General features: G+C 68.2%; 55 protein-coding genes (2 of these 55 cut by a window edge). 17 read left to right on the top strand and 38 right to left on the bottom strand.

Features of this window, described 5'->3' with window-relative positions; genetic code table 11:
• The 9 genes from BLT64_RS10925 to hutI all read right to left on the bottom strand — a co-directional run.
• Positions 1 to 412, bottom strand: the 5' portion of a protein-coding gene (locus tag BLT64_RS10925) for an amino acid ABC transporter permease (protein ID WP_011747063.1). 251 nt of this gene lie to the left of the window's left edge; the window shows 412 of its 663 coding nt (coding positions 1–412); it begins with the start codon at positions 410 to 412; the stop codon falls past the left edge of the window.
• A complete protein-coding gene (locus tag BLT64_RS10920) occupies positions 412 to 1,059 on the bottom strand; it encodes an amino acid ABC transporter permease (protein WP_011747062.1) in 648 nt (215 codons plus the stop codon). The genes BLT64_RS10925 and BLT64_RS10920 overlap by 1 nt, the downstream gene beginning before the upstream one ends.
• Before the next feature lie 57 nt (positions 1,060 to 1,116).
• Positions 1,117 to 1,935, bottom strand: coding sequence for a transporter substrate-binding domain-containing protein (locus tag BLT64_RS10915; protein WP_011747061.1), 819 nt, complete (start codon positions 1,933 to 1,935; stop codon positions 1,117 to 1,119).
• Between the two features lie 64 nt (positions 1,936 to 1,999).
• Positions 2,000 to 3,664, bottom strand: a complete 1,665-nt coding sequence (gene hutU, locus BLT64_RS10910) for a urocanate hydratase (protein ID WP_011747060.1) — start codon at positions 3,662 to 3,664, stop codon at positions 2,000 to 2,002.
• 12 nt (positions 3,665 to 3,676) lie between these two features.
• Positions 3,677 to 4,831 carry an acyl-CoA dehydrogenase family protein gene (locus BLT64_RS10905; RefSeq protein ID WP_011747059.1) on the bottom strand — a complete coding sequence of 385 codons (1,155 nt, stop codon included), beginning with the start codon at positions 4,829 to 4,831 and terminating at the stop codon, positions 3,677 to 3,679.
• Entirely contained in the window at positions 4,828 to 5,976 is a 1,149-nt protein-coding gene (locus BLT64_RS10900) for a CaiB/BaiF CoA transferase family protein (RefSeq protein WP_011747058.1), read from the bottom strand. Before BLT64_RS10900 ends, BLT64_RS10905 begins: the two co-directional genes overlap by 4 nt.
• Positions 5,973 to 6,764 carry an N-formylglutamate deformylase gene (hutG, locus tag BLT64_RS10895; protein ID WP_011747057.1) on the bottom strand — a complete coding sequence of 264 codons (792 nt, stop codon included), beginning with the start codon at positions 6,762 to 6,764 and terminating at the stop codon, positions 5,973 to 5,975. Before hutG ends, BLT64_RS10900 begins: the two co-directional genes overlap by 4 nt.
• On the bottom strand, positions 6,761 to 8,326 hold the full coding sequence (gene hutH / locus BLT64_RS10890; protein ID WP_175474408.1) for a histidine ammonia-lyase: 1,566 nt from the start codon (positions 8,324 to 8,326) through the stop codon (positions 6,761 to 6,763). Before hutH ends, hutG begins: the two co-directional genes overlap by 4 nt.
• Positions 8,295 to 9,497, bottom strand: coding sequence for an imidazolonepropionase (hutI, locus tag BLT64_RS10885; protein ID WP_011747055.1), 1,203 nt, complete (start codon positions 9,495 to 9,497; stop codon positions 8,295 to 8,297). Before hutI ends, hutH begins: the two co-directional genes overlap by 32 nt.
• A 96-nt stretch (positions 9,498 to 9,593) precedes the next feature.
• Between hutI and BLT64_RS10880 the strand changes: the two genes are divergently transcribed.
• The 4 genes from BLT64_RS10880 to BLT64_RS10865 all read left to right on the top strand — a co-directional run bounded on the left by BLT64_RS10880 (position 9,594) and on the right by BLT64_RS10865 (position 13,532).
• Entirely contained in the window at positions 9,594 to 10,955 is a 1,362-nt protein-coding gene (locus BLT64_RS10880; RefSeq protein ID WP_011747054.1) for a formimidoylglutamate deiminase, read from the top strand.
• Positions 10,952 to 11,653 (top strand): histidine utilization transcriptional repressor HutC, encoded by a 702-nt coding sequence (hutC, locus tag BLT64_RS10875; protein WP_011747053.1) that lies wholly within the window; start codon positions 10,952 to 10,954, stop codon positions 11,651 to 11,653. Before BLT64_RS10880 ends, hutC begins: the two co-directional genes overlap by 4 nt.
• A 68-nt stretch (positions 11,654 to 11,721) precedes the next feature.
• Entirely contained in the window at positions 11,722 to 12,510 is a 789-nt protein-coding gene (locus BLT64_RS10870) for an inositol monophosphatase family protein (RefSeq protein ID WP_011747052.1), read from the top strand.
• A 62-nt stretch (positions 12,511 to 12,572) separates the two neighbouring features.
• Positions 12,573 to 13,532, top strand: a complete 960-nt coding sequence (locus BLT64_RS10865; RefSeq protein WP_011747051.1) for a DMT family transporter — start codon at positions 12,573 to 12,575, stop codon at positions 13,530 to 13,532.
• Here the strand turns inward: BLT64_RS10865 and BLT64_RS10860 are convergent.
• The gene (locus BLT64_RS10860; protein ID WP_128492980.1) at positions 13,486 to 15,639 is read right to left on the bottom strand and encodes a lytic transglycosylase domain-containing protein; all 2,154 of its coding nucleotides are present in this window, start codon (positions 15,637 to 15,639) and stop codon (positions 13,486 to 13,488) included. The genes BLT64_RS10865 and BLT64_RS10860 overlap by 47 nt on opposite strands.
• 103 nt (positions 15,640 to 15,742) lie before the next feature.
• On the opposite strand from BLT64_RS10860, the gene dapA reads away from it, so the two are divergent.
• A complete protein-coding gene (dapA, locus tag BLT64_RS10855; protein ID WP_011747049.1) occupies positions 15,743 to 16,618 on the top strand; it encodes a 4-hydroxy-tetrahydrodipicolinate synthase in 876 nt (291 codons plus the stop codon).
• Between the two features lie 50 nt (positions 16,619 to 16,668).
• Here the strand turns inward: dapA and BLT64_RS10850 are convergent, their stop codons facing one another.
• Genes BLT64_RS10850 through BLT64_RS10820 form a run of 7 tightly spaced genes read right to left on the bottom strand, consistent with a single transcriptional unit; the run spans position 16,669 to position 22,877 of the window.
• Positions 16,669 to 16,941 (bottom strand): hypothetical protein, encoded by a 273-nt coding sequence (locus BLT64_RS10850; protein ID WP_011747048.1) that lies wholly within the window; start codon positions 16,939 to 16,941, stop codon positions 16,669 to 16,671.
• 6 nt (positions 16,942 to 16,947) lie between these two features.
• Positions 16,948 to 17,331, bottom strand: coding sequence for a Na+/H+ antiporter subunit G (locus BLT64_RS10845; RefSeq protein WP_011747047.1), 384 nt, complete (start codon positions 17,329 to 17,331; stop codon positions 16,948 to 16,950).
• Between the two features lie 9 nt (positions 17,332 to 17,340).
• A complete protein-coding gene (locus tag BLT64_RS10840; RefSeq protein WP_011747046.1) occupies positions 17,341 to 17,610 on the bottom strand; it encodes a K+/H+ antiporter subunit F in 270 nt (89 codons plus the stop codon).
• A complete protein-coding gene (locus tag BLT64_RS10835) occupies positions 17,607 to 18,098 on the bottom strand; it encodes a Na+/H+ antiporter subunit E (protein WP_011747045.1) in 492 nt (163 codons plus the stop codon). Before BLT64_RS10835 ends, BLT64_RS10840 begins: the two co-directional genes overlap by 4 nt.
• A complete protein-coding gene (locus BLT64_RS10830; protein ID WP_011747044.1) occupies positions 18,095 to 19,687 on the bottom strand; it encodes a monovalent cation/H+ antiporter subunit D in 1,593 nt (530 codons plus the stop codon). Before BLT64_RS10830 ends, BLT64_RS10835 begins: the two co-directional genes overlap by 4 nt.
• Positions 19,684 to 20,037, bottom strand: coding sequence for a Na+/H+ antiporter subunit C (locus BLT64_RS10825; RefSeq protein ID WP_011747043.1), 354 nt, complete (start codon positions 20,035 to 20,037; stop codon positions 19,684 to 19,686). The genes BLT64_RS10830 and BLT64_RS10825 overlap by 4 nt, the downstream gene beginning before the upstream one ends.
• Complete coding sequence (locus BLT64_RS10820) at positions 20,037 to 22,877, bottom strand: monovalent cation/H+ antiporter subunit A (RefSeq protein ID WP_011747042.1); 2,841 nt, start codon at positions 22,875 to 22,877, stop codon at positions 20,037 to 20,039. The genes BLT64_RS10825 and BLT64_RS10820 overlap by 1 nt, the downstream gene beginning before the upstream one ends.
• A gap of 124 nt (positions 22,878 to 23,001) precedes the next feature.
• Between BLT64_RS10820 and ruvC the strand changes: the two genes are divergently transcribed.
• From ruvC to BLT64_RS10795, 5 genes are read left to right on the top strand one after another with little or no spacing between them, the layout of a single operon-like run.
• Positions 23,002 to 23,496 (top strand): crossover junction endodeoxyribonuclease RuvC, encoded by a 495-nt coding sequence (ruvC, locus tag BLT64_RS10815; RefSeq protein ID WP_011747041.1) that lies wholly within the window; start codon positions 23,002 to 23,004, stop codon positions 23,494 to 23,496.
• Between the two features lie 10 nt (positions 23,497 to 23,506).
• Entirely contained in the window at positions 23,507 to 24,178 is a 672-nt protein-coding gene (ruvA, locus tag BLT64_RS10810) for a Holliday junction branch migration protein RuvA (protein WP_011747040.1), read from the top strand.
• A 5-nt stretch (positions 24,179 to 24,183) separates the two neighbouring features.
• Complete coding sequence (gene htpX / locus BLT64_RS10805) at positions 24,184 to 25,062, top strand: zinc metalloprotease HtpX (RefSeq protein WP_011747039.1); 879 nt, start codon at positions 24,184 to 24,186, stop codon at positions 25,060 to 25,062.
• Positions 25,059 to 26,084, top strand: coding sequence for a Holliday junction branch migration DNA helicase RuvB (gene ruvB, locus BLT64_RS10800; protein WP_011747038.1), 1,026 nt, complete (start codon positions 25,059 to 25,061; stop codon positions 26,082 to 26,084). The genes htpX and ruvB overlap by 4 nt, the downstream gene beginning before the upstream one ends.
• The gene (locus BLT64_RS10795) at positions 26,077 to 26,487 is read left to right on the top strand and encodes a PaaI family thioesterase (RefSeq protein ID WP_011747037.1); all 411 of its coding nucleotides are present in this window, start codon (positions 26,077 to 26,079) and stop codon (positions 26,485 to 26,487) included. Before ruvB ends, BLT64_RS10795 begins: the two co-directional genes overlap by 8 nt.
• Before the next feature lie 36 nt (positions 26,488 to 26,523).
• Here the strand turns inward: BLT64_RS10795 and BLT64_RS10790 are convergent, their stop codons facing one another.
• The 12 genes from BLT64_RS10790 to BLT64_RS10735 all read right to left on the bottom strand — a co-directional run bounded on the left by BLT64_RS10790 (position 26,524) and on the right by BLT64_RS10735 (position 37,803).
• Positions 26,524 to 26,841, bottom strand: coding sequence for a chorismate mutase (locus tag BLT64_RS10790; protein ID WP_011747036.1), 318 nt, complete (start codon positions 26,839 to 26,841; stop codon positions 26,524 to 26,526).
• A gap of 328 nt (positions 26,842 to 27,169) precedes the next feature.
• Positions 27,170 to 29,065, bottom strand: a complete 1,896-nt coding sequence (gene ftsH / locus BLT64_RS10785; RefSeq protein ID WP_011747035.1) for an ATP-dependent zinc metalloprotease FtsH — start codon at positions 29,063 to 29,065, stop codon at positions 27,170 to 27,172.
• Positions 29,066 to 29,125: 60 nt separating this feature from the next.
• Complete coding sequence (tilS, locus tag BLT64_RS10780) at positions 29,126 to 30,355, bottom strand: tRNA lysidine(34) synthetase TilS (protein ID WP_011747034.1); 1,230 nt, start codon at positions 30,353 to 30,355, stop codon at positions 29,126 to 29,128.
• Positions 30,345 to 31,271: a tetratricopeptide repeat protein gene (locus BLT64_RS10775; protein WP_041529770.1), complete on the bottom strand. Its 927-nt coding sequence runs from the start codon at positions 31,269 to 31,271 to the stop codon at positions 30,345 to 30,347. Before BLT64_RS10775 ends, tilS begins: the two co-directional genes overlap by 11 nt.
• Entirely contained in the window at positions 31,271 to 31,780 is a 510-nt protein-coding gene (gene pal, locus BLT64_RS10770; protein WP_041529769.1) for a peptidoglycan-associated lipoprotein Pal, read from the bottom strand. The genes BLT64_RS10775 and pal overlap by 1 nt, the downstream gene beginning before the upstream one ends.
• Before the next feature lie 22 nt (positions 31,781 to 31,802).
• The gene (tolB, locus tag BLT64_RS10765) at positions 31,803 to 33,131 is read right to left on the bottom strand and encodes a Tol-Pal system beta propeller repeat protein TolB (RefSeq protein WP_041529768.1); all 1,329 of its coding nucleotides are present in this window, start codon (positions 33,129 to 33,131) and stop codon (positions 31,803 to 31,805) included.
• Between the two features lie 58 nt (positions 33,132 to 33,189).
• A complete protein-coding gene (gene tolA / locus BLT64_RS10760) occupies positions 33,190 to 34,734 on the bottom strand; it encodes a cell envelope integrity protein TolA (RefSeq protein ID WP_011747030.1) in 1,545 nt (514 codons plus the stop codon).
• Between the two features lie 3 nt (positions 34,735 to 34,737).
• Positions 34,738 to 35,202, bottom strand: a complete 465-nt coding sequence (locus tag BLT64_RS10755; RefSeq protein WP_011747029.1) for an ExbD/TolR family protein — start codon at positions 35,200 to 35,202, stop codon at positions 34,738 to 34,740.
• Position 35,203: 1 nt separating this feature from the next.
• The gene (gene tolQ / locus BLT64_RS10750) at positions 35,204 to 35,899 is read right to left on the bottom strand and encodes a protein TolQ (RefSeq protein ID WP_011747028.1); all 696 of its coding nucleotides are present in this window, start codon (positions 35,897 to 35,899) and stop codon (positions 35,204 to 35,206) included.
• 101 nt (positions 35,900 to 36,000) lie between these two features.
• Positions 36,001 to 36,405 (bottom strand): tol-pal system-associated acyl-CoA thioesterase, encoded by a 405-nt coding sequence (ybgC, locus tag BLT64_RS10745; protein ID WP_011747027.1) that lies wholly within the window; start codon positions 36,403 to 36,405, stop codon positions 36,001 to 36,003.
• Positions 36,406 to 36,484: 79 nt separating this feature from the next.
• On the bottom strand, positions 36,485 to 37,069 hold the full coding sequence (locus tag BLT64_RS10740) for a hypothetical protein (RefSeq protein ID WP_011747026.1): 585 nt from the start codon (positions 37,067 to 37,069) through the stop codon (positions 36,485 to 36,487).
• A gap of 53 nt (positions 37,070 to 37,122) precedes the next feature.
• Positions 37,123 to 37,803: a GntR family transcriptional regulator gene (locus BLT64_RS10735; RefSeq protein ID WP_011747025.1), complete on the bottom strand. Its 681-nt coding sequence runs from the start codon at positions 37,801 to 37,803 to the stop codon at positions 37,123 to 37,125.
• Positions 37,804 to 37,939: 136 nt separating this feature from the next.
• Between BLT64_RS10735 and BLT64_RS10730 the strand changes: the two genes are divergently transcribed.
• The 3 genes from BLT64_RS10730 to BLT64_RS10720 are packed head-to-tail and all read left to right on the top strand — an operon-like array spanning position 37,940 to position 40,784.
• Positions 37,940 to 38,638 (top strand): aspartate/glutamate racemase family protein, encoded by a 699-nt coding sequence (locus BLT64_RS10730; protein ID WP_041530085.1) that lies wholly within the window; start codon positions 37,940 to 37,942, stop codon positions 38,636 to 38,638.
• A 28-nt stretch (positions 38,639 to 38,666) separates the two neighbouring features.
• Positions 38,667 to 40,019, top strand: coding sequence for an NCS1 family transporter (locus BLT64_RS10725; RefSeq protein ID WP_011747023.1), 1,353 nt, complete (start codon positions 38,667 to 38,669; stop codon positions 40,017 to 40,019).
• 3 nt (positions 40,020 to 40,022) lie between these two features.
• Entirely contained in the window at positions 40,023 to 40,784 is a 762-nt protein-coding gene (locus BLT64_RS10720; RefSeq protein ID WP_011747022.1) for an aspartate/glutamate racemase family protein, read from the top strand.
• Between the two features lie 127 nt (positions 40,785 to 40,911).
• Here the strand turns inward: BLT64_RS10720 and BLT64_RS10715 are convergent, their stop codons facing one another.
• From BLT64_RS10715 to BLT64_RS10705, 3 genes are read right to left on the bottom strand one after another with little or no spacing between them, the layout of a single operon-like run.
• Positions 40,912 to 41,622 (bottom strand): sulfite exporter TauE/SafE family protein, encoded by a 711-nt coding sequence (locus BLT64_RS10715; protein ID WP_011747021.1) that lies wholly within the window; start codon positions 41,620 to 41,622, stop codon positions 40,912 to 40,914.
• Entirely contained in the window at positions 41,619 to 43,016 is a 1,398-nt protein-coding gene (locus tag BLT64_RS10710) for an amidohydrolase family protein (protein ID WP_011747020.1), read from the bottom strand. Before BLT64_RS10710 ends, BLT64_RS10715 begins: the two co-directional genes overlap by 4 nt.
• The gene (locus BLT64_RS10705) at positions 43,016 to 44,347 is read right to left on the bottom strand and encodes a uracil-xanthine permease family protein (protein WP_011747019.1); all 1,332 of its coding nucleotides are present in this window, start codon (positions 44,345 to 44,347) and stop codon (positions 43,016 to 43,018) included. The genes BLT64_RS10710 and BLT64_RS10705 overlap by 1 nt, the downstream gene beginning before the upstream one ends.
• A 133-nt stretch (positions 44,348 to 44,480) precedes the next feature.
• Here BLT64_RS10705 and BLT64_RS10700 point away from each other — a divergent pair, with 133 nt between their 5' ends.
• Positions 44,481 to 45,470, top strand: a complete 990-nt coding sequence (locus BLT64_RS10700; protein ID WP_041529767.1) for a substrate-binding domain-containing protein — start codon at positions 44,481 to 44,483, stop codon at positions 45,468 to 45,470.
• 115 nt (positions 45,471 to 45,585) lie between these two features.
• Here the strand turns inward: BLT64_RS10700 and BLT64_RS10695 are convergent, their stop codons facing one another.
• The 4 genes from BLT64_RS10695 to BLT64_RS10680 are packed head-to-tail and all read right to left on the bottom strand — an operon-like array spanning position 45,586 to position 49,551.
• Positions 45,586 to 46,866 (bottom strand): F390 synthetase-related protein, encoded by a 1,281-nt coding sequence (locus BLT64_RS10695; RefSeq protein WP_011747017.1) that lies wholly within the window; start codon positions 46,864 to 46,866, stop codon positions 45,586 to 45,588.
• A complete protein-coding gene (locus BLT64_RS10690; protein ID WP_011747016.1) occupies positions 46,863 to 47,645 on the bottom strand; it encodes an MBL fold metallo-hydrolase in 783 nt (260 codons plus the stop codon). The genes BLT64_RS10695 and BLT64_RS10690 overlap by 4 nt, the downstream gene beginning before the upstream one ends.
• Positions 47,633 to 48,565 (bottom strand): NAD-dependent epimerase/dehydratase family protein, encoded by a 933-nt coding sequence (locus BLT64_RS10685; RefSeq protein ID WP_011747015.1) that lies wholly within the window; start codon positions 48,563 to 48,565, stop codon positions 47,633 to 47,635. Before BLT64_RS10685 ends, BLT64_RS10690 begins: the two co-directional genes overlap by 13 nt.
• Complete coding sequence (locus BLT64_RS10680; RefSeq protein ID WP_011747014.1) at positions 48,565 to 49,551, bottom strand: 3-oxoacyl-[acyl-carrier-protein] synthase III C-terminal domain-containing protein; 987 nt, start codon at positions 49,549 to 49,551, stop codon at positions 48,565 to 48,567. Before BLT64_RS10680 ends, BLT64_RS10685 begins: the two co-directional genes overlap by 1 nt.
• 91 nt (positions 49,552 to 49,642) lie before the next feature.
• Between BLT64_RS10680 and BLT64_RS10675 the strand changes: the two genes are divergently transcribed.
• Both BLT64_RS10675 and BLT64_RS10670 read left to right on the top strand, forming a co-directional pair.
• Positions 49,643 to 50,233 carry a TetR/AcrR family transcriptional regulator gene (locus tag BLT64_RS10675; protein ID WP_011747013.1) on the top strand — a complete coding sequence of 197 codons (591 nt, stop codon included), beginning with the start codon at positions 49,643 to 49,645 and terminating at the stop codon, positions 50,231 to 50,233.
• Complete coding sequence (locus BLT64_RS10670; RefSeq protein WP_011747012.1) at positions 50,230 to 51,303, top strand: sulfotransferase; 1,074 nt, start codon at positions 50,230 to 50,232, stop codon at positions 51,301 to 51,303. Before BLT64_RS10675 ends, BLT64_RS10670 begins: the two co-directional genes overlap by 4 nt.
• A gap of 138 nt (positions 51,304 to 51,441) precedes the next feature.
• Here the strand turns inward: BLT64_RS10670 and BLT64_RS10665 are convergent, their stop codons facing one another.
• Together BLT64_RS10665 and BLT64_RS10660 are read right to left on the bottom strand one after the other, a co-directional pair.
• On the bottom strand, positions 51,442 to 52,905 hold the full coding sequence (locus BLT64_RS10665) for an alanine/glycine:cation symporter family protein (RefSeq protein ID WP_011747011.1): 1,464 nt from the start codon (positions 52,903 to 52,905) through the stop codon (positions 51,442 to 51,444).
• 211 nt (positions 52,906 to 53,116) lie between these two features.
• A complete protein-coding gene (locus BLT64_RS10660) occupies positions 53,117 to 54,601 on the bottom strand; it encodes an inorganic phosphate transporter (RefSeq protein ID WP_011747010.1) in 1,485 nt (494 codons plus the stop codon).
• A 304-nt stretch (positions 54,602 to 54,905) separates the two neighbouring features.
• Between BLT64_RS10660 and BLT64_RS10655 the strand changes: the two genes are divergently transcribed.
• Positions 54,906 to 55,479 carry the 5' portion of a TAXI family TRAP transporter solute-binding subunit gene (locus BLT64_RS10655; protein WP_011747009.1) on the top strand. Its footprint extends 428 nt past the window's final position, so the window shows 574 of its 1,002 coding nt (coding positions 1–574); the start codon lies at positions 54,906 to 54,908; its stop codon lies off the right edge, out of view.

Genomic DNA, 55,479 nt, shown 5'->3' with positions numbered 1-55,479 from the left:
GGGGCAGCAGGACGCGGCGCACGATGGTGGGCTCGGCCATGCCGATGGCGCGGGCGGCCTCGATCTGGCCATGCGGCACGGCGCGAAAGCCCGAGCGGAAGATCTCGGCGAAATAGGGGCTGCCATAGATGGTCAGGCCCAGAAGCCCCGCCGGCAGCGCATCCAGCCGCAGCCCGATCAGCGGCCCGCCGTAATACAGCACGAAAAGCTGCACCAGGAAGGGCGTGCCGCGGATCACCTCGATATAGGCCTGGATGATCCAGCCCAGCCAGCGCGGCCCATAGCGCTGGATCAGCGCGATCATCAGGCCCAGCGCCATGCCGAAGATCGTGCCCAGGATCCAGCACAGCACGGTGACGCCGAACCCCCTCAGCAGGGCGGGGCCGTATTGTTCAAGGATGCTCCATTCCATCAGACGGCCGTCCTGTGTTCGAGATAGCGTCCCAGCGCCGCAAGGCACAGGTTGATCGCCAGGTAGATGCAGGCGGCGGCGAGATAGACCTCCAGCGGGCGGAAGGTGGTCGCGGCCTGCGCCTGGCTGGCGCGGGTCAGCTCGAGGATGCCCACGACCGAGACCAGCGAGCTGGCCTTGACCAGCAGGATCAGCTCGTTGACCAGCGCCGGCAGCGACATGGTGAAAGCCTGCGGCAGGATCACCCGCGTCCAGGTGTCGCGCGGGGTCATGCCGATGGCCACGGCGGCCTCGGCCTGTCCCCTGGGCAGCGCCGCGATGGCGCCGCGCCAGATCTCCGAGATATAGGCGCTGGCGCAGATGCCGACCGTCACCACCGCCGCGAAGATGGCGGGCACGTCGATGCCGATCACCGGCAGCGTGTAATAGAACACCAGCAACTGCACCAGCAGCGGCACGCCGCGCAGGAAGCTGACCCAGATCGCCGCGAAGCCGCGCAACGGCGCATAGGGTGAAAGCCGCGCGGCACAGACCAGCGTGCCGATCACCAGCCCCAGCGCGATGCCGAGGCCCGAAATCAGCAGCGTATAGCGTGCCGCCCAGAAAAGCGGCTCGAAGCTTTGAAGGAAGACCGGGATCGAAAACATGCGCGCCTCGCCTTGGCCCTTGGGGAACGGGCGGGGAAGGCCCCGCCCGCCAGCGACTTAGTTGGCCGGGACTTCGCGGGGCAGTTCGGTATGGCTGCCCAGCCATTTCTCCTGGATCGCCTTGACGCGGCCGTCGTCGGTCATCTTCAGCAGCGCGTCGTTGATGGCCTTGGCAAAGCTTTCGCTGCCTTCTTCCTTGCGCAGCACCCAGGCAAAATAGGTCGGCTGGCCGAACTGGGCCGGCTCGAACAGCGCGAAGGTCTCAGCGCGGTTCTTGACCAGATAGGTCAGGTTCGGCAGCGAGCCCGCCACCGCGTCCAGCCGGCCGGCGGCCAGGTCGGCATAGGCTTCGTCCGTGGTGCCGTATTCCTTGACGTTCACGCCGCCCAGGCTTTCGCCATAGGCTTGAAGCTGGCGGAACTGCGCGGTGCCCTGCTGGACGCCGACGGTCTTGCCCTTGATGTCCTCGGGCTTCGTCAGCTCGGTATTCGCGGCCGCGCGGACCAGCGAGACGGTGGCATCGGCGATCGGCAGGGTGAAGGTATAGCGCTCCAGCCGTTCGGGGGTGATCGTCACCGGGGCGATCACGATGTCGAACTTGCCGACCTCGAGGCCCGGCAGTTCGGCGGTCCAAGGAATGTCCTGATAGACCGGCTCGACGCCGATCTCTTTCGACACCTCGTCGAACAGATCCTTGGTCATGCCCTCATAGGTGCCGTTGTTCAGCATGTCGAAGGGGGCATAGTGCATGTCGGTCGCGGTGACGATCTTGCCGGCGGCCTTGATGTCGTCGAGTTGGTCGGCCGAAGCCGCCGAACCGAGCGCAAGCGCGGAAAGCCCGAACAGGGCGGCCTTGAGGCTGGTCTGGAAAGTCATGTCTGTCTCCTAGTTGGACGGTGAAGGGGCGCGGCCCGGTGCGTTGCGACGCCGCGCCTATGGATCAGAGAATGGCGGACAGATTCAACCCGTGCTCCCGCGCGCAGTCCAGTGCGATCTGATAGCCCGCGTCCGCGTGCCGCATGACGCCGGTGGCGGGGTCGTTCCACAACACGCGCGCCAGCCGCGCATCGGCATCTTCGGACCCGTCGCAGCAGATCACCATGCCGGAATGCTGCGAAAAGCCCATGCCGACGCCGCCGCCATGGTGCAGCGACACCCAGGTCGCGCCCGAGGCGGTATTGAGCAGCGCATTCAGCAGCGGCCAGTCGGAAACCGCGTCCGAGCCGTCCTGCATCGCCTCGGTCTCGCGGTTGGGCGAGGCGACCGAGCCCGAGTCGAGATGGTCGCGGCCGATGACGATGGGCGCCTTCAGCTCGCCATTGCGCACCATCTCGTTGAAGGCGAGGCCCAGCTTGTGGCGGATGCCAAGGCCGACCCAGCAGATCCGCGCCGGCAGGCCCTGGAAGCTGATACGCTCGCGCGCCATGTCCAGCCAGTTGTGCAGATGCGGGTCGTCCACCAGCTCTTTCACCTTCTGGTCGGTCTTGTAGATGTCTTCGGGGTCGCCCGACAGCGCCGCCCAGCGGAACGGACCGATGCCCTTGCAGAACAGCGGCCGGATATACGCCGGCACGAAGCCCGGGAAGGCGAAGGCGCGCTCGAAACCCTCTTCCAGCGCCATCTGGCGGATGTTGTTGCCGTAATCGACGGTCGGGATGCCCTGGTCGCTGAAGGCCACCATCGCCTCGACCTGCTTGCGCATGGATGCGCGGGCGGCGCGTTCGACGGCCTTGGGGTCGGTTTCCTGGCGCGCGCGCCATTCGGCGACGGTCCAGCCCTGCGGCAGATAGCCATGCACCGGGTCGTGGGCCGAGGTCTGGTCGGTCACGATGTCGGGACGCACGCCGCGCTTGACCAGTTCCGGGAACACGTCGGCGGCATTGCCGATCAGCGCCACCGATTTCGCCTCGCCGGCCTTGGTCCAGCGGTCGATCATCTCCAGCGCCTCGTCGAGGCTGTGGGTCTTTTCGTCGACATAGCGGGTGCGCAGGCGGAAATCGGCGCGCGTCTCGTCGCATTCGACGGCAAGGCAGCAGGCGCCGGCCATGACGGCTGCCAGCGGTTGCGCGCCGCCCATGCCGCCAAGCCCGCCGGTCAGGATCCACTTGCCTTTCAAGTCACCGCCGTAATGCTGGCGCCCGGCCTCGACGAAGGTCTCGTAGGTGCCCTGAACGATGCCCTGCGACCCGATATAGATCCACGAGCCGGCGGTCATCTGGCCATACATGGCCAGGCCCTTCTTATCCAGTTCGTTGAAATGGTCCCAGTTCGCCCAATGCGGCACCAGGTTCGAGTTGGCGATCAGCACCCGCGGGGCATCCTTGTGGGTCTTGAACACGCCGACCGGCTTGCCGGATTGCACCAGCAGGGTCTCGTCGGTCTCCAGCTTGCGCAGCGCGTCGACGATCAGGTCGAAATCCTTCCAGGTGCGGGCGGCACGGCCGATGCCGCCATAGACCACCAGCTCATGCGGGTTCTCGGCCACGTCGGGATGCAGGTTGTTCATCAGCATCCGCATCGGCGCCTCGGTCAGCCAGCTTTTCGCGGTGATCTCGGTGCCGGTCGGCGGGAAAATGTCGCGGGTGTTGTGACGGGGATTGTCCATGATGCTCTCCGTTCAGGCCAGCATGTTGCCGGAAATGATGATGCGTTGGATTTCCGAGGAGCCCTCGTAGATGCGCATGATGCGCAGGTCGCGGGCGATCCTCTCGATGGGGAAGTCGCGGGTATAGCCATAGCCGCCATGCAGTTGCAGCGCGGTGTCGGCGATCCTGCCCGCCGCCTCGCTGGCCGCGAGCTTGGCCATGCTGGAGGCAAGCGAAAAGCGCCCGCCGCCATGATGCGCCGCCTGCCTCTGCCGCGCCGCGTCCTGCGACAGAAGCAGCGCCTGGCGGAAGGCCACGCCCATGTCGGCGATCATCCAGCGGATGCCCTGCCGGTCGGTGAGCCGCTCGCCGCCGATCACGCGGTCCCTGGCATAGGCGATGGCCGATTTCATCGCCGCCTCGGCAAGGCCCAGGCATTGCGCGGCAACCTCGATGCGGCCGTTGTCCAGGACCTGCATGGCGGTGCGGAAGCCCCTGCCCTCTTCGCCCAGCAGGGCATCCTCGGGCAGATGGCAATCGAGGTTCAGGGTGAACACATGCCCGCCCTTCAGCCCCATGGTCTTTTCCGGCGCGCCCGGCTCCAGCCCCGGCGTGCCTTTCGGCAGGATGAAGGCGGAAATGCCGCGATGCGCCTTGTCCGGGTCGGTCACGGCATAGACGACGATGAAATCCGCCACCCCGCCGTTCGAGATGAAGCATTTCGCGCCCTTGAGGTGCCAGCCGCCATCCGTCCGGCGGGCGCGGGTCTTCATGTCGGCGGGGTCCGAGCCGGCGGTGGGCTCGGTCAGGGCGAATGCCCCCAGCGCCTCTCCGGCGGCGGCTTTCGGCAACCATTCCTGCTTTTGCGCCTCGGTCCCGCCCAACAGGATCGAATCGCTCGCCAGGTAATGCGCCGTCAGCGCCGAGGCGGTCGAGCCGCATGCCCCCGCCACGATCGCCACCGCCCGCAGCAGCGCCGGGGCCGAGATGCCGCTGCCGCCATATTCCTCGGGCAGGTTCGCGCCCAACATCCCCGCCTCGCCCAGCACGGCCAGCTGGTCGTGGACGAAGGCCGAGGTCTCGTCGGTTTCCGCCGCCTTTGGCGCGATCCGCTCGGCGCAGATGCGCTCCAGCACGTCGCAGAACAGCCGTTCCTCCTCGGCCAGCATGTGCCAGTCGTCGCTCATGCGGTCTCCTCCAATCCGAATTCGCGCAGGATGGCGGCGCGGTCGCCGCCAAGGCGCGGGGCCGAGGTCTCGGCCACGGGTTTCTCTCCGTCGAAGCGCACCGGCTGGCCGATGGTCGGTGCCAGCCCCAGCACCGGATGCGGCAGACGGCTGACCAGCCCGCGCGTCAGGGCGTGCTCGTTGCTTGCCGCCTGGGCGATGTCCCAGATCGGCGCGGCGGGCAGACCAGCCCCGGCAAGCGCGGCGACGGCCTCTTCGGTGGTCAGCCCGCGCGACCAGCCTTCGATCAGTCGCTTGAGCTCGGGCTCATGCGCGGTGCGGCTTTCGTCGCTGGCAAAGCGCGGATCGTCCGCAGCATCCGGCGCGCCGATCAGCGTGGCCAGCGCGGCGAATTGCTTGCCGTTCAGCACCGCGATCACCACCTGCCCGTCCCGCGTCGCAAAGCAGCCGAAGGGGGTGGACAAGGGATGGCGGTTGCCCACCCGCTGCGGCAGCGCCCCGGCATAGAAATGCAGCGCATGGCTGGTGGTCAGCATCGAAAACAGCGCGTCATACATGGCGACGTCCAGCGTGGCGCCCTGCCCCGTGGCGTTGCGATTGACCAGCGCCGCCATGATCGCCCAGCTTCCGAACAGGCCGGCGATCAGGTCGGCGACGCTTTCGCCGGTCTTGAGCGGCGCGCCGCCTTCCTCGCCCGTGCCGGCCATCAGCCCCGACATGGCCTGCACCACCAGGTCATAGGCCGGCAGGTCGCGGAACGGTCCCTGCTGGCCGAAACCCGAGATCGAGCAATAGACCAGCCGCGGGTTTTCCGCCCGCAGCGCCTCGGCGCCCAGGCCCAGGCGGGCGGCGACACCGGGGCGGAAGTTCTCGACCACCACGTCGACGCGCGCCGCGACGGCCTTGGCCAGCGCCAGATCCCCGGGGTCCTTCAGGTCCAAGACAAGGCTTTGCTTGCCGCGGTTGTTCAGCGTGAACAGCGCGCTTTCACCGTCCTTGAACGGGCCGATATGGCGGTAATCGTCGCCGGCCGGGGGCTCCAGCTTGATGACCTCGGCACCCAGGTCGGCCAGAAGCGCGGTGCAATAAGGGCCCGCCAGCACGCGGGACAGGTCCAGCACCTTGATGCCTTGCAGCGGCTTCATGCCCGGATCTCCGGCGCCAGCGCGGCCAGGCGTTCAAGGATCGCCTTCAGCGTCACTCGCAGGCTTTCGGCCTTCTGCTCATCATAGGCAAAGGGCGGGGTTTCGGTCGCCAGATGCGTCGCCTGCGCCAGTTCCATCTGGATGGCGTGGACACCCTGTCCCGGCTGGCCGTAATGCCGCGTCGTCCAGCCGCCCTTGAATCGGCCGTTCAGCACATGGCTGCGGCCGGTTGCAGCGCAAGCCTCGAACGTGGCCGCCTCGATGCGCTTGTCGCAAGCGGCGCCGCTGTTGGTGCCGATGTTGAAATCCGGCAGCACGCCTTCGAACAGGAAGGGAATCACCGAGCGGATCGAGTGGCAGTCGTAAAGGATCGCGACCCCGTGCTTCGCCTTCACCCGCGCGATCTCGGCGACCAGCGCGGCGTGATAGGGGGCGTGGAAACGGGCCTTGCGGTCGGCGATCTCCTCGGCGGTCGGCTCCACTTCCCAGATCGGCTCGCCGTCGAAATCGGTCAGCGGCACAAGGCCGGTGGTGTTCTGGCCGGGATAGAGGCTCGCGTCGTCCGGCCCGCGATTGGCGTCGATGACATAACGGTGAAAGGTCGCCCGCACCGTGGTCGCGCCGGGCAAGAGCCCGTCGTAAAGCCGCTCGATATGCCAGTCGGTATCGGCCAGCACCTGCCCGCGCGCGTTCAGCCGGGCACGGACCTCGTCGGGCAGCCATGTCCCGGTATGCGGCAGGCCGAGGATGACGGGGCTGTCGCCCCGGACCACTTCGACGGGATTCACGGCCGCACCTCGTCCAGCAGGTGGCTGGGAATGGCGCCGACCAGCACGCCCTCACGCACCAGCCGGGCGGATTCGGCCAGGTCGGGGGCAAGATAGCGGTCCTGCTCCAGCGCCGGCACCGTCTGGCGCAGCGCGGCGATCACCGCCTGCAAGGGCGCCGAGGTCGCCAGCGGCGCGCGGAACTCGACGCCGGCGCTGGCGCAAAGCGCCTCGATGCCCAGGATCTGCGCGAGGTTCGCGTTCATGCGTTTCAGCCGCCGCGCGCCATGGGCGGCCATGGAAACGTGGTCCTCCTGGTTCGCCGAGGTCGGCGTCGAGTCGGTGCTGCAAGGCGTCGCCAGGTGCTTGTTCTCGCTCATCAGCGCCGCCGAGGTCACTTCGGCGATCATCAGCCCCGAGTTCAGGCCCGGATCGGGGGTCAGGAAGGGCGGCAGATCATGCGACAGCGCAGGGTCCACCATCAGCGCGATGCGGCGCTGGGAAATGGCGCCGATCTCGGCGATGGCCAGCGCGATCTGGTCGGCGGCAAAGGCCACCGGCTCGGCATGGAAGTTGCCGCCCGAGACGATGCGGTCGGCGCCGACCAGCACCAGCGGGTTGTCGGTCGCCGCGTTCGATTCGATCTCCAGCGTGCGGGCGGCCTGCCAGAGCAGGTCGATGCAGGCGCCCGTCACCTGCGGCTGGCAGCGGATGCAATACGGATCCTGCACGCGGCTGTCGCCCTCGCGGTGGCTTTCGCGGATCTCCGAGCCGTCCATCAGCGCGCGGATCGTCCGCGCCGCGACGATCTGGCCGCGATGGCCGCGCAGGGTGTGGATCTCATCAAGGAAAGGCGCGGTCGAGCCCATGATCGCATCGGTCGAAAGCGACGACGTGACCAGCGCCGCGCGGGCCGAGGCGAAGGCCTCGAACAGCCCCGCCAGCGCAAAGGCGGTCGAAACCTGCGTGCCGTTGATCAGCGCCAGCCCCTCCTTGGCGGCCAGCACCACGGGCTTGAGGCCGGCGCTCGCCAGCGCCTCGGCCGAGGACATCTCGCGGCCTTCATGGACCGCACGCCCCTCGCCCAGCATGGCGGCGGCCATATGCGCCAGCGGTGCCAGATCGCCCGAGGCACCGACCGAACCCTGCGAGGGGATCACCGGCAGCACGCCGCGGGCCAGCATGTCCTCGATCAGCTGGATCACCTCGGGGCGCACGCCCGAGGCACCGCGGCCCAGCGACAGAAGCTTCAGCACCATGATCAACCGCACGGTTTCCGGCTCGACCGGCTCGCCCACGCCGCAGCAATGCGACAGGATCAGGTTGCGTTGCAGCGTGGCGGTGTCCCGCGCCGCGATCTTGATCGAGGCCAGCTTGCCAAAGCCGGTATTCACGCCATAGACCGGCGCCTCGCCATTGGCGGCGGCGGCAATGCGCGCGGCGGATTCGGCAATGCCGGGGCGGGCCGAGTCGGCCAGCCGCACGGCAAGGCCCTGGCGCCAGACCTGTTCGAGCTGCGCGAGCGTGGTTTCACCGGGGATAAGGATCAGTTCAGACAAGTTCGCCTCCGACGATGCGGGCATGAAGGGGATTGAAGCCGATGCGATAGGTCAGCTCGGCCGGATGCCGGATGTCCCAGACCGCCAGGTCGGCGCGCATCCCGGGCGTCAGCCGGCCGCGATCCTTGAGACCCAGCGCGCGGGCGGCGTGGCGCGTGACACCCGCCAGGCATTCCGAGGGCGTCATGCGAAACAGCGTCGCGCCCATGTTCATGGTCAGAAGCAGCGAGGTCAGCGGCGAGGTGCCGGGATTGCAATCCGTGGCCAGCGCGATCGGCACGCCGGCATCGCGCAGGGCGGCCATCGGCGGATATTGCGTCTCGCGCAGGGTATAGAAGGCGCCGGGCAGCAAGACGGCCACGGTGCCCGAAGCGGCCATGGCCTCGATGCCGTCCTGCCCCAGATATTCCAGATGGTCTGCCGACAGCGCACCGTGCCGCGCCGCCATGGCCGCGCCGCCCAGGTCGGAAAGCTGCTCTGCATGCAGCTTGACCGGCAGGCCCAGCTTGGCCGCGTGATCGAAGATGCCGGCCATTTCCTCGCGCGTGAAAGCGATGCCCTCGCAGAACCCGTCCACCGCGTCGATCAGCCCCTCGGCATGGCCGCGCTCCATGCCGGCGATCACCACTTCGCGGATATATCCCGCGCGGTCGTCCTTGTATTCCGGCGGCAGGGCATGGGCGGCCAGCCAGGTCGTGCGCACCGTCACCTTGCGCAACTGCCCGACACGGCGGGCCACGCGCAGCATCTTCAGCTCGCTGTCGATGTCGAGCCCATAGCCCGACTTGATCTCCAGCGTGGTCACGCCCTCGGCCAGCAGCGTATCGACGCGCGGCAGGGCGGCGGCCAGCAGCGCCTCCTCATCCGCCTCGCGCGTCGCGCGGACGCTCGAAAGGATACCGCCGCCGGCCCGCGCGATTTCCTCGTAAGAGGCGCCTTCCAGCCGCATCTCGAACTCGCGGGCACGGTCGCCGCCAAAGACGATATGGGTGTGGCAATCGATCAGCCCCGGCGTCACCAGCCGTCCGCCCAGATCGCGGCGCGTCGCATCGGCATATTGCGCAGGCAGATCCGTTTCGGGACCGATCCAGCTGATTCGCCCCGCCTCGATCACCAGCGCGCCCTGCTCGATCAGGCCGTAACCACCTGATTCTTCGTCCATCGTGACAAGTTGCGCGTGGTGGAGAAGCTGCATCGGATCGCATCCCGGATTGATTTCTCGGTCGTTCTATGTCTAAACTTATTTCAACTCTATGTCTAAACTTATTTTGGCACAAAGAAGGGCGACGGGATGACGGTTATCTGGGCGGAACGGGCCTTGCTGCCCGATGGATGGGCAGAGAATGTCCGGGTGACGGTCGATCAGGGCCGAATCGCCGCGGTGGAAAAGGACGCGGCACCGCAAGGCCATCGCACCGGCCTGCTGCTGCCGGCCCTGGCGAACCTGCATAGCCACGCCTTTCAGCGCGCCATGGCCGGGCTTTCCGAGGCGAAGGGCCCCGAGCCGCGCGATACCTTCTGGACCTGGCGGCAGATCATGTATCGCTTCCTTGATCACCTGACGCCCGAGGATGTCGAATCCATCGCCGCGCTGGTGCAGATGGAGATGCTGGAGGCCGGTTATGCCACCAATGTCGAGTTCCATTATCTGCACCACCGCCCCGGCGGCGGGCATTACGACAACATCGCCGAAATGGCCGAGCGCATCACCGCCGCCGCCGGCCGCACCGGCATCGGCTTGACCCTGCTGCCGGTGCATTACCAGTTCGGCGGCGTGGACCGCCGGCCGCTCGCCCCCGGCCAGAACCGCTTCGGCACCACGCCCGAGGAATTCGTGCGGCTGGTCGAGGGGGCCGAGGCCGCGCTGCGCACCCTGCCCGCCGACGCCGGCATCGGCATCGCGCCGCACAGCCTGCGCGCGGTCAGCCCCGAGGCACTGCAGGCCTGCGTGGCGCTGCGCCCCGGCCGGCCGCTGCACATGCACCTGGCCGAGCAGGTGCCCGAGATCGAGGAAATCAGCGCCGCCTATGGCCGCCGTCCGGTCGAATGGCTTCTGGACAACCACCAGCCCGACCGGCGCTGGACGCTGATCCACCTGACCCACATGACCGAGGACGAGACGCGCCGGCTTGCCGCCACCGGCGCCGTGGCGGGCCTCTGCCCGATCACCGAATCGTCCCTGGGCGACGGCATCTTCAACGGCACGATCTGGGCCGAGGAAAGCGGCCGCATCGGCTTCGGCTCGGACAGCAACATCCGCATCTCGCTGGTCGAGGAATTGCGGACGCTGGAATACAGCCAGCGCCTGCGCGACCGCGGCCGGGCGATCCTGGCCACGCCGGGACGCTCGACCGGCCGGGTGATCTATGAGGCGGGGCTGGACGGCGGCGCCACGGCGGCGGGGCGCGAGACCGGGGCGATCCGGCCGGGCCTCTGGGCCGATCTGGTCTCGGTGGGGCTGGACAATCCGGTCATGGCGGGACGCCAGGGCGACCAGATGCTCGACAGCCTGGTCTTTGCCGGCCATGACGGGCTGGTCCGCGACGCCTGGTCGGCCGGCCGCCATGTCGTGCAGGGCGGCAGGCATATGGACCGCGACCGCATCATCGCCGATTATCTGGCGACCATCGCCCGGCTTCAGGACCGCATGTGACCGAAAGAAACTCCTCCAAGGCGCAAGCCATCACCAGCGAGGTGCGCCGCCGCATCGTGGATCGCGAATGGCGGCAGGGCGACCGCATCCCGGACGAGGCGGAACTGGCCGTCGAATTCGGCGTCGCCCGCGCCACGGTGAACAAGGCGCTGCAAATGCTGGCCGAGGAAGGGCTTCTGGACCGCAAGCGCCGCGCCGGGACGCATGTGACGGTCAACCCGGCGCGCAAGGCCGTGTTGACCATCCCCATCGTGCGCGAACAGATCGAGCAGGCGGGGATGGAATACAGCCACCGCGTCGTCGCGCAACGCCGCAGCCCGCTACCGGCCGAGATCGCCGCCCGCATGTCCCTGCCCGAAGGATGCGAACTGATCCACCTGCGCACCGTGCATTACGGCGACGACAAGCCCTTCCAGGCCGAGGACCGCTGGATCAACCCCGCCGCCGCGCCCGGCGCCGAGGCGGTGGATTTCCAGCGCATCACCGCCAACGAATGGCTGGTCAGGAATTTTCCCTGGCTGCATGCCGACATGGCGTTTTCGGCCGAGAACGCCAGCGCCCGCGATGCCCGGCTGCTGGAGACCCGGCAGGGCACCGCGCTCCTGATCCTCACACGCACCACCTTCAACGATCTGGGCGCCATCACCTCGGTCCGGGTGGCCTTTCATCCCGGCTATGCCATGATCGCAACGCACTAGGGCCCGCGCCGGCTTCACTTTATGCGGTCCTTCGCCTAATAGGCTGGCAATCCCAAAAAGGAACAGCCATGGCCAGCGCCAATCTCAACATCATGATCAAGGCCGCGCGCAAGGCGGGCCGCAGCCTCGTCAAGGACTTCCGCGAGGTCGAGAACCTTCAGGTCTCGGTCAAGGGCGCGGGCGACTTCGTCAGCCGCGCCGACCGCGAGGCCGAGCGCATCATCAAGGAAGAACTGCGCACCGCACGGCCGAACTATGGCTGGATCGGCGAGGAAACCGGCGAAGAGGCGGGCGAGGATCCGACCCGCCGCTGGATCGTCGACCCGCTGGACGGCACCACCAACTTCCTGCACGGCCTGCCGCATTGGGCGGTCAGCATCGCGCTGGAGCACAAGGGTGAGATCGTCGCCTCGGTGGTCTTCGACGCCGCCAAGGACGAACTGTTCACCGCCGAGCGCGGCGACGGCGCCTTTCTGAACGACCGCCGCATCCGCGTCTCGGGCCGCCGGCAGATGATCGAATCGATCTTCGCCACCGGCGTGCCCTTTGCCGGGCGCGGCACCCTGCCTGCCACGCTGCGCGACCTCAGCCGGCTGATGCCGCTGACCGCGGGCGTCAGGCGCTGGGGCGCGGCCTCGCTGGACCTGGCCTATGTCGCGACCGGCCGCTACGAGGGCTATTGGGAACGCGGCATCAAGTCCTGGGACGTGGCCGCCGGCATCCTGCTGGTGAAAGAGGCCGGCGGTTTCGTCGAATCGATCCGCCCCGACCAGAGCCCGGTCGAATCGGGCTCGATCGTCGCCGCCAATCCGCAGCTTTTCGACGAATTCGCGGGACTGGTGCGTCAGCGCGACTGAGCCCGGCTTGACCTTTCCCGCCGGCAAGGGCATGGGCGAATCTCACGCCCGGGATTCGCACCATGCCCAATAATCGCCAGACGGGGCCGCTGATGGCCCCGGCAGCCCGTCCGCCTGCCGTGCCGCCGCCGCTTGCGGCGCCGCGCAACGACCGACAAGGCACGGCGATCCTGCTGATCTGCGCCTCGGCGCTGATCTTTGCGGCACAGGACGGCATCTCGCGCTATCTGGGCGCGGCCTATTCTCCGATCTTCGTCATCATGCTGCGGTTCTGGTTCTTCGCGGTATTCGTCATCCTGCTGTGCGCCCGCGCACCGGGCGGGCTCGGCCGCGCCATGCGCTCGAAGCGGCCATGGACGCAGATCTTCCGCGGCGTGCTTCTGGTGGCAGAGGTCGTGGTCACGGTCGAGGCCTTCGTGCGGCTGGGCCTGATCAACACCCATGCGATCTTTGCCTGCTATCCGCTGCTGATCTCGGCGCTGTCGGGGCCGTTCCTGGGCGAAAAGGTCGGCTGGCGCCGCTGGGTTGCGGTCGCGGTGGGCTTTGCCGGCATCCTGATCGTGCTGAAACCGGGCAGCGGCGTCTTCAGCGCCGATGCGGTGCTGCCCTTCGTCGGCGCGGCCATGTTCGCGGTCTATGGCCTGCTGACCCGGCTGGTCGGGCGCGACGATCCGGCCATGGTCAGCTTTTTCTGGACCGGCATCGCCGGGGCCGTCGCCATCACCCTGGTCGGCGTCTGGCATTGGGAACCCATCGCCGGGCGCGACATTCCCTGGCTTCTGCTGCTGTGCCTGACGGCGGTGGTGGCGCATTTCATGCTGATCAAGGCCTATGAGCTTGCAGAAGCCTCGGCCTTGCAGCCGTTTTCCTATACCCAGCTGGTCTGGGTCAGCATCTTCGGCGTAGTGATCTTTGGCGAGACGCTGGCGCCGAACGTCGCCATCGGCGGGCTCATCGTCGTCGGCGCCGGCCTGTTCACCTGGTGGCGCGCACGCCAGCGCGAGCGGGCCGGACAGGGTTGAGCGGCACGGCGCTGGCCTCCTCGACCGGGGCCGGGCCCAAGACCTCGGCCAGCACCCCGCCCGCGGCATAGCCGGCCAGCGTGCGCACAGGCATCAGCGGCCGGGCGGAACGCGCAAGCCGGACCGGCGGCTGCGCAGGCGCGGGCTTCACGCCGCCGCCCGTCAGATCCCAGCTCGGCACCAGCGGCACCGGCGCCCCCTTGATGCGGGCGCGATAGATGGGCAGCGCCTCGGCCACCCGCATGACATAGTTGCGGGTCTCGTCGAAGGGGATCATCTCGACCCAATCGACCGGATCGACCTCGCCGCGCAGGTCGCCGAACTCGCCCAGCCAGCGGGCCGAGCGGCCCGGCCCGGCATTGTAGCCCGCCGCGACCAGCGCGATCGAGGGGCCGAAGCGTTCGCGCAGCCCTGCCAGATAGGCCGCGCCCAGCCGCGCGTTATAGGCGGCGTCGCGGGTCAGCCGCGCCTGCTCGAAAGGCTCGCCGATACGCCGCGCCATGGAACGCGCGGTATCCGGCATGACCTGCATCAGCCCCAGCGCGCCGGCATGCGAAGAGACGGTATGGTTGAACTCGCTTTCGCGCCGGGCGATGGCCATGACCAGCTCGGGCGGCAGGCCCAGTTCGCTGTTCTCAAGACCCGTCAGCGGAAAATAGGCGGCCGGATAGACCGCGCCCTTGGCGGCGGCGGCCTTGGCCAGCCGCAGCGCGTGCCAGGGCAGCCGCATCTCAAGCATCATCCGCGCCATGCGGCCGATATCCTCGGGCGCAGCGGTCTCGGCCAGGTGCAGGAAGAAGCGCGCGCCCTGATCGGGCTCGCCCGCCGCGACCAGCCAGGTACCGGCCTGCCAGACCGGGTTGGTGCGCAAGAGGCTGCCGCGCCAGTCGGGCAGGCTGGCCTCGCTGCGCCCGGCGACGGCCAGGTCGGGCAGCATCGGCAGGCCCAGCCTTTCCGCGGCAAGCTGCCCATACCAGGCCGATTGATAGCCGGCGGCGCGGGCATAGGCCGCGTCCGCGCCCGGCCCGTCGCCCTTGGCCTCCAGCGCGCGGCCCTGCCAGTAATGGGCGCGGGACAGCGAGATCGGGCTCGCCACCGCCCTTTCCAGCGTCTGGAAATGCCCAAGCGCCCGGTCGGCCGCACCGCCGCGCAGCGCGCCGTAGCCCGCAAGCCATTCCAGATCCGAATAGGCATCGCTGCCCGGCGGCAGGAAATGCCCCGCCGCCAACCTTTCGGCCAAGGCCCAGTCGCCCTGCCGCAACGCCAGCCGGGCGTAATCGGCGCGCTTGCCGGCCCAGGCGGCGGGGTCGCGCAACGCCTCGGCGCTGGTCGAGCGTTCCAGCATCAGCTCGCGCGCCAGTTCCGGCATCTTGGCCCAGACCCGCCAGCGGAAACGGTCCAGCGCAAGCCCCGCATCCCCCCGTTGCGCGTCCGGCAGGGCCAGGATCAGCGTATCCACCCCGGCCTGCCCCGATTGCAGCGCCAGCCGCGCGCGGCCCAGGGCCTGCGCGGGGGCCGAGGCCATGGGCAGCACCACCTGCGCCGCCTGCCATTCGCCCAGGTCCAGAAGCCGCATCAGCCGCGCGTCGTGCAACCCCGCGACCTCGGTGCCATGCGCGGCCAGAAAGGCGTCGGCCTCGGGCTTGGTCAGCGCCTGCTCGGTCCAGAAGCGCGCGATCTCGGCCTTGGCGGCCGGCGGATCGGTCGCCTGCAAGGCCGCGATCAGCGCCATGGCACCATTCAGCGTGTCGGGGCGGCGGGGGCCGAACCATTCGATCACCTCGGCAGGCGGCAGGTCGGCGCGCAGCACCGCATCGCCGCGCTTCCAGAACAGCGCCATGCCGGGCCAGTCGCGGTTGCGGGCGGCAAAGTCGCGATATTCCGGCCAGCTGCCCAGCCCGGCCCGCAGCCGCTGCCACTGGATCAGGTCGCGGGCGATGGGACCCGAGGCGTCGGCCTCGGCCGTCGCGGTCGCCCAGTCGCGCATCGCCGCCGCGGCCAGCGCACGCGACAGGTGCCCGGCATCCTCGGCCCCGGCCGGTTGGGCAAGGCTTAGGGCAAGGGCCAGCAGCGGCGCCAGGAGCCTGTCACGGAAAGGATACATCATGCCCCCATTTCTGCGAGGTTCCGCCGGGCGGCGCAACTCACATCCTTGGCAATCCGCGCGCCCGGATGTAAGCCGCCATAAGAGGCAAATTCAGGATACCCACATGTTCAAAGGCTCGCTGCCCGCGCTGGTCACGCCCTTCACCCCGGATGGGGAGTTGGATCTCCCCGCGCTGGAAAAGCTTGTCGAGTGGCATGTCGAACAGGGCAGCCACGGGCTGGTGCCCGTCGGCACCACCGGCGAAAGCCCGACGCTGAGCCATGAGGAGCACCGCCAGGTCATCGAGGAAGTGGTGCGCATGGCCGCCGGCCGCATCCCGGTCATCGCCGGCGCCGGCTCGAACTCGACGCGCGAGGGCATCGGGCTGGTGCAGCACGCGCAGGCCGCGGGTGCCGACGCGGCGCTGGTGGTGACGCCTTATTACAACAAGCCGACCCAGGCCGGGCTGATCGCGCATTACACCGCGCTGCACGACGCCAGCGACCTGCCGATCATCATCTACAACATCCCCGGCCGCTCGGTCATCGACATGCTGCCCGAGACCATGGGCGAGCTGGCGAAGCTGCCGCGCATCATCGGCGTCAAGGACGCGACCGGCAAGCTGGAGCGCGTCTCGATGCAGCGCGCCGCCTGCGGCAAGGATTTCGTCCAGCTTTCGGGCGAGGACGCGACCGCGCTCGGCTTCAACGCCCATGGCGGAGTGGGCTGCATCTCGGTCACGGCGAATGTCGCGCCGAAGCTTTGCGCCGCGTTCCAGGAGGCGACGCTGGCCGGCGACTACGCCAAGGCGCTGGACTATCAGGACCGGCTGATGCCCCTGCATGTGGCGATTTTCCTGGAGCCGGGCGTTTCCGGCGCAAAATATGCGATGTCGCGGCTGGGTCTTTGCAGCGAACGGGTGCGCCTGCCGCTGGTCGGGCTGACCGACGCCACCAAGGTGCGCATCGACGAGGCGCTTGCCCATGCCGGGCTGATCTGAACGGCGGATCAGAACGGATGAAGGGGCGGGTTTTCCGCCCCTTTTCCATATCAGGGTTCCGCCGCCAGCCGCGCGGCGATCGCCCAGCCTTCGTTGTCCTGTCTGAGACGCCAGCTTTTGCGCACGATCCGGGTGCCGCGCGCGGTGCGATAGGCGGCGATGTCCAGCACCGGCCCGGACGTCTGGGTCACGGTAAGCCGCCCCGGCACCTCGATGCCGTCGGAAAAGCCCACGATCACGTCCCGGTCGCGGTCGGGCACGCCGTCCGGCAGCGCCAGCCGGCAGCCGCGATAGGCATGCGTATCCCGCAGCAGGACACGCATCGGTCCCTATTCGCCGGCGCGGCGATCGACCAGGCTTTCCTTGTCCGGGTCGCAGAAGGTCGCCCAGTCCTTGCCGGGCGCCGGGCGGGGCAGTTCGTCGCGGCTCCAGCCCAGATGCATATGCGCCTTGGCGATGAAATAGCCGGTGACCGGCGCGGTCAGGAACAGGAACAGCGTGATCAGCAGCTCGTGCCAGGTCAGCACCCCATGCCGCGCCGGGAACCAGATCAGCGAGGCGATCAGCACCGCCCCCACGCCCAGCGTCGCCGATTTCGTGGGCGCATGCAGCCGGGTCATCGGGTCGGGCAGCTTGACCAGCCCATAAGAGCCGACGAGGCCGAAGAACCCGCCCACCACCACCAGCACCGAGACGACGATTTCCGCGATCATGCCCGCCCCCTATTCGATGATGTCGCCGCGCAGGACGAATTTCGCGTAAGCCACGGTCGAGATGAAGCCGACCATGGCGAACATCAGCGAGGCCTCGAAATACATCGTGGTCCCCTTGTCGATGCCGAACAGCGTCAGAAGCGCGATCACGTTGATCGCCATGGTGTCCAGCGCCAGCACCCGATCCGACAGGCCCGGCGCGAAGACCACGCGGTAAAGGCAGAACAATAGCGCCAGCCCAAAGCAGCCATAGGCGAAGAAAAGCGCATAAGCGATCATTCGAAGATCTCCTTCAACCGGGCCTCGTAGCGGGTCTTGATCTCATCCAGCACCGCATCCGGGTCGGGGGCGTGCATGGCATGGACCAGCAGTGCGCGGCCGTCCTCGGACAAGTCGCAACTGACCGTGCCGGGGGTCAGGGTGATGGTCGCGGCCAGCGCGGTGATCGCCTCGGGGTGGCGCAGGTCCAGCGGCACGGCGATCCAGGCGGGCTGGAGCGCGCGGCGCGGCGTGAACAGCACGATCCGCGCCACGGCGAAATTCGCCTTGGCGATGTCCCACAGCACGATGGCCAGATAGGCCGGAATCCTGTGGGGCGCGCGATAGCCCTTTGCGCCGGGCCAATAGGGCGCGGTGATCAGCGGCACCACCACGCCGATGATCGCGGCAAAGACCAGCGAGCCCACGGCCCAGCGGTTGACCAGGGCCATCCAGACCAGGACCAGCGTGACCGACAGCCAGGGATGCGGGAACAGGCGGCGGATCATTTCGTGCCCTCCTGCCCTTCCAGCACCGCCGAGACATAGGCGTCGGGGTTGTGAAGCTGCGCCGCCGTCGCCTCGGCCAGCCGCATGGCGGGGCCGGCGAAAGCGGTCAGCGCGACGATGCCCGACAAGAGCAGCACCACCGAGGCGACCGCCAGCCAGTTCGCCGGCGCATCGCCAAGATCCTGGATCGGCTCGTCCGGCTCCAGCTTGGGACCGCCCGCGGTTGCGGGGGCGGGCACGGGTGGGGAGGCCGTTGCGGGGGCTGGACTAAGCTGGAAGCTTTTCCAGAACAGGATCGAGCCGGCGCGCGACAGGGCATAGATCGCGACCAGCGAGGTGATCAGGATGGTGGCCCAGATCCAGACCATCGCCGGCGCCGCCCCGGTCGCCTGCATCACCAGGAGCTTGCCGATGAAGCCGGAAAACGGCGGCATGCCGACCACGGCGATGGCCGCGGTGAAATACAGCGCGGCAACCAGCCCATTGCCCGGCATCACCCGATCCAGCCGCAGCCACAGATCGCCCCGGCGCGCTCCGACCATGTCCATGATCAGAAACAGCGCGCCCGCCGCCAGCGTCGAGTGGATCATGTAATAGACCGCCGCCGAGGTGCCCTGCGGCGTGAACTGCGCCACCGCGATCATCAGCGTCCCGATCGAGCCGATGGCGGCGAAACCGGCCAGCCGGCCCAGATGGCGGGTGCCGAGGATACCGATCTGCCCGATGGCCAGCGTGAACAGCGCGGCGGGCAGAAGCAGATCGGCCACCACGCTTTCGATCACCCCATCCTGCGGAAAGACCAGCGTGAAGAAGCGGATGATGCCATAGACCCCCACCTTGGTCATGATGGCGAACAGCGCCGCCACCGGCCCCGGCGCATTGGCATAGGTCGAGGGCAGCCAGAAATGCAGCGGCACCAGCGCCGCCTTGACGGCAAAGACCAGCATCAGCAGCACCGCGCCCACGCGCAACAGCGCGGTGTCCTCGGCCGGCATCGCCGCCACGCGCAGCGCCATGTCGGCCATGTTCAGCGTGCCGGTAACCGAATAGAGCACCCCCAGCGCCGCCAGGAACAGGGTCGAGCCGGCAAGGTTGTAGGCGACGTATTGCACCCCGGCGCGCAGCCGCATCTCGCCCCCGCCATGGATCATCAACCCATAGCTGGCGATCAGCAGGATCTCGAAGAACACGAACAGGTTGAAGGCGTCGCCGGTCAGGAAGGCGCCGCAGACGCCCATCAGCTGGAACTGCCAGAGCGCATGGAAATGCCGGCCCTTGCGGTCCCAGCCCGAGCCCATGGCGTAAAGCTGGACCGCCAGCGCCAGCACGGCCGTCAGCAGCAGCATCAGCGCCGCCAGCCGGTCCAGCATCAGGACGATGCCGAAGGGCGCGGCCCAGTTGCCCAGGCGATAGACCTGGACCTCGCCGCCCGCGGCGAGCACGTTCAGGTAAAGCGCCACCCCGGCCAGAAGCGCGGTCCCGACAATCGAGAACACCCGCTGCAACAGCAGGTCGTTGCGCATCCACAGGATGATCAGCGGCCCGATGACGGCGGGCAGGATGACGGGGGCGATGATAAGGTGGTTCATGCGTCACCATCCCCCGGCAGGCGGTCGGCGCGCGGCATGTCGACGCGGTCGTCGCCCCCCTCGAGGAAAGCCCCCAGCGCCATCATCACCACCACCGCCGTCATCCCGAACGAGATCACGATGGCGGTCAGGACCAGCGCCTGCGGCAGCGGGTCGGTATAGACCTCCACCCCCTTTTGCAGGACCGGCGGCGCGTTGACCACCAGCCGCCCGGTCGAGAACAGGAACAGGTTGATGGCATAGCTGAGCATGGTCATGCCCAGCACCACGGCAAAGCTCCGCAGGCGCAGGATCAGATAGACCCCTGCGGCGGTCAGCATCCCGATCGCGCTCGACAGCAGAAGTTCCATCAGCGCCTCGCCTCCTTGCTGGGGTCGATGTCCATGGGGTCCAGGTTTACCGTCTCGCCCGCCTGACGCGCGATCCGCGACAGCGAGTTCAGCGCCAGCATCACCGCCCCCACCACGCACAGGAACACGCCCAGGTCGAAGCCCATGGCCGAGGCCAGCTCGAATTCCTCGATCCCCGGCAGCTTCACATAGCCATAGGCCGAGCTCAGGAAGGGCAGCCCGGCGAACCAGGCGCCGATGCCGGTCAGACCGGCGGCGATGACGCCGGCGCCGATCAGGGCGTGATAGTTGATCTTTTGCCGCTCCTGCGTCCAAGCAAAGCCCGAGGCCATGTATTGCGACACCAGCGCCACCGAGACCACAAGCCCGGCGACGAAGCCGCCGCCCGGCATGTTGTGGCCGCGCAGGAAGATATACAGCCCGACCACCAGCGAGATGGGCAGGATCAGCCGCGTCACCACCACCAGCGTCAGCGGATGGCGGTCGCCAGCGCGGCGGCTGTCATGGACCCAGTTGCGCAACCGCCGGCCGCTTGCGCCCGCCAGCAGCGTCTCGGTCAGGGCGAATATGGTCAGCGCGGCGATGCCCAGCACGGTGATCTCGCCGAAGGTGTCGTAGCCGCGGAAGTCCACCAGGATCACGTTCACCACGTTGTCGCCTCCGCCCAGCTTGTAGCTGTTCGCCAGCATGTATTCCGAGATCGACGGAAACGCGAAATCGCTGCGCATGATGACATAGGCCAGCGCCCCGAAGCCGAGCCCGGTTACCGTGGCGATAAAGGCGTCCATGCCGCGCTTGCGGTCGCGGCTGTCGATCACGGTGAACTTGGGCAGGAAATTCAGCGCCAGCAGCAGCAGGACCACCGTGACCACCTCGACCGAGATCTGCGTCAGCGCCAGGTCGGGGGCCGAAAGATAAATGAAGCTGACCGAGACCATCAGCCCGATGATCCCGACCAGCACCAGCGCCAGGATGCGCCGGCGGTGAAAGGCGACCATGCAGCAGGTCGCCACCATCAGGGCCGCCCAGCCGACCAGCGGCACCGGCTGGACCGGCAGCATCGGCCGGGTCGCGCCCTGCCAGCCTCCGGTCGAAAAGGCCCAGAGCCCGCAAAGTACGACGGTCAGCGCAAAGGCGGCAAGGGCGCGCGACATCGACCCGTTGGTCAGCCGGTCGGTAAAGAACCCCGCCGCACAGGTCGCGGCGCGGGTGATGGCGTCGAAGATCGCCTTGGCGTCGGGCCAGGCGATGGCGGCGCGGGCCGCCAGCATCGGACGATTCAGCGCCAGCAGCACCGCCCCGCCGGCCAGGGCGGCGGCCGACAGCGCCAGCGGCAGGTTCAGCCCGTGCCACAGCGCCAGATGCGGATGCTGGGCGGTGCCGGTGACGGCGCTGGCCGAAACCTCGACCAGCCAGCCGGCCATGCTGGCCGGAAACAGCCCGATCAGCACAACCAGCACCGCCAGAAGCGCCGGGGCGGACCACAGGCCGAAGCCCGGATCATGCGGCTTGTGCGGATAGTCGTCCCGCTCGGGTCCGAAGAACACCTGCCAGACGAAGCGCAGCGAATAGCAGACCGAGAACAGCGCCCCCAGCGTCGCCATCGCAGCCATCAGCCACGGATTGCCCTGCCAGACGGCATGGGTCGCCTGTTCCAGCATCAGTTCCTTGGACAGGAATCCGTTCAGCGGCGGAATGCCCGCCATGGATAGCGCGGCGATGGTGCCGATGGCGAAGGTCACCGGCATCAGCCGGCGCAAACCGCCCAGCCGGGCGATGGAACGCGTGCCCGTCTCGTGGTCGATGATGCCGGCGGTCATGAACAGCGCCGCCTTGAAGGTGGCGTGGTTGATGATGTGAAAGACCGCCGCCACCGCCGCCGCCTCGGTGCCGAAGCCCAGCAGCATGGTGATCAGCCCCAGATGCGAGACGGTGGAAAAGGCCAGCAGCGATTTCAGGTCGTCGCGGAAGATGGCGATCCAGGCCGCCAGCACCATGGTCACAAGCCCGGTCGTGGCGACGATGTAGAACCATTCCGGCGTCCCCGACAGCACCGGCCACAGCCGCGCCATCAGGAACAGCCCGGCCTTCACCATGGTCGCGGAATGCAGATAGGCCGAAACCGGCGTCGGCGCCGCCATGGCGTGCGGCAGCCAGAAATGGAACGGGAACTGCGCCGATTTGGTGAATGCGCCCAGCAGGATCAGCAGCAGCGCCGGCAGGTAATACGGGCTGGCCTGGATCGCCTCGCGCGCCTGCAGAATGTCGCCGATGTCGTAGCTGCCGGCGATATTGCCCAGGATCAGCATGCCCGCGATCATGGCCAGCCCGCCCATGCCGGTCACGGTCAGCGCCATGCGGGCGCCCTGCCGCCCCTCGGGCAGATGCTTCCAATAGCCGATGAGCAGGAAGGACGACAGCGAGGTCAGTTCCCAGAACACCAGCAGCAGCAGGATGTTGTCCGACAGCACGATGCCCAGCATCGCGCCCTGGAACAGCATCAGATAGGCATAGAACACGCCCGCCGGATCGTTCCTCGACAGGTAATAGCGCGCATAGGCGATGATCAGCAGGCCGATCCCCAGGATCAGGATGCCGAACAGAAGGCCCAGCCCGTCGATGCGGAAATTCGCGTTCAGTCCCAACGAGGGCAGCCATTCGAACCGCGCCGTGATCACTTCGCCCGCCATGATCGCCGGGATGTGCAGGCAAAGGCCCAGGAGCGCGATGAATGTCGCCGTCGCGCAGGAGACGGCCGCGACATCGCGTCCCGAGCGGATCAGCAATCCGGGCAACAGCGCCCCGATGAACGGAAGCGCGGCGATCAGTGCTGGCGACATTGTCCCTCGTCCCTTTTCATGCACCTCTGTTCGCGGCGGGGGGCTCCGATGTCAAGCCAATGACAAAGCAACTAGGCGATGTTCGCCTTTCGTGCTAACCCTTGGCCAAAACAAGGGAACAGGCATGAAGATCATCGGCATAGACCCCGGCCTGCGGAACATGGGCTGGGGGGTGATCGCGGTCGAGGGGCCGCGCCTGCGGCATCTGGACAATGGCATCGTCCATTCCGAGGCTGGCGATCTGGGACCGCGCCTTGCCGCGCTTTATCGCGGGCTTTGCGCGGTGATCGTCCGGCACGCCCCCGATGCCGCCGCGGTCGAGCAGACCTTCGTGAACAAGGACGCGCTCGGCACGCTCAAGCTGGGCCAGGCGCGCGGCATCGCCCTCCTGGCCCCGGCCGAGGCGGGGCTGGAGATCGGCGAATACGCCCCGAACGCGGTCAAGAAGGCCGTGGTCGGCGTCGGCCATGCCGCCAAGGAGCAGATCCAGCACATGGTCCGCTTCATGCTGCCCGGCGTCGAATTCGCCGGGCCGGACGCCGCCGATGCCCTGGCCGTGGCGATCTGTCACGCTCATCACCTGCAGGGCCGCGCCTTGCGAATCAAGGCAAGCGCATGAGGGCCGGGCAATGATCGGACGCATCGCCGGAGTGATCCTGCATCGCGCGCAGGACCATGTGCTGATCGACGTGCGCGGCGTGGGCTACATCGTCCATGTCAGCGAACGCACCGCCGCCAACCTGCCCCCTGCCGGGCAGGCGACCGCGCTTTACACCGAATTGCTGGTGCGCGAGGACCTGTTGCAGCTGTTCGGCTTTCCCACGCTTCTGGAAAAGGAATGGCACCGGCTGCTGACCTCGGTGCAGGGCGTCGGCGCCAAGGTGGCGCTGGCGATCCTGGGCACGCTGGGACCGGACGGGCTGTCGCGCGCGCTGGCGCTTGGCGACTGGTCGGCGCTGAGGAAAGCCCCCGGCGTCGGCCCGAAACTGGCGCAGCGCGTGGTGATGGAGCTCAAGGACAAGGCGCCGGCCGTCATGGCGCTTGGCGGGGCGCTGACCGTCGATCCCGGCCCGCTGCCCGAGGTCGAGCTGGTCGAGGCCGCCGTCCCCGCGCCAGTCCCGGCCAAAGCGGCGCCCTCTTCGGCGCAGGCGACGGCGGATGCGCTCTCGGCCCTGGGGAATCTGGGTTATGCTCCGTCCGAGGCCGCATCGGCGGTGGCCGAGGCCGCGGCACGGGAACCCGCCGCGCCGACCGCGGCGTTGATCCGCGCAGCCCTGCGGCTGCTGGCGCCCAAGGAGTAAGGACGATGACCGGGAACCTGCGCACCTTCATCCTGATGGCCGCCCTGACCGCACTGGTCATGGGCATGGGCGGGCTGATCGGCGGCCGGGGCGGAGCGGTGATCGCACTGGCGATCGCCGGGGCGGGCAATCTCTTCGCCTGGTGGAACAGCGACAAGATGGTCCTGCGCCAGCAGGGCGCGCATCTGGTCACCCGCCAGCAGGCGCCGGAACTGGTCGACATGGTGGCGGCGCTGGCGCAGCGCGCGAACCTGCCGATGCCCAAGGTCTATGTGCTGGAAACCGAACAGCCCAACGCCTTCGCCACCGGCCGCAACCCGGAAAACGCCGCCGTCGCGGTGACGCAGGGCATCATGCGGGTGCTGAACCGCGACGAGCTGGCCGGCGTGATCGCGCATGAGCTGGCGCATATCAAGCATCGCGACACGCTGACCATGACCGTCACCGCCACCATGGCCGGCGCCATCGCCATGCTGGGCAACATGCTGATGTTTTCGTCCATGTTCGGCGGGCGCGACGACAATCGCGGCAGCGGGCTGGCGGCGATCCTCGCCATGATCTTCGCGCCCATGGCGGCGGGGCTGGTGCAGATGGCGATCTCGCGCACCCGCGAATACGAGGCCGACCGCATGGGCGCCGAGATCTGCGGCCGGCCGATGGCGCTGGCCGGCGCGCTGGCCAAGATCTCGCGCGCGGCAGGCCAGGTTGTGAACATCCCGGCCGAAAGGAACCCCGCCTCGGCCAGCATGTTCATCGTGAACCCGCTGCACGCGCTGCGCATGGACCGCCTTTTCGCCACCCACCCGCCGACCGAAGAGCGCATCGCCCGGCTGCAGGCCATGGCCTCGGGCGCCCCGGCCTCGGGCCCCTGGGGCGCGCGATGAGCCAGCCCGACCCGATGCTGCGCCCCGAACCGCTGGAAAGCGACGGCGAGGACCGCGCGCTGCGCCCGCAACGGCTGGAAGATTTCGTCGGCCAGGCCGAGGCGCGGGCCAACCTGCGCGTCTTCATCGAAAGCGCCCGGATGCGGGGCAAGGCCATGGATCACACGCTGTTCCACGGCCCGCCCGGCCTTGGCAAGACCACGCTGGCGCAGATCATGGCGCGCGAGCTGGGCGTCAACTTCAAGATGACCTCCGGCCCGGTGCTGGCGCGCGCGGGCGACCTCGCCGCGATCCTGACCAATCTGGAAGCTCGCGACGTGCTGTTCATCGACGAGATCCACCGCATGAACCCGGCGGTCGAAGAGATCCTCTATCCGGCGATGGAGGATTTCGAGCTGGACCTGGTGATCGGCGAGGGGCCGGCGGCGCGAACCGTGCGGATCGAGCTGCAACCCTTTACCCTGGTCGGCGCCACCACCCGCCTTGGCCTGCTGACCACGCCGCTGCGCGACCGCTTCGGCATCCCGACGCGGCTGCAATTCTATACCATCGAGGAGCTCGACCTGATCGTGACCCGCGGCGCCCGGCTGATGGGCATCCCCTCGGAACCCGAGGGCACGCGCGAGATCGCCCGCCGCGCCCGCGGCACGCCGCGCATCGCCGGCCGCCTGCTGCGCCGGGTGGTCGACTTCGCGCTGGTCGAGGGCGACGGCCGGCTGACCCGCAAGATCGCCGATTCGGCCCTGACCCGGCTTGGCGTCGATCACCTGGGGCTCGACACCGCCGACCGCCGCTATCTGACGCTGATGGCCGAGCATTACGGCGGCGGCCCGGTCGGGGTCGAGACGCTTTCGGCCGCGCTGTCGGAAAGCCGCGATTCCATCGAGGAAGTGATCGAGCCCTATCTGATGCAACAGGGGCTGGTCAGCCGCACCCCGCGCGGCCGGATGCTGGCGCGGCTCGGCTGGCGGCATCTGGGCCTCGACGCCCCCCGCACGCAGGAGAGCCTGTTCGATGAATGACCTGGAAAGCCGCATCCGCACCAGCTTCGACCGCCAGAGCATGATGCGCACGCTGGGCGCGCGGCTTGCCCTGATCGAACCCGGGCGCATCGCCATCACCGCGCCGATCCTGCCCACATCGCTGCAACAACATGGCGCGGGCCATGCCGGCCTGACCTTCAGCATCGGCGATTCGGCCGCGGGCTATGCCGCGCTGACCCTGATGCCCGAGGCGGCCGAGGTCATGACGGTCGAGATGAAGATCAACCTGATGTCCCCCGCGACCGGCGACCAGCTGGTGGCCGAGGGCCGGGTGATCCGCCCCGGCCGCCGCATCATGGTCGTCGCCGCCGATGTCTGGGCCGAAACCGGCAAGACGCGCAAGCATGTCGCCATGCTGCAGGGCACGATGATCCCGGTCTGACGCTTGTCGGGGCCTGATCTGCGGCAGGCTTGCCGCCTAGCCTTGCTTCGGGACGGAAAGCACCCGGTCCTCCTGGGCGATGAAATGCTCCATCATCACGCGCCAGAGTTGCTCGGCCAGGTCGGGGTCCAGCCCATGCTCGGCCGCCAGGGTGCGGGCATTGGCGGCAACCTCCTCGACGCGGCTGTCGATGCGGGCCGGCAGATTCTCGCGGGCCTTGATCCGCGCCGCTTCGTCGATCAGGGCCGAACGCTCGGCCAGAAGCGCCACCAGCCGCGCATCCAGCGCGTCGATGCGCGTGCGCAATTCATGCATGGCAGAGTTCGGCGGCAGTTCAGGTTCGGATCGGCTCATGCCCGTCCCATGCCCCGCCCCGCCGTCCTGCGCAAGCCCCGGCTGTAGCCAAATTGCCGCAGTCGATCGGCGGATTTCCGCTCAAGATGGAACGGCATGGCGAGAATCGGCGTTCTGGTTTCAACTGACAAAAGGGGATCTTCCCCGTTTCTTGCGAGGTCACCGGATGAAGGTTGCCAGCTTCGTGATCAATGTGGGTTTCGGCCTGGGCGTGGCCCTGGGTGCCGTGGCGCTTCTGCTGCTCTGACCAGTCGCAGCCCCGTTCAGCTTTCGCCAATGCAAAGCCCCCGGACCTGCGCCCGGGGGTTTCCCTGTTTCCAATACGCGTTCAGCCTTGGGGCTGGGGCGCCGCATCAGGCGCTGGCTTGGCCGCCCCTGCCCGCGGAATCGCGCTGACCGACGGAATCGTGGAGCCGGGCGCATCGTCGTCGCCCAGCGGCTCGCCCCGGATCACCCGGCCGATATCCTCGCCGGTCAGGGTCTCGTATTCGAGGAGCCCCTTGGCGAGGCGCTCGAACTCTTCCTCCTTCTCGATCAGGATGCGGTAGGCTTCGCGATAACCCTCTTCGATGAGGTCATGGACCTCTTTCTCGATCAGCTCCTTGGTCGCCGCCGAAACCGAGAAGCCGCCGGTATTGCCGGAATAGCCCTCATGCGCCTCGGCATAGTCGATGTTGCCGACCTTGTCGGACATGCCCCAGCGCATCACCATGGCACGAGCCAGCTGGCTGGCCTGCTGGATGTCGCCGGCCGGGCCGTTCGAGACGCCCTCCTCGCCGTATTTGATGATCTCGGCCGCCTTGCCGGCCATGGTCATGGCCAGCTTCTGCTTGGCCTCGTCCTTGTGATAGTTCAGCCGGTCCATTTCGGGCAGGCTGACCACCATGCCAAGCGCGCCGCCGCGCGGGATGATCGTCGCCTTGTAGACCGGGTCGCATTTCGGCAGCGACAGGCCGACGATGGCGTGGCCGGCCTCGTGATAGGCGGTCTTTTCCTTCTGCTCGGGGGTCAGGACCATGCTGCGGCGCTCGACACCCAGCATCACCTTGTCCTTGGCGTTCTCGAAGTCCTCCATGGTGACGAAGCGGCGGCCGATGCGCGCGGCCATCAGGGCGGCCTCGTTCACCAGGTTCATCAGGTCGGCGCCGGAAAAGCCCGGCGTGCCGCGCGCGATGATGCGCAGGTCCACGTCGGGACCGACAGGCACCTTGCGCGAATGCACGCCAAGGATCTTTTCGCGGCCCTTGATGTCGGGGTTCGGGACATAGATCTGGCGGTCGAAGCGGCCGGGACGCAGCAAGGCCGGGTCCAGCACGTCCTTGCGGTTGGTGGCGGCGATGATGATGACGCCCTCGTTGGCGTCAAAGCCGTCCATCTCGACCAGCAACTGGTTCAGCGTCTGCTCGCGCTCGTCGTTGCCGCCGCCGATGCCGACGCCGCGGGCACGGCCCACCGCGTCGATCTCGTCGATGAAGACGATGCAGGGGGCGGATTTCTTGGCCTGTTCGAACATGTCGCGCACGCGCGAGGCGCCGACGCCGACGAACATCTCGACGAAATCAGAGCCCGAGATGGTAAAGAACGGCACCCCCGCCTCGCCGGCGATGGCGCGGGCGAGCAGCGTCTTGCCGGTACCGGGCGGGCCGACCAGCAGCGCGCCTTTCGGGATCTTGCCGCCCAGGCGGCTGAATTTCTGCGGGTTGCGCAGGAATTCGACGATCTCCTCCAACTCTTCCTTGGCCTCGTCGATGCCGGCCACGTCGTCGAAGGTCACGCGGCCATGCTTTTCCGTCAGCAGCTTGGCACGCGACTTGCCAAAGCCCATGGCCCCGCCCTTGCCGCCGCCCTGCATCCGATTCATGAAGAAGATCCAGACGCCGATCAGCAGGATGAAGGGCAGCCAGACGCCCAGAAGCGACATGAAGCCCGATTGCTGCTGGCGCTCGACCTTGACGTCGACGCCCCGGTCGATCAGGCGGTTCGCGAGCTCCTCGCCCTGCGGCCGGACGGTGGCGAACAGCTTGCCGTCCTTGTCGGTGATGCCGACATTCTCGCCATCTATGGTGACGGCGGAGATCTCATCCTTTTCCACCCGCTGGATGAAATCGGAATAGCTGATCTGGCGGCTGTTCATCTGGGCCGATCCGTCGCTGAACAGATTGAACAGCGCCAGGATCATCAGAAACAGCACGACCCAGAAGGCGATATTGCGCGCGTTGCCCAAAGGCATGTCCTCCGCGGGTAAACAGGCTTTCGCTTGAAAATAGGGATTCCGGCGTCAGGTTCAATGCGTATAGAGCAGGCCGCGGAATTCCTTCACCCCGCGCAGCGGCTTTGCGCCATATCCCGGGGCGGGACGCAGCACCGGCGCCGCGATCAGCCGGTCCCCCGCCCAGATGCCGGGGCTGGCCGCGGCCTCGTCCCGCATCAGCCCGGCGCCGCGCCAGTCGAATCCCGGCAGCGGCTCATGGCCAAGCGCGCGCACCTGATCGCCGGGCCGCAGGCCAGCGACCTGCCAGCGCCGGTCCCAGATCGCGTCGGCGCCCTCGGCGGCGGGACTGCGCAGGGCGGCGGCGGGTTCGCGGACCAGCCACAGAAAACCGTCGCGCGGCTCGGCGATCACGCCCTCCAGCGTCAGCCGCCCGCCGTCCTCCAGCACCGCCAGCGCATGCAGCAGCGGCCCGCGCCGGGGCGGGTAATCGGAACCGCCGACAAAGCGCAGCCCTGCGACAAGAAGCCGCCGCCGGATCTCCAGCGGCGCTGCGCGAAAGGCGTCCAGCGGCAGCGCCAGCGATCCGGCGCGGCTTTGCGCGCCCTCGGCCACCCGCGAAGCAAAGTCGCACAATGCATCCCGCGCCATGGCCAGATTCGCCGCCGATTGCGCCAGCTGCCGCATCGGCAGGTCCAGCGCTGCGATAGCCTTGCGGACCCGCACCCGCTCGAAATCCTCGTTCTCGTTCGAGGGGTCGTCGGCCCAACCCAGCCCGCGCGCGGCCAGCCAGTGCCGCAGATCGGCGCGGCCGATCTCCAGCATGGGGCGCAGCCAGGTCACGCCGAACGCCTCGCGCATAGGGGCCATGGCCGACAGTCCATCCACCCCGGCGCCCCGGTTCAGGCGCATCAGCAGCGTCTCGGCCTGATCGTCCAGCGTATGGCCCAGAAGCACGGCGGACAGCCCGTGCCGCCCGGCCCAACCGGCCAGCAATTGCAGCCGCGCCTCGCGCGCCGCCGCCATCAGGTTGCCGCCGCCCCGGCGCGTCCAGCGCAAGGTTTCATGGGGGATGTCCAGGGCGGCGGCAGCCAGCCCGGCCTGCCGCGCCTCGTCGGCCGAGCCGGGACGCAACCCGTGATCGACCGTCGCCGCCAGCAGGCGCGCACGGCCCCAGCCATGGGCCAGATGCATCAGGGCGGTGGAATCGCCGCCGCCCGACAGGGCAATGCCAAGCGTGGGGCGATGGCCGGCCAGACGGTCCAGCGCGGCGTGAACCCGCGCCGCGACCGGCTCAGCCGTCATCCGCCAGATCCGCCGCAGCCTCGGGGTCCAACTCCCCGGCAGGGTCCTCATCGACCGGCGCGTCGCAGCCGGTATCGGCGATGCGCCGCTCGGCCTCGGCAGCCTGCGGAGCGCTGGGGAAGCGGGCGATGATTTCCTGAAGATAGAAGCAGCCTTCCTGCGGGCCGGCCTTGGCCGACATGGCCCGCGACAGGCCCAGCAACGCATCCGCCGCCTGCGGGCCGTTCGGGTTGGCGGCAAAGCTTTCCAGCCAGGCCACGCCCGCCCCTTCCAGATCGCCTGCGGAATCAAGCGCCGTCCCGCGCAGGAACAGCGCCTCGGCGGTCAGCGGGCCGCCAACATGGGTTTCGGCAATGGCCGCAAAGAGCTCTGCAGCACGACGAAAGTCACCTTGACCGAGCACCTCCCGGGCCCGGTCGAAATCGGCCTTTTCCGCCGCGGTCGCGGCAGCCCCGGCCGAAGGGGGTTTGGACTGTGTCAGCGCGCCCTGCTGGTCCGAAGACGGCAAGGGTGCCGACCCGCCGCCCTGCGCGCCCAGCGTCGGCGTGGTCAGGCTGCCAAGGTCGCAGCCCTCCTCCATCTCGCAAAGGCGGAACTCGATGTCGCCGATGCGGGTGGTGCCGTCCCTGACGATGCGGTCGATGCGGTTCTGCAACTGCTCGGTCTGGCCGGTCAATTGCGCCAGCCGCGCCTCCATGGCGTTCATGCGGTCGATGGCGCTGTCGCCGCCCGCCGCCGCAAAGCCCGCCGGCCCCGAGGCGACAAGCTGCGCGCGCAGGCTTTGCAGGTCCGCCGAAAGCTGGTTCAGCTCGGTCCGGATGTCGGCCAGGGTCTGTGCGTCCTGCGCCGCCACGGGCCAGGCCGCCAGCGCGAGCCCCGCCGCGAGAAGCAACCCCCTGAAACCCCGGGCAGCCATCACATGCCCGCCCCGGGGCTGACCACCGTCACGGCACGGCGGTTCTTGGTAAAGCATTCCTCGGTCGAGCAGATCGCCAGCGGGCGCTCCTTGCCATAGCTGACGGTGCGCAGCCGGCCCGGCGCGATGCCTTGCGAGATCAGGTATTCCTGCACCGAATTCGCCCGGCGCGCACCCAGGGCGAGGTTGTATTCACGGGTGCCCTGCTCATCTGCATGGCCCTCGATCACGGCGGCGAAACCGGCATTCTGGTTCAGCCAGCCGGCCTGGTTGGCCAGGATCACCCGCGCCTCGGGGGTCAGGGTGGACTGGTCCAGCGGGAACAGGACCGTGTCGCCGACGCTGGCCTTGAAATACTCGGCGCTGCCCGGCAGCACCGAGGCGCCGACGCCCGAAGCGCCGCCCGCACCGGCATAGGGGTCCTGGATCTGCATGTCCTGCGCGGGCCGGGCGCAGGCCGCCAGCGCGAGAATGGCGCCAACCGCGGCAATTTTCATGAAAGTTTTCATTATCCTGTCCATCTCACGCAATTCAGGGCAGCAGCGGCCCCCAATCGGGGTCCGAAGCTGCGCCGTTGATCTTGACCGGACGCATATTGCGCCCCGTGATATCCACCGAATGCAGGCGCGGCTGGCCGTCGCCGCCCGGTGTCACCCGCGTGAACATCACGACGCGCCCATTGGGGGCCCAAGTCGGTCCCTCGTCAAGGAACGATTCCGTCAGCATTTTTTCTTCCGAACCGTCGGTGCGCATCACGCCGATGTGGAACTTGCCGCCGACCTGCCGGGTAAAGGCGATCATGTCGCCGCGCGGCGACCAGACCGGGGTGCCATAGCGCCCCTCGCCAAAGCTGATCCGCCGGGGTTCGCCCCCGTTCGCGCCCATGACGTAAAGCTGCGGCGTGCCCGAGCGGTCGCTCTCGAACACGATCTGCTTGCCGTCGGGGCTGTAGCTGGGCGAGGTCTCGATCGAGGGGGCGTTGGTCAGCGCCCGCTGCGCGCCGGTGGCGGCGTCCATCTGGTAGATGTCGGTATTGCCGTTCTGTTCCAGCGAATAGACAATCCAGCGCCCGTCCGGCGAAAAGCGGGGCGAAAAGCTCATCGTGCCCTGCTGGCCCGCGCCAAGCTGGCGGGCGGCGAGCGAGTTCACGTCCATCATCATCGCCTGAGGGAAGCCCGTGGCATAGCTGGTGTAAAGCAGCCGCGAGCCGTCCGGCGAAAAGCGCGGCTTCAGGACCAGCGTCGAATCGTCGGTCAGCCATTTCACGTTGGCGCCGTCGTAATCCATGATGCCGATGCGCTTGCGGCGCGCGTCCTTGGGGCCGGTCTCCTGCACGAAGGCGACGCGGCTGTCGAAATAGGGACCCTCGCCCGTCAGCCGCGAATAGACCTGGTCGGCGGCCTTGTGCGCGGCGCGGCGCCAGTTGCCGGTCGAGGCATCGAACTGCATGCCGTCGCCCAGCGGCTGGCCGGCAAAGACGTCGAACAGGCGGAACTTGACGACGACCTTGCCGCCCTGGACCTTGACCGAGCCGGTGATCAGCGCCTGCGCGTTGATCGCCTTCCAGTCCTCGTAGGACACGGGCGCCTCGAAGCTTTCGGGACGCGCGATATGGGCGCTGGCCGGGATCTCGCGGAAAAGGCCGGTGCCGGTCAGGTCGGCGGCAATCAGGTTCTGCACCTGCGCCAGGTATTCGCCCGCCCCGCCCTCGTCGTGAAAGCGGGCGATGGCAAAGGGCATCGGCTCGATCACGCCATCGGTGATCTCGATCCGCAACGGCCCGTCCTGCGCCAGCACGGGCGCGGCAAGACCAAAGCCGGCAAGGGCCATGACGGAAGTCAGCAGGAATTTACGCAACATGTTTCGCCCTCTGGAGGTCTTGGTTGCAGGATAGAGCGTTGCACGGAGAGATGCCATGTCACTTCACCCGCGCACCGCCGCTGGCGTTGAAGTCGATGATGACATCCTTCCAGCGGTTGTATTTCTCGGGCGGCAGCTTGTAGCCGCCCTTTTCGCACATCAGGATCGCCCGGCGCGCGGCCTCATAGGCCTGTTTCGCCGCCGCATCCGAACCGCCGTCATGGCCGATCATGCGCAGCGAGCCCTTTTCGACCGTGCCGTCCGGGGCCATCGAGAACTGCACCGAAACCGTGGTCCGGCTGGCCTCGGTCGAGAGCGAGCCGCGGTTCCAGCATTGCTCGACCGCGACGCGGAAGCCGTCCTTCTCGCCCTGGCTCAGTGGGGGGCCGCTGGCCGCCGCCCCGCCGCCGCCCGACCCGGCCGAGCCCTGGTCCTGCATCGCCTCTTTCAGTGCGGCCTGCTTGGCGGCCTCGGCGGCCTTGCGCTCGGCCTCGGCCTGTTCGCGGGCCTTGGCCTCGGCGGCAGCCTTCTCGGCCGCCTTCTTCTCGGCGGCGGCTTTTTCGGCCGCGGCCTTTTCCTCGGCTTCCTTGCGGGCCTTGGCCTCGGCGGCCTTCCGTTCCGCCTCGGCCTTTTCAGCAGCGGCCTTTTCGGCGGCAGCCTTCTCCGCAGCCGCTTTCTCGGTAGCCGCTTTCTCCGCAGCGGCGCGGCGTTCGGCCTCGGCCTTGCGCTCGGCGGCGCGTTTTTCGGCCGCGGCCTCCTCGGCGGCGGTCTTCTCGGCTGCCTGGGCAGCAGCCTGACGGCGCGCGCGCGCCTCGGCCTCTTCGGCCTTGCGGGCGGCTTCCGCGTCGGCGCGGCTGCGCTCGGCCTCGCGGCGTTCCTCGCGGGCGCGTTCTTCGGCGGCGCGGCGGGCGGCGGCCTCATCGGCCTTGGCGGCCGCGGCGCGTTCGGCGGCAGCCTCGGCCTCTTGCCGCGCCAGCAGTTGCTCGCGCTGGCGCGCGGCATCGGCGGCGGCGCGGCGGGCCTGGACGGCCTCGGCCAGCCCTTCGGGGCGACCGCGGGGGCGCGAGGATTCGACCGGCGCCAGCGCGGAACGCTGCGGAATCGGAGCCGGGGATTGCGGCTGCGCCGGGTTGCGCGCCGGATCGGGCCGGTCGCTGCTCTGCGGCAACGCCGCCAGTTCGACCGTATTCTCGGGCTCGGCAGGACGCGGCGCATCGGTCGCCACGGCGACGGGCCGGTTGGGGGTCTGGAAATCCGACAGGTCCGGCCGCGCCTCGGGCCGGTCCGAAGGCGTGGACAGTTCCGCCGCCTGCGCATCGGGGGCCGGGGGACTGACCGCCTCGACCTCGCCCAGCCGGTTCTCGTCGGCGGGCGGGCGCGGCTGCGCCGGCGTGGTCGCGGCGACATCGGATACCGGCCCGCGCCCGGCGGCAGCGGCGGCCAGCGACTGGAACTCGGCCTCGGACATGGTGGCGACCTCGGCCATGCGCACCGCCTCCAGCGGCTGCGGTCGGAACAGCGCGCCGCCGACCAGCGCCGCGCCCAAAAGCCCGGCATGGGCAAAGCCCGAAACCCAGAAGCCGATGCGTTCCGCGCGGTCCATGGCTCAGCCGTCCGTGCCCGCGTCCATCCGCGGCCCGCCGGCCTCGGTCACCAGGACGATATTGTTGAAGCCCGCCGCGTTCAGCGCGCCCATCACCTGCATGATCCGCGCATAGGGGATCGAGCCGTCGGCGCGCAGATAGATCTTGTCGCTCTGCCGCTCGGCGGCGACGGCGCGCAGCCGGGTGACCAGCTCATCCTCGGGGACCTCGGTGGTCATGACCAAGATCGGCCCCTCGGGCGTGACCGAGACGCTCAGCGGCTCCTCGGGCTCGGCCGGCACGGCCTGCGCCGCGGTCTTGGGCAGTTCCAGCGGCACGCCCACGGTCAAGAGCGGCGCCGCCACCATGAAGATGATCAGCAGCACCAGCATCACGTCCACGAAGGGCGTGACGTTGATTTCCGCCATCGGCTGGCTGCGGGCGCGGCCCTTGCCGTTGCGGCTGCGTTTGACGACCCCGGCACCCATCTTATTCGTCGTCCAGCTGGCGCGAGAGGATGGTCGAGAATTCGTCGGCGAAAGTCTCGTATCCCCCGGTGATGCGGTCGGCGTCCGAGCTGAGCTTGTTGTAGAAGATCACCGCCGGAATCGCCGCAAGCAGGCCAAGCGCCGTCGCCACCAGCGCCTCGGCGATGCCCGGCGCCACCACGGCAAGCGAGGTGTTCTGCGAGATGGCGATTTCCTCGAAGGCGGTCTTGATGCCCCAGACCGTGCCGAACAGCCCGATGAAGGGCGCGGTCGAGCCCACCGTGGCCAGGAAAGGCAGGCCGCGCGTCAATCGGTCGTTCTCGCGGTTGATGGTGACGTTCATGGCGCGGTCGATGCGCGCGGTCACGCCGGCGATCAGGTTGCCGTCGTCGCGATGGCTGCGGCGCCATTCGGCCATGCCCGCGGAAAAGATGCGCTCGGCCGGGCCCGAGGGCGTCTCGCCGATGCGGTCGTAGAGATCGTCCAGCGGCTGGCCCGACCAGAAGGCGCGGTCGAAGCGGTCCGCCTCGCGCCGGGCGGCGTTGAAGCTGATGAATTTCTGGATGATGATCGCCCAGGCCCAGAACGAGGCTAGGATCAGGATCACCATGACGATCTGGACCGTCAGCGAGGCGCGCGCGAACAGCGCGATAAGCGAGAAATCGACCGGCTGCCCGGCTCCGGCGAGTTGTTCCATGGAATTCGGCCTGTCCTTTGGGCCGCTGAGATGCGGCTTCTGCTAGAGCGCAGTTAGCAGAACCGCCCAGCGGAGCAACCCCGGGACGCGTCAATTCTGCGTCAATTGCCCGCGAGATCGGCCGCCGCAAGCCGCGCCGCCACCTCGGCCGGGATGCGCGCGGGCCGGCCGGCAGCCGTCAAGCAGGCCAGAGTGACGCGGGCCTGGAACAGCGTCCGGCCGTCGCGGACGATCGCCTGGTCCAGCACGATCCGCGCCGGGCTCAGCGCATGAAGCTGCGATTCGACGGCCAACAGGTCATCGAAACGGGCGGGCGACAGGTAGTCGGCCTCGACCCGGCGCACGGCAAAGACCAGCCCGGCACGCTGCAAGGCCGCCTGGTCGATGCCAAGTTCGCGCAGCCATTCCGACCGCGCGCGCTCGATGAACTTCAGGTAATTCGCATAATAGACGATCCCGGCAAGGTCGGTGTCCTCGTAATAGATGCGGATCGCGAAACGGTGCATGGCGGCCCCGGCTGGCAAGGGAAAGGTCAAGGCTGCAAGTCCCGGCAAGAATATTGAGTGGGGACCGGCATGCAAACGGTCATTGCCGCAGGCGCGCGGCAAGCCGCAGCGCATGCGAGGGATCGGTCGCCACGGCCGGCATCACCGGGTCATAGGCGGCGCGGATCAGCGCCGCCAGCTCCTGCGTCGGCGTGACGTCGCGGGCAAAGCTCAGCATGGCGCGCACGGCGACGGTCTCGGCCAGCTGGCCCGGATGCGCCTCGGCCAGCCGCCCGCCCATGTTCACGAAGCCGATGCAGGCCCGGATGGCGCCGTCGGCGTCAAAGCGGAACAGCCGATACTGGTCGGCATCGCTGCCCTGCAGCCGCTCGGCCAGGCCGGGCTGGCCGGTCAGCCGGTCGAGATCGGGCAGGTCGCGCAATTCCTGCCAGCCGCGCAGGAAAAAGGTCATCATGTTCGCGCCCATCTCGGGATCGGTCTCGGCGATCGGATGGCGGGCATGGGCCAGCACCGCACGAAGAGCGTCGCGAAACACCGCCAGGCTGTCGTCGGCCAGGCCGAAGATGACCGGCGCCACCGGCCGCCCCCAGCGTGCGCAAAGATAGCGCCCGTCGCGGGTGAACAGGCCGGCAATGGCTTCAGGGGTCAGGGTGGTCTGCGTCATGCCGCGACCTTAGCCCGGCCCAGCAGCGGAAGAAAGCGCCGCCGTCCGATCCTTTATGCGGGCGAGCCGAGAAGCTGGTCCTTCAGGCTGACCGAGGACACGGGCGGAAGATCGAAATTCAGCTCCGCCTCCAGATGGCGCAGGTGCTCATCGGTCAGGCGCAGCAGCAATTCCTCGTCGCGGGCCATCAGGGCATCGACGATTCCGACATGGTCGTCGCAGTTCGAGCAAGCATGTTTCGCACTGGGATACATACCCAGGATCAGGGTGCTGCGCATGGTCAGCTCGGCCAGGAAGCGTTCCAGCACGCGGTTGCCGGAAAGCCGCGCAAGATACATGTGGAACTGCTGCGACAGCCGCAACTCGGCCGGCTTGTCCCGGCGCGCCCGCGCCTCGGTCTCGGCGGCGATATTGGCGCGCAGATAGGCGACATCCTCGTCACGCACCCGGGCGACGGCCTGACGGGCAATGGTCCGCTCGATCGCGCGGCGGGCCTGGAATATCTCGCGCGCCTCCTGCGCCGAAGGGGTGACGACGAAGGCGCCGCGATTGGGACGCAGCTCGACGACCTGCTTGGCAGCCAGAGAGGCCAGCGCGCGCCGGACATTCGCACGGTTGCAATTGAACAGCTCGCTCAGCGCCTGCTCGCCCAGCTTTGCCCCGGCGGGAAGGCGCTGCTCGGAAATCGCGTTCAGGACCGCATCGACAATCTGGCTTTCGGGCTGGGCGTCCATCTGCGTTCTGTTTTTCTTTCTTATCGACCCCCGGAAATTACCGGCAAATCCCGGGGCAGGCAACCGCCGCCACGAAATCCGTTGACTTGATGACAATCTTTGTTAACAATCTTTGTTAACATAAATGGAGGTAGTGGTGGAAATCCTGGTCGTCAATCCGAACTCGACCCAGTCAATGACCGACAAGATCGTCGAGGCCGCCCGCGCGGTCGCCAGCCCCGGGACGGTGATCCATGGCGCCACCGCCGCCGGTGCGCCCGCCAGCATCGAAGGGCATTACGACGAGGCGATGTCCCTGCCCGGCCTGATGGCGCGGGTCCGCGAGGCCGAGGCGAAGGGAATCGACGGCATCGTCGTCGCCTGCTTCGACGATCCGGGCATCGCCGCCTGCCGCGAACTGGCCAGCGGCCCGGTGCTGGGCATCTGCGAGGCCGCGGTAAAGGCGGCCAGCATGCTGGCGACCTCGTTTTCCGTCGTGACCACGCTGCCGCGCTCGGTCCCGGTGATCGAGCACCTGATCCACGGCTACGGCCTGTCGCATCAATGCCGCCGCGTGCGCTCGGCGGCGATCCCGGTGCTGGCGCTGGAGGAGCCCGGCTCGAACGCACGCATCAAGGTCCGCGACGAAATCCTGTGCGCCATCCGCGAGGACCGCTGCGAAGCCGTGGTTCTGGGCTGCGCCGGCATGGCCGACCTGACGGCCTGGCTCAGCGAGGAAACCGGCATTCCCGTCATCGACGGCGTCAGCGTCGCGACCCGCATGATCGAGGCGCTGGTGGGCGCGGGACTGAAGACCAGCAAGATCAACGCCTACGCTTTCCCCAACGAAAAATAGGGAAGCACGAAAGGGAGGAGGACTGACAATGACAACTCACGAGATGGCGCCCGACAGCGCCGTGATCGAACACAAGGCGGTCGGCGAGGAAAGCCTGGCCCCGCAGGAAGCCCGCATCATGGACCCCTGGTCCTACCTGTTCGCCTGGCTGGGCGGATGCGTCTCGATCGGGACCTTCACCGTCGGCTCGGGGCTGGTGGGAACGCTGAACCTGCTTCAGACCTTCGTGGCCATTACCATCGGCTGCACCGTGATCGGCGTGGCGCTGATGATCAACGGGCAGGCGGGCCACAAGTACGGCATCCCCTTCATGGTGCAGGCCAGATCCTCTTTCGGCTTTACCGGGACGCGAATCCCGGCGCTGGTGCGCTCGGTCCCGGCAATCGTCTGGTTCGGCTTTCAAAGCTGGATCGGCGCAGGGGCGCTGAACCTCGTGTCCGAAACCATGTTCGGCTATTCCAATATCTGGGCGTTCTTCATCGGCTTCCAGCTTTTGCAGATCGGCCTGTCGGTGCTGGGCTTCCATGGCATCAAATGGCTGGAAAACATCGGCGCGGTCTTCATCATCGGCTCGCTGATCTACATGTTCTTCAGCGTCATCAATCGCTATGGCGCCGAGATCAGCGCCAATCTGATCAATGCCGAAGGCACCTGGGGCGCACCCTTCTGGGGCGGCACGATGCTGTTTCTTGGCGTGTATTCGACGATGATGCTGAACGTATCGGACTATTCGCGCGAATTGCAGCATCGCGTAGGGCGGATGCGGCAGGTGGTGATCTATGCCAACTCGATCCTGCCTGCGACGCTGTTCATGGGCCTGATCGGGCTGATGGTGTCCAGCGCGACCGGCGAGGTCGATCCGATCAAGGTCTTTTCCAGCGCCGTGGACAACAAGGTGCTGCTGGTCGTGACGCTGCTGTTCATCGCCTTCGCGCAGGTGACGACGAACATCCTCAACAACGTCGTCCCGCCCGCCTATGCGCTGATGGACGTGTTCAAGATCAACTTCAAGACCTCGGCGGTGATCGTCGGCCTGCTGGCCTTCGTCACCTTCCCGTGGGAACTGGTCAAGGACGAATCGGCGGCGGGCCTGAGCCTGTTCATCCGCACCTATTCCGCCTTCCTCGGCCCGATCTTCGCGATCCTGGTGGTGGATTACTTCGTACTGCGCAAGCAGCAACTGAACCTCGAAAAGCTCTATGATCCCGAAGGCCCCTACAAGGGCGTCAACATGGCCGCCGTCATCGCCATGGGCGTCGGGATCGTCTTCGCGCTGATCTTCTCGGGCATCTCGTGGTATGCAAGCCTGCTGCCCTCGGGGATCCTCTATTATCTGCTGATGCAGCACCTGCCCTCGGCGCAGCGCTTCCGGGAGAATTGAGCCATGACCGACATCACCGGACGCGCCCGGCGTTGGGCACTGGCAGCCGGCTGCGCCATGGGCCTGCTGTCGGGCCAGGCCCCGGCCCAGGACGCAGGCAGGATCATCGTGCTGATCAACCCGAACTCGAACGAGGGCGCGACGCAATCCATGGCCGAACTGGCGCAAGCCGAGGTCGGGGACGCCGCCACGGTCGAGGGGCGCAGCAATGCCGGCGCCCCGGCCCTGCTGACCACGCCCGAGGACATGGCCAATGCCGTCCCCGGCGTGGTCGCCGTCGGCACCGAGGCGGCATCGGACCCGCGAGTGGCCGCGCTGATCGTCTCGGCCTTCAGCGATCCCGGCCTGCCGGAACTGCGCGAGGCGGTCGACATCCCGGTCTTCGGCATCGGCGAGGAGGTCTTTCACGAGGCCGCCCGCGATGGCCGGCCCTTCGGCATCGTGACGGTGACGCCGGACGAGGATCTGATCGAGTCCTTCCGCCAGAAGGCGGCCTCGCTCGGCTACGAGGCGCAATATCGCGGCGTCCGGGTCACGCCGGGCGATCCGGCAGAACTGGTGCAGGATCCCGACCGACTGGACGCCGCGCTGGCCGAGGCGGTCAGGCAATCGGTTGCCGAGGACGGCGCCGAGGCGGTCATCATGGGCGGCGGTCCGCTTTCGGCCTCCGCCATCCGGCTGCAGCCGCAATTCGAGCAGCCGCTGGTGGTCGCGGTCAACGCCGCCGCCCGCGCCGCGGCGCAAAGGATCGCTGCCCCGGACTGAGCCGCCGTCACGAATGCGGCAGTCCGCCACGCACCCAGCCCGGTGCGTGGCGGACGCTTTTCTCATCCGGCAAATCGTGCGGAAGCTCCGGCACCCCGCCGGGCCGCAAGGGAAAAGCGCGGCCCGATCACCCCTTCACCACCAGCGCCGCCCCGCTGACGATCGAGAAGATCAGCACCGCCAGCCGCAATGCCGGACCGTTGATGCGGGAATGCACGCGGCGCGACAGCCCGCTGCCGATCAGGACCGCCGGTATCAGCAGCAGCGCCGCAAGCGCCTGATCCTGCCCGATCCGCCCCGCAATCAGCAGGATGACCAGCGAGATCACCTCGCCGACCAGAAAGCAGGCCGCGACGGTCGAGCGCAGCACCGGGCCGGAGGAATGCTGATACAGCAACGCCAGCGGCGGGCCGCCGATGCCGGTCGCGGTTTCCGTCACGCCGGTGAACAGCCCGACGCCCAGCGACGCTTGCGGGCGCGGCGAAAAGGGCGGCGAAAGCAGCGCAACCACCGCGGCCAGCACGGTCAGCAGGCCCACCGCGATCTCGAGCTGCCGCACCGACAGCGCGACCAGCACCGCCATGCCCAGGAAGGTGCCGAAGAAGCGCCCCACCGTGATCCAGCTCGCCCCGCGCCGGTCGATCGAGGCCCGCTCGCGCCAGGCGACCAGGAAATTCAGCGGCAGCATCAGGATCAGCAGCGTCACGGGCAGGTAGCTTGCATCGATAAGGCCGAAGATCGGCGCCATGATCAGGGCAAAGCCGATGCCGACCGCGCCCTGGACGAAGGCAGAGGCGCCGACCAGCAGCGACAGGGCCAGAAAGACGGAAAGTGTCACGCATGCCTCGTTGCGATCAGGCTGTCGGCCGTGGGATGGATACGCTGGATCGGCGCGGCGGCGATGGCCGGGGCGGCAAGTTCCCGAATCTCGGCCATCAGGGCGCGCGCGTCCCAGTCGACCGGCCAGCCCTGCACCATCCGCAACCGGCCATTCGTGAACACCGCGTCGATCTGGTCGCGGTTGCCATAACGCACCAGTTCCCAGGACAGGTCGTGCGAGGGAGTGAGCTCGGGCCGGTCCAGATCGACCAGCAGGAAATCGGCGGCCAATCCTTCGGCGATGCGCCCGGTCACGGCGGAAAGCCCGCTGGCATCGGCCGCCATCCGCGTCGCCGCATCCAGCCACAGCCAGCCCCCGCCGCAGGAACTGTCGCCCGAAGCGAGGCCGTAGCCCACGCGCTGCATGGTCTCGGCCGCATCCATCAGCCGGAAGCCGTCGGCGCGGGTGCCGTCGGTGCCCAGCCCGAAGCGGATGCCAAGCGCCTGCATCTGCAACGCGGGCGCAACCGCATTGCCCTTCCAGACCGAGGCGACGGGGTTGTAGGCAACGGCAGTGCCGGTATCGCGTAGCAGGTTCAGCTCGGACGGCGTGACCAGCGTGGAATGCGCGATCAGCGTCTGCGGGCCCAGCGCGCCGACATGGGCCAGATGCTCCAGCGGGCGGCGGCCGTTCGCGACCAGCGAGCGTTCGACCGCGACCAGATGCTCGTTCACATGGGTCTGGAATGTAACGCCCGCCCCCGCCGCCATCTGCGATATGTCGCGCAGCATCGCGTCGCTGGCCACCTCGGGGATCGAGATCGCCAGCGAGGCATGGATCAGCGGATCGCCCTGATAGGCGGCCAGATGCGCCTCGGCCCGGCACAGGATCTCGGCGCGTCCGGGGACCTGCGCCGCGCCGCCCAGGTCGTTGCAGATCTGCGCGACGACCAGCCGCAGCCCGGCCTCGCGCGAGGCCTGGACCAGCTTGCCGATATGCCCGGCCGAGCGGGTGCCGGCGTCGACCGCCGTCGTGAAGCCGCCGCGCAGGCATTCCAGCGCCGCCAGCTTCGAGGACAGATAGACCATATGCTCGTCCAGGCTGCCCTCCAGCGGCACCCAGATGCGGCGAAAGATCTCGGAGGGCTCGCCAAAGACCAGCGACTTGCCCAGCGATTGCGTCAGGTGGGTGTGGGTGTCGATGAAGCCCGGCATCATCAGGTGGCCGGGCATCTCGGCCAGCCGCGCCGCCGGATGGCGCGCGCGCAATGCGGCGCGCTCGCCGATCTCGGCAAAGCGGCCGTCACGCAGCAGCACGGCCATGTCGGATTGCGGCCCATGGCCCAGCAGCAGGCGGCCCGGCGCGACGATCAGGTCATCGGTCGCGGCGAAGGTCCGGCGCAGGTCGGTCATCAGGCATGCTCCTTGTGGTCGAGAGAGTTCGGCGCCTTGAACTGGAAGAGCGCGTTGACCACCGCCGCCGTGATCGTGCCCATGGCCAGCCCGTTGCCCAGGATCATCTGCGACCATTGCGGGAACTGGCTGTAGATGCCGGGCACCAGGATCGGCATCAGCCCCATCGCCAGCCCCGAGGCCAGGGTGAACATCGCCCCGTGCTCGCGCAGATCGACGCGGCTGAGGACATGGATGCCGATCACCCCGATGATCGAGAAGACGATGACCGCCGTGCCGCCGACGACCGGCCCGGGCAGCACGCTTGCCAGCCGCGAGATCGGCGCGATCAGCGCGATCAGGACGAGGATCACCCCCGCCATGGCCGTGACATAGCGCGAGCGCACGCCCGTCGCGCGGACGATGCCCACGTTCTCGCCCGAGGTGATGATCAGCGAGGTGCCGAACATGCCCCCCAGGAGCGACATCGCCGCATCGCCCCGGATGGTGCGCGGCACGATGGCATGGGCGTCGCCCTTGCGGTCCACGATCTCGGCGGTGGCGATGGTCTGGCCGGTCGCCTCGGCCATCGAGATGATGGAAAAGATGATCAGCGGCAGCGCGGCGATGACGTCGAATTTCGGCATCCCGAACGGAAACGGCTGCGGCACCGCGATGAACGAGCCCTGCATCACGCCCGTCATGTCCAACCGGCCCAGGGCCGCGGCCAGCAGCGTGCCCGCGATCAGCCCCAGCATCACCGAGATGCGCTGCAGGGTGCCGGTGAAGATGCGCGAGAAGATCACCGTCAGGGCGATGGTCGCCAGCGCCAGCCCGACATTGACCGGATCGGCAAAATCCGCGCTGCCCGAGCGGCCGGTGATCGTGCCGCCATAGATCTTGACCAGGTTCACCGCCACCAGCAGCAGCATGGTGCCGACCACGATGGGCGGGAAAAAGCGCAGCAGCCGGCGAAAGACCGGCAAGGCCAGGAAATAGAACGCCCCCGTCATCAGCACCGCACCGACGGCGGTCTGCACGTCGGTCTGGTTGGCGATGGCCAGAAAGATCGCGATGGGGGCCCCGCCGGGCACCATGATGAAGGGCAGGCGCGCGCCGAAACCGGCCGTCCCGAAGCTTTGCAGGATCGAGCCGATGCCGCAGACAAGAAACGTCGCGCTGATGATCGAGACGGTCAGCGCCGAATCGAAGCCCAGCGTCTGCGCGACCAGGAATACCGCCGTGATCGGCGATGCGGCCATCACCAGCACATGCTGAAAGCCATAGAGAATCAGGTCCTTGAGCGGCAGGACCTCATCGACCGGATCGGTTGGGGTTCTTTGCGATGTCATGTGTCTTCCCTGTTGTTGGGTGGGTGTTTGCATTCATGCAAATCGTTTTGCTTCCCTACGACTAGCACGCCTTTCGATTCGTGCAAATCGTTTTGTCATGCTAGACTGCCCACAAACGGGGAATGAGGACGGTTTGAGCAAGCCCACCATCTCGGATCTGGCCAGGGCGGCGGGGGTGTCGGTCACCACCGTTTCGCATGCCTTCAGCGGCCGGCGGCGCGTGGACCCCGAAACCAGCAAGCGCATCCACGCGCTGGCGGAACAGATGGGTTATCATCCCAGCAGCATGGCGCGCGCCCTGCGCAGCGGGCGAAACGGGACCATCGCGCTGGCCTCGTCCATGCCCTTCGCCGTCGCGGCCGGACCGTCGCGGCTGGGCTTTCTGATGGAGATCGCGGCCTCTGCGGCCATCTCGGCCCTGACCCGCGACCTGGCGCTGTGCCTGATCCCCCCGCATCCCGCCGGGAAAGGCTATGCTTCGGTCGGGTTCGACGGCGTGATCCTGGTCGAGCCGATGCGCGACGACCCGCTGGTCGCCCATTTCGAGCAGCGCAAGACCCCCATCGTCTCGGTCGGAACGGTGCCCGGCCGGCCCGACATTCCCGCCGTGGACATGCGCTCGGGCGAGACGGCCGCGATGCTGCTGGACCACCTGGCCCGGCAGGGGTGCCGCCACATCGCCGCGCTGATCGGCTCGGCCCCGCGGACCAGCCAGATCGAGGCCGAGGCAGCCTTTCGCACCCTGGCCGCGTCCCCGGACAGGCTGCTGAAGCTGAGCGAGGAGGAAGGCGAGGAGATCGGCTATCGCGAGACGCTGCGGCTGTTGCGCGACGATCCCTCGATCGACGGGATATTCGCCGCCGTCGACGCCTTTGCCAGCGGCGCGGTTCGGGCGGCGCATGAACTGGGACGGGTGATTCCCGATCAATTGCGCATCGTGACCCGCTATGACGGGCTCAGGGCCAAGCTGTCCCAGCCCCCGCTGACGGCTGTCGACCTGCACCTGCCGGCAGTCGCCGAGGCGGCGGTCCATCTGCTGTTTGACCGCATCGAGGGCACCAGCAGGACGGTCGCGGCGGAACTGCCGGAGCTGGTCGTCCGGCAATCTACGGCCGTCTGCTAGGCTTTCGGCCCCGCCGGCTGGCGCAGGCGCTGGGATCGGCCGATGGTTCCGCCGGGTTCCCTGCGCCATCGACGGCGGACAGCAGGCTGCCCGGGTACGCCGATCAGCGCCGCCATCACCGTGGGGCGATGGCGTCCGGCTCGACCCGGATCCGGCGGCGCTTGGCGTCGGATTCCGGCGGCAGGCCGCGATGAAAGGCAAGCTCGGGCAATTGGCAGCCCATCTGCCGTGCCAGCCCCGCCAGGCTGGCCCCCAGCGCCGTATCGGCCCCCGATGCGGCATCATCCAGCCAGATATGCAGCCCCCTGCCGCGCTGGATCACCCGATAGTCGCGCAAAGGCTGCGGCAGGCAGGCGATGGCGGTTCGGATCGCCTCGGACGTGACCATGCGCGGCCCCGCGGCCGAGGCCCACCACAGGATATCGTCCTCGCGCCCCTCGATGCGGGCGATGCGCTGGCTGGCGCAGCCGCAAGGGCAAGGGTCGGGATCGGGGATCAGCACGTCATCCAGGCGATGGTTCAGGATCGGCAGGCTTTCGCGGGTGAAGTCGTGGATGACCGGGCAGAAGGCGCCCGTCGCCCGATCGATCACGTCGCGGTCGATGCGCAGCCAGCGCTCGTTCAGATGCAGGTTGCCCGCCCGGCAGGTCATCGCCAGAACGCCCTCGGTCGCCTGATAGACCTGATCGACGCGGATGCGGAAGGCTTGCCCGATCAGCGCCGCGTCGTCGGGCGACAGCGTCTCGGCCACCGAGATCACCCGCCGCGGCGACAGGGAAATCCGGCCGGCCACCTGCCGCTCGGCCAGCATCGCCAGAATCCGTGCAGGCGCGATCAGCACGCTGGGATTCAGCCCGGCCAGCGCGGAAAGGTGTTCCTCGAACGGCAACAGCAGGTCGAAGAACTCGAAGCGGACCAGCGCATTCGACAGGCTGCGATAAAGCGCGTTGTCGGCACGCATGAAGAACGCCACGCGCTGGCGGCGCCACAGCTCCGGCCAATAGCGCCCCAGCATGATCGCGGCCCACAGCCGCCTTTCGCGCGGCGTCGCCAGAAACAGGCCGCGCTGTCCCGAGGTGCCGGTCGACAGCCCCACCGAAACCTCGCCGATCAACGGGCGAAAATCGCGGCCGGTCTCGGCGCGGATGGCGGTCCGCATCGCCGTGTCATGGTCGATGCCGCAGGTGTTGATGGCCGAGAAATTCGCCATCAACCGGGCCTTGTCCATGCGCGGCAGATCTTCCAGCGGCAGTTCGGCCATGCCGCGATAGAACGGCGAGCGCGGCATGACCTGCGCGCGGAACCGGCGAAAGGCGGCGGCGTGATGCGCCTCGATTTCGGTGCGAGAGGCGAAGCCGCGCCCATAGCGGCTGTGCAGGAATGCGGTCAGGCTCATCTGGCGGTCTCGGGGCAATGCGACGGGTCGATGGTGATGTCGGGGCGGCGCTGCATCAGCGCGCGCAGCCGGGCGAAGGTCCGGCGATAGGCGGCGGCATCGCCCAGGCGCGCCAGCACCGGGCCGGGCGGCAGGCGATCCTGGCGCAGCATGGCGCGGCCATAGGCGGCATCGGCGACCAGAAAGCGCGCGGCCTCGGGCAGCCACAGCCCCATCTGCCCGGTGCCGTGGCCCGGCAAAGGCACCGCGATCAGGCGACCGTCGCCCAAAAGATCGCGGCCTTGCGGAAATTCGGGCAGGCCCGTCGGGATCGCCGGGCGCGCCTCGACCGGGTGCGGATCGCGCGCCAGGATCGCGTCGCGCAAAAGCGGCGGGCAGGCGGCGCGAATACTCGCCAGATCGCCAAGCGCATGCAGCTCGGCGATCGCCTCGGCCGAGGCCATGACCGGAATGCCGGCGGGCAGGTCGATCAGCCCGGCGCTGTGATCGGCATGCATATGCGTCAGGAACACCAGATCCGGCAGGCGCGGCAATCGGCGCAGCAACTGTTCCTGCGCCGGCAGCCGGACCGGGGTCAGCCAGCGATACAGCCGGGCCGGAAAGCGGCGCGTCGCCGTGAAAAACGCGGGGCCATAGCCGGTATCGACCAGGACGCAGGCGCTTTCGGTTTCGATCAGCGTCGCCAGCGCCGGGAAAGTGGCGCCGCCCAGTCCGGGCAGCCCCGCGCCCCAGGCGGGGGCGCGGCACTCGCCGATCTTCAGCGTGGTCAGGCGAAGCATTCGGCCACCCCCTCCTCGAAACCGACCTGCGGCCGATAGCCCAGATCCCGGCGCGCGGCCGAGATATCCAGCGTCAGGCTGCTGCCCAGCGACGCCACGGCCTGCAAGGTCAGCCGCGGCTCGGCTCCGCCCCGCATCCTTGCCAGCCCCTCCGACGCCCCGGCCAGCCAGCGCGCCAGACCATGCGGCAGCGGCAGGCTGCGCACCGGCAGCCCGCTGCGGCGCGCAATGATCTCGACCAGGTCGCGGAACCGGAAAGCCTCGCCCGAGGTGATGTTCCACACGCCCCCGCGCGGCCCCGATGCGGCAAGGATCATCCCCCGAGCCGCATCGTGCCGATGCGTCAGGTCGATCAGCGCCCGCCCGCCCCGGATCATCGGCAAGCGGCCGTGCCGCATGGCGTCGATTACACGCGGCAGCAGTGCGCGGTCGTGGCGGCCGTAGATGGCGCGGGGGCGGATCGCCGTGCAGATCATGGCGCCGGCACGGCCCAGCACCATCCGCTCGGCGGCCCGCTTGCTTTCGGCATAAAGCGACAGCGGGCGCACCGGCAGCGGCGCATCCTCGGCCACGTCCAGCCTGTCGGTGCCGTCGGCATAGATGCTGGGCGAGGATGCAAGGACAAAGCGCTTGACCCCTGCCCCCTCGGCCGCGTCCAGCAATCGCCGCGTCGCCAGCACGTTGGCGGCATGGAACTCGTCCCTCGTGCCCCAGGCCGAGCTGCGCGCGGCACAGTGAAAGACCACGTCGATGCCATCCAGCAGCGGGGCCAGGTCGGCGCTGGCCAGATCCGCGGCGCGAAAGCCGGGCAGCGCCACGGGCTGGCGCGCGGTGGTGCCGACATCCCAGCCATGGGCCGACAACTGCTCGACCAATGCGCGGCCCAGGCAGCCGCTGGCCCCTGTCACCAGCGCCCGCATCAGAACCGCACCATCATACCGCCGACCGAAATCCCGGCCGAGGTGCCCATCAGCAGCGCGACGTCCCCGCGCACCAGCCGCCCCGAGCGCACCGCATGATCCAGCGCCGTCGGGATCGAGGCGGCGATCTGGTTGCCGGTGCGGGCAAAGATGTCGATCACGCGGCCGGGCGGCAGCCACAGGTTGCGGGCCGCGTGCTGCAGGGCCTGCGCACTGGCCTGATGCGGAATGATGCAGCCGATGCCCGCCAGCCCCACCCCGGCCTTTTGCAGCAGTCTTTGCAGAAAGCGCGGCAGATAGCGTGAGGCGAGCTTGAACGCCTTGCCGCCGTCCATGCGAAAGCGGTCCTCGCCCGGGGCGATGCCGCGCGCCGGATTGACGCGCGTTCCGCCAGCCGCCAGCACGCAGGCGTCATGGCCATGGGCATAGGTCTGGAAATCATGCGCCAGCACCGCGCCCTTGCCCCCCGCCTCGACGACCACCGCCGCAGCGCCGTCGCCAAAGATCGCGGCAGCCTCGGGCCGATTCCAGTCCAGCCCGACCGATGCGATGTCCGACGAAAACACCAGCGCCCGCCGCACCCGGCCGCATTGGACATGCAGGGCCGCAAGGTCCAGCGCCTGAAGGAAGCTGAGGCAGGTCGCATTCACGTCGAACGCCGCGATCCCCGAACGACCCAGCCCCAGGCGGTCCTGCACCAGCGTCGCGGTCGAGGGGATCGGCTGCTCCATCACCCCGCATGCGCCAAGGATCAGGTCCAGGTCCTGCGGCCCGCAGCCCGCCATCTCCATCGCGCGGCGCGCCGCCTCGGCCCCCATGAACGAACTGGTCTCATCGGGCATGGCGACATGGCGGCGGGCGATGCCGAAACGCGCTTCGCATTCGCCCCGCGCCCAGCCCATGCGGTCGTCGATATCGGTCGAGTTCAGCACCGTGGCAGGCAGGTAGCTGCCGGTCCCGGTAATCGTGAGGTTGATCGAAGGCATCTTGGGGCACCATTATTGAACAATGTTCACTAACGTTGACAACCACGTCGTTTCCTGTCAAGCATATTTTTGAACGCAGTTCAGGAACACCATGGCCAGACCCAGACAATACGACCACGACGCCCTGCGGACCCGCACCATCGAGGCCGCCAAGCTGCTTCTGGAAGAAGGCGGGCCGGCGGCGCTGACCGCCCGCGCGCTGGCGAAATCGGTCAAGACGACGCCCGGCACGATCTACAACCTGTTCGACAGCATGAGCGCCGTGCTGCAAGAGGTGAACCGGCAGGCGCTGGTCGATCTGGCGATCCTCGTCGACGGGGTCGGCCAGACCGATCCGCGCGAGCGCCTGCTGGCGCTGGCCGAGGTCTATGTGACCTTCATGCTGGATCGCCGCGCGGTCTGGCGGGCTTTGTTCGAGGGGCCGCGCATCTCAAGCACCTTCCCCGACTGGTATCTGGCGCAGATCGACGGGCTGATCGGCCGCATCACCCAGCCGGTCGCGGCGCTGAAACCCAAGGGCGATCCGCGCCTGCTGGCGGAACAACTGCTGCTGTCGGTGCATGGCATCGTGGCGCTGGCGGCCATCGACCGGCTGGACCTCATCACGATGCAAAAGCCCATGGACCTGGCGCATGCCGCGGTCGAGCGCATGATCGCCGCCATCCGTGCCGGGGCCGAATGATGCCCTGCGGCGACCATGCGGCGCCGGCCCTGCGCGGCGGGCTGATCCTGGGCTCGGCCCGCTGCGGCTCGACGCTGGTGTCGCAGATCCTGAACGCGCATCCGGCTGTCCTGTCGGTGTCCGAGCTTTTCGCGGCCGTCGGACACAACGCCTTTCGCCCGGGGCATCTGGACGGCGCGCGGTTCTGGGCACATATGGCCACGCCCTCACGCGCCATGTCGCAGGTGGCGAACCCCGATGCCGCGCCGTCGGAATTCCTTTACGGCCGCGTTCCGCAACCCGCGCATGATCCCTGGAACTGTCCGCCGATCCTGGCCGTCGCGCTGCCGCATCTGAGCGAAAACCCCGACGCCATGTTCGACATGCTGGCCGAACACATGCGCCGGCGGCCGGCGGCACCCCTGGCCGCGCATTACGATGCACTTTTCCAGGCTATGGCCCGGCAGGTCGGCGGGCGCGAGATCTGGGTCGAGCGTTCGGGCGGGTCTCTGGTCGCCTCGGCGACGCTGCGCGAGATTTTTCCCGATGCGGCGCTGGTGCTGCTGACCCGCAACGGGCCGGATACGGCGCTGTCGATGCGCGACTATCCCGCCGCACGGCTGGCCATCTGGTGCTGGCGCCGGCTTGGGCCGATGGGCCTCGACCTGCTGCATCCCCGCCGGCATTTCGGGCGTGGCGCCGCCTGGCCGCTGATTGCCGCGATCAGCGGGCGATCCGGCGTCCGGCGCATCGTCGCCCGCCGACCCGGCCTTGCGGAAATCGGCGCTTTCTGGTCGGCATTGACGATCCGCGGCCTTCAGGGGCTGGGCAATGCCCGACCGATGATCCTGCGCTACGAGGATCTATGCCGGGACCCCCGCATCTGGATCGAAAGGCTGGGCGCGCATCTGCAAGCCGGCGCCCCCGCCGCATGGCTCGACCGGACGGTCGGCTTGCCGCAGCCGCGCCCGTCGCGCCTAGCCGCACTCTCTTCCGCCGAGCGCGATGAAATCGAGCACGCCTGCGCCCCCGGCGAAGCCGCCCTTGCCGCCTATGCCGCCGGCGTAGATGCCGCAGCGACCCGTCCGTAAGGTTATCGGCCGCAATCCGCCCCGCGCGGCCAGTCACAAAGACAAGTTGCCGCGCTTTTGCAGAAGGCCCAAAGGGGCGCGGTCGCCGGAAAGGCCCCGCCGGCCGCGGGCGGGGCCCCTGTCATTGGCCGGGGATGCCTACGACCGCTCGCTCGCCTTCCATTCCGCCCAGCTCGGCTGGCCCTTCATGAAATCCTCGATCTGCTGGCGGTTGGCCTCCAGCCGGGGATCGTGGCGAAGGTAGAAGCGGGTCTCGCGCGCGATCAGGCCGGACAGGATCAGCAGCCCGATCAGGTTCGGAATGGCCATCAGCCCGTTCATCACGTCCGAAAAGCTCCAGACGACGCCCAGCTGGACCGTGCAGCCCAGCAGCACCACCAGCGAAAACAGGATGCGGAAGGGCATGACGCCGCGATGGCCGACCAGACGTTCAAGGTTGCGTTCGCCGTAATAGGCCCAGCCCAGGATGGTCGAATAGGCGAAAAGAACCAGGCCGACGGTCACGACCCAATGCCCCCACTGCCCCGGCAAGCCGTGGCTGAAAGCCTGTCCCGTCATGATCGAGGGCGAGATCTGCAATCCGGTCTGCGGATCGATCTCGTTCCAGACGCCGGTGGTGATGATCACCAGCCCGGTGCAGGACACGACGATGATCGTGTCGATGAAGGTCTGGGTCATCGACACCAGCCCCTGCCGCACCGGATGCGTGGTCTGCGCCGAAGCCGCAGCGATCGCGGCCGAGCCCATGCCGGATTCGTTCGAGAAGATGCCGCGCGCCACGCCGAACTGCACCGCGATCATGATCGTGGAGCCCAAGAAGCCCCCCGTCGCCGCCGTCCCGGTAAATGCCTGCGAAAAGATCTCGCCCAAGGCAGCCGGCACCGACTGGATGTTGACCAGCAGGATATAGAGCGCGCCCAGGACGTAGAACAGGATCATCACCGGCACCAGCCCGGCGGTCACCCGGCCGATGGACTTGATGCCGCCGACCAGAACCACCAGCGTCAGGACCGCCAGGACCGCGCCCGTAAGCCAGGTCGGGATCATGAAGCTGCGTTCCAGGTTCGAGGCGATCGAGTTGCCCTGCGTCATGTTGCCGATGCCGAAGCAGGCGCAGACGGCGAAAACCGCAAAGCACAGCGCCAGAACCTTGCCGAAGCCGTTCGGGATGCCGCGCTCAAGGTAATATTGCGGGCCGCCGTTCTTCTCGCCCACCTCGTCGGTGGTGCGGAAGCGGACGCCCAGGAACGCCTCGGCATATTTCGAGGCCATGCCGAGGATCGCGGTGACCCACATCCAGAACAGCGCACCGGGGCCGCCGGCCGCGATGGCCGTCGCCACGCCGACGATATTGCCGGTGCCGACGGTTGCCGCCATGGCTGTGGTCAGCGCCTGGAATTGCGAAATGTCGCCTTCGGCATCGTCATCCTTGCGTTTCAGCAGTCCCAGGCGCAGGGCCGCGCCCAGGCGGACAAGCTGGATGCCCTGCAGCCGGATCGTCAGGTAAAGCCCGGTGCCCAGCAGCAGCGGGACAAGAAGGTAAGGCCCCCAGACGATCCCGCCGATTTTTCCCAAGACTGCTTCTATCTGGTCGAGTTCCATCGATACCGTCCCTCGTCATTGCAATGGCAGCAAACGGAGGTGTCCGGTCCCGAATGTCAAGTTCGGCCATGCGCGGGGCCTTGCCGATGCGGATGCGAACCGCTTGCGACGATCCCGCGCCGGGGATCGTGGCAGGCACCGTGACTTGATCCGGGTCACCTGTCCGCAAGCCGCAGTCCCGCGCGGCCGGCCTTGTCCGCCAGGGAACGAATCAGGCCGGGATCTGCCGCAGGATCAGGAACAACAGCGCCGACAGAAGCGCCGCGGCGGGAACGGTGACGACCCATGCCGCCCCGATGGTCAGCACATGCAGCCTGCGGACCAGCTTGCGGCGGCGACGCTCATCTGCCGGGATGTATTCCGGCCGGGGAACGGCCACGCGGGCCTGCTTCAGGCGCCGCTCGGCATCCCATTCGCGGAAAAAGCCCACGCCGAAGATCGCGCCGACCGCGATATGGGTCGAGCTGACCGGCAATCCCAGCCAGCTTGCCAGGATGACCGTGATCGCCGCCGACAGGGCGACGCAATAAGCGCGCATCGGATTGAGCTTGGTGATCTCGCTGCCGACCATGCGGATCAGCTTGGGACCGAACAGGCTGAGCCCGAAGGAAATCCCGAAGGCGCCGATCAGCATGACCCACAAGGGAATCGTCACGTCGCCATTGAAATCGCCGGTCTGCACCGTCTGCACGATGGCCGCCAGCGGGCCGACGGCATTCGCGACGTCGTTCGCCCCATGGGCAAAGCTGAGCAGCGCGGCCGATGCGACCAGCGGGATGCCGAACAGCACCTTCAGCGACTTGTTGCGGTTCTCCAGCCCCCGGGACTGGCGGCGCGTGACCGGGATCATCAGCAGCCAGCAGCCCAGACCGACCCCCAGCCCCAGCAACAGCGCAACGCCCATCGAGACCTCGACCAGCTGCTTCAGCCCCTTCATCACCAGATAGGCCGCGAAAGTGCCCGCCATGATGCCGACCAGAACCGGCACCCAGACGCGGGCCGCCGCGATCTTGTCCTCGCGATAGACAATGCGGCTCTTGATGAGCCACAGAAAGCCCGCCGCAACGACGCCGCCCATCACCGGAGAGATGACCCAGCTGGCCGCGATGGCGAACATCTGGTCCCAGCTGACCGCGCCGAAGCCGGCCCCCGCGATGCCGGCGCCCACGACCCCGCCGACCACGGCATGCGTGGTCGAGACCGGCGCCCCGATCCATGTCGCAAGATTCACCCACAGCGCCGAAGCCAGCAGCGCCGCCATCATCGCCCAGATGAAGGTCGCGGGCGTATCCAGCGCCTCGGGCGCGACGATGCCCTTGGCGATGGTCGAGACCACGTCGGCGCCGGCGATCAGCGCCCCCGCGCTTTCGAAGACCGCCGCGATGATGATGGCGCCACCCATGCTGAGCGCATTGGCCCCCACCGCCGGGCCCATGTTGTTGGCCACGTCGTTGGCGCCGATGTTCAGCGCCATGTAGGCGCCGAACACGGCGGCGGTGACGACGATCAGCATCTCGCCGCTCTGCCCCAGCAGCATGGCGGCGGCGAGCCCGGCCAGGATGATGAAGACGAAGCCGATCCCCGGCGCCACCAGGGGCCGGGACACATAGGCGGCAGCCGCCTCCAGGTTGGCAAAGCGGCCGAGATCGCGGTCCAGCGTTTCGAGGTGTCGGGGCTCGAGATCCTTGTCAGACATGTTTCGCCTTTCTGTTCCCGCGGGTGCTAGGAGGGAATCGACGACATATCAAGCCGCATCCGACAGCGGAAAGCCGCGCAGGCCCGCTCGCCGGGCCTGGTCCCCGCTTCGCTGGACAAGGCAAGCCGCGCGCGCCGGCACGGCTGCAAGGGAAGGCCCGGCGCGCACAGCGCCGTCGGCAAGGCGCAAGACCCGGGACCGGACGGCGCGTCACGCCGGCATGCCGGCGGGCCTGGACGGTTGTCGTCGGCGTCGGCTCTGGTCTAGTCTCGGCCCAGACGATCAGGGAAACAGGGACAAACACATGAAACTCAGGACATTGTTCGCGGCCTTTGCCATCGCCGCCTCTTTCGGCCAGGCCGCGGCGGCGCAGGAGATGTCGTTCTTCCGCATCGGCACCGGCGGCACCGCCGGCACCTATTACCCGATCGGCGGGCTGATCGCGAATGCGATCTCGAACCCGCCCGGCTCGCGGGCCTGCGAGGACGGCGGCTCTTGCGGCGTGCCGGGACTGGTGGCGACGGCCGTGGCCTCGAACGGCTCTGTCGGCAACGTGAACGCCATCAACGGCGGCGCCATGGAGGCAGGCTTCAGCCAGTCCGACGTGGCCTTTTGGGCACAGACCGGCACCGGGCTGTGGGAAGGCCAGCCGGCGGTCGAGAAGCTGCGCCTGATCGCCAACCTCTATCCGGAAAGCATCCACCTGGTGGCGCGCAAGGACGCGGGCATCGCCTCGGTCGCCGATCTCAAGGGCAAGCGGGTCTCGCTGGACGAGCCGGGCTCGGGCACGCTGGTCGATGCCAAGATCATCCTCGAAGCCTTCGGCCTGTCCGAATCCGACGTCACGCCGGAATATCTCAAGCCCGACCAGGCGGCGG

The organism is Paracoccus denitrificans (genome assembly GCF_900100045.1).
In the GTDB taxonomy this organism is placed as follows: domain Bacteria; phylum Pseudomonadota; class Alphaproteobacteria; order Rhodobacterales; family Rhodobacteraceae; genus Paracoccus; species Paracoccus denitrificans.
This window is presented reverse-complemented; position numbering and strand designations above follow the sequence as displayed.

Coding starts and splice junctions, on each gene's coding strand:
- BLT64_RS10920 (WP_011747062.1), bottom strand. CDS start 1,059: ATGTTTTCGATCCCGGTCTTCCTTCAAAGCTTCGAGCCGCTTTTCTGG.
- BLT64_RS10915 (WP_011747061.1), bottom strand. CDS start 1,935: ATGACTTTCCAGACCAGCCTCAAGGCCGCCCTGTTCGGGCTTTCCGCG.
- hutU (WP_011747060.1), bottom strand. CDS start 3,664: ATGGACAATCCCCGTCACAACACCCGCGACATTTTCCCGCCGACCGGC.
- BLT64_RS10905 (WP_011747059.1), bottom strand. CDS start 4,831: ATGAGCGACGACTGGCACATGCTGGCCGAGGAGGAACGGCTGTTCTGC.
- BLT64_RS10900 (WP_011747058.1), bottom strand. CDS start 5,976: ATGAAGCCGCTGCAAGGCATCAAGGTGCTGGACCTGTCCCGCGTGCTG.
- hutH (WP_175474408.1), bottom strand. CDS start 8,326: ATGCCCGCATCGTCGGAGGCGAACTTGTCTGAACTGATCCTTATCCCC.
- hutI (WP_011747055.1), bottom strand. CDS start 9,497: ATGCAGCTTCTCCACCACGCGCAACTTGTCACGATGGACGAAGAATCA.
- BLT64_RS10880 (WP_011747054.1), top strand. CDS start 9,594: ATGACGGTTATCTGGGCGGAACGGGCCTTGCTGCCCGATGGATGGGCA.
- BLT64_RS10870 (WP_011747052.1), top strand. CDS start 11,722: ATGGCCAGCGCCAATCTCAACATCATGATCAAGGCCGCGCGCAAGGCG.
- BLT64_RS10865 (WP_011747051.1), top strand. CDS start 12,573: ATGCCCAATAATCGCCAGACGGGGCCGCTGATGGCCCCGGCAGCCCGT.
- BLT64_RS10860 (WP_128492980.1), bottom strand. CDS start 15,639: ATGATGTATCCTTTCCGTGACAGGCTCCTGGCGCCGCTGCTGGCCCTT.
- dapA (WP_011747049.1), top strand. CDS start 15,743: ATGTTCAAAGGCTCGCTGCCCGCGCTGGTCACGCCCTTCACCCCGGAT.
- BLT64_RS10850 (WP_011747048.1), bottom strand. CDS start 16,941: ATGCGTGTCCTGCTGCGGGATACGCATGCCTATCGCGGCTGCCGGCTG.
- BLT64_RS10845 (WP_011747047.1), bottom strand. CDS start 17,331: ATGATCGCGGAAATCGTCGTCTCGGTGCTGGTGGTGGTGGGCGGGTTC.
- BLT64_RS10840 (WP_011747046.1), bottom strand. CDS start 17,610: ATGATCGCTTATGCGCTTTTCTTCGCCTATGGCTGCTTTGGGCTGGCG.
- BLT64_RS10835 (WP_011747045.1), bottom strand. CDS start 18,098: ATGATCCGCCGCCTGTTCCCGCATCCCTGGCTGTCGGTCACGCTGGTC.
- BLT64_RS10830 (WP_011747044.1), bottom strand. CDS start 19,687: ATGAACCACCTTATCATCGCCCCCGTCATCCTGCCCGCCGTCATCGGG.
- BLT64_RS10825 (WP_011747043.1), bottom strand. CDS start 20,037: ATGGAACTTCTGCTGTCGAGCGCGATCGGGATGCTGACCGCCGCAGGG.
- BLT64_RS10820 (WP_011747042.1), bottom strand. CDS start 22,877: ATGTCGCCAGCACTGATCGCCGCGCTTCCGTTCATCGGGGCGCTGTTG.
- ruvC (WP_011747041.1), top strand. CDS start 23,002: ATGAAGATCATCGGCATAGACCCCGGCCTGCGGAACATGGGCTGGGGG.
- ruvA (WP_011747040.1), top strand. CDS start 23,507: ATGATCGGACGCATCGCCGGAGTGATCCTGCATCGCGCGCAGGACCAT.
- htpX (WP_011747039.1), top strand. CDS start 24,184: ATGACCGGGAACCTGCGCACCTTCATCCTGATGGCCGCCCTGACCGCA.
- ruvB (WP_011747038.1), top strand. CDS start 25,059: ATGAGCCAGCCCGACCCGATGCTGCGCCCCGAACCGCTGGAAAGCGAC.
- BLT64_RS10795 (WP_011747037.1), top strand. CDS start 26,077: ATGAATGACCTGGAAAGCCGCATCCGCACCAGCTTCGACCGCCAGAGC.
- BLT64_RS10790 (WP_011747036.1), bottom strand. CDS start 26,841: ATGAGCCGATCCGAACCTGAACTGCCGCCGAACTCTGCCATGCATGAA.
- tilS (WP_011747034.1), bottom strand. CDS start 30,355: ATGACGGCTGAGCCGGTCGCGGCGCGGGTTCACGCCGCGCTGGACCGT.
- BLT64_RS10775 (WP_041529770.1), bottom strand. CDS start 31,271: ATGGCTGCCCGGGGTTTCAGGGGGTTGCTTCTCGCGGCGGGGCTCGCG.
- pal (WP_041529769.1), bottom strand. CDS start 31,780: ATGAAAACTTTCATGAAAATTGCCGCGGTTGGCGCCATTCTCGCGCTG.
- tolB (WP_041529768.1), bottom strand. CDS start 33,131: ATGTTGCGTAAATTCCTGCTGACTTCCGTCATGGCCCTTGCCGGCTTT.
- tolA (WP_011747030.1), bottom strand. CDS start 34,734: ATGGACCGCGCGGAACGCATCGGCTTCTGGGTTTCGGGCTTTGCCCAT.
- BLT64_RS10755 (WP_011747029.1), bottom strand. CDS start 35,202: ATGGGTGCCGGGGTCGTCAAACGCAGCCGCAACGGCAAGGGCCGCGCC.
- tolQ (WP_011747028.1), bottom strand. CDS start 35,899: ATGGAACAACTCGCCGGAGCCGGGCAGCCGGTCGATTTCTCGCTTATC.
- ybgC (WP_011747027.1), bottom strand. CDS start 36,405: ATGCACCGTTTCGCGATCCGCATCTATTACGAGGACACCGACCTTGCC.
- BLT64_RS10740 (WP_011747026.1), bottom strand. CDS start 37,069: ATGACGCAGACCACCCTGACCCCTGAAGCCATTGCCGGCCTGTTCACC.
- BLT64_RS10735 (WP_011747025.1), bottom strand. CDS start 37,803: ATGGACGCCCAGCCCGAAAGCCAGATTGTCGATGCGGTCCTGAACGCG.
- BLT64_RS10725 (WP_011747023.1), top strand. CDS start 38,667: ATGACAACTCACGAGATGGCGCCCGACAGCGCCGTGATCGAACACAAG.
- BLT64_RS10720 (WP_011747022.1), top strand. CDS start 40,023: ATGACCGACATCACCGGACGCGCCCGGCGTTGGGCACTGGCAGCCGGC.
- BLT64_RS10710 (WP_011747020.1), bottom strand. CDS start 43,016: ATGACCGACCTGCGCCGGACCTTCGCCGCGACCGATGACCTGATCGTC.
- BLT64_RS10705 (WP_011747019.1), bottom strand. CDS start 44,347: ATGACATCGCAAAGAACCCCAACCGATCCGGTCGATGAGGTCCTGCCG.
- BLT64_RS10695 (WP_011747017.1), bottom strand. CDS start 46,866: ATGAGCCTGACCGCATTCCTGCACAGCCGCTATGGGCGCGGCTTCGCC.
- BLT64_RS10690 (WP_011747016.1), bottom strand. CDS start 47,645: ATGCTTCGCCTGACCACGCTGAAGATCGGCGAGTGCCGCGCCCCCGCC.
- BLT64_RS10685 (WP_011747015.1), bottom strand. CDS start 48,565: ATGCGGGCGCTGGTGACAGGGGCCAGCGGCTGCCTGGGCCGCGCATTG.
- BLT64_RS10680 (WP_011747014.1), bottom strand. CDS start 49,551: ATGCCTTCGATCAACCTCACGATTACCGGGACCGGCAGCTACCTGCCT.
- BLT64_RS10675 (WP_011747013.1), top strand. CDS start 49,643: ATGGCCAGACCCAGACAATACGACCACGACGCCCTGCGGACCCGCACC.
- BLT64_RS10670 (WP_011747012.1), top strand. CDS start 50,230: ATGATGCCCTGCGGCGACCATGCGGCGCCGGCCCTGCGCGGCGGGCTG.
- BLT64_RS10665 (WP_011747011.1), bottom strand. CDS start 52,905: ATGGAACTCGACCAGATAGAAGCAGTCTTGGGAAAAATCGGCGGGATC.
- BLT64_RS10660 (WP_011747010.1), bottom strand. CDS start 54,601: ATGTCTGACAAGGATCTCGAGCCCCGACACCTCGAAACGCTGGACCGC.